This window comes from Gluconacetobacter asukensis, assembly GCF_014174375.1.
Taxonomy (GTDB): Bacteria; Pseudomonadota; Alphaproteobacteria; order Acetobacterales; family Acetobacteraceae; genus Gluconacetobacter; species Gluconacetobacter asukensis.
The window spans coordinates 1-57,671 of the sequence record NZ_JABEQE010000021.1 but is presented as its reverse complement, the minus strand read 5'-3'; the positions used below and the strand labels follow the sequence as shown (position 1 = coordinate 57,671).

The 57,671-nt window shown below is 65.5% G+C and carries 49 protein-coding genes and 1 pseudogene (1 of these 50 running past the window's edge); 23 read left to right on the top strand and 27 right to left on the bottom strand.

Annotated elements, in window-relative coordinates:
• On the bottom strand, positions 1-209 hold the 5' end (the start) of the coding sequence (locus HLH35_RS17475; RefSeq protein ID WP_182980366.1) for a glycosyltransferase. Its footprint begins 982 nt before the window's first position; 209 of the gene's 1,191 nt are visible here — the first part of the coding sequence; the start codon lies at positions 207-209; its stop codon lies off the left edge, out of view.
• A gap of 246 nt (positions 210-455) precedes the next feature.
• Here HLH35_RS17475 and HLH35_RS17470 point away from each other — a divergent pair, with 246 nt between their 5' ends.
• Complete coding sequence (locus HLH35_RS17470) at positions 456-1,436, top strand: glycosyltransferase (protein WP_182980365.1); 981 nt, start codon at positions 456-458, stop codon at positions 1,434-1,436.
• Positions 1,437-1,581: 145 nt separating this feature from the next.
• On the top strand, positions 1,582-2,478 hold the full coding sequence (locus HLH35_RS17465) for a fructose bisphosphate aldolase (RefSeq protein WP_182980364.1): 897 nt from the start codon (positions 1,582-1,584) through the stop codon (positions 2,476-2,478).
• Between the two features lie 69 nt (positions 2,479-2,547).
• On the opposite strand, the gene HLH35_RS17460 is transcribed toward HLH35_RS17465, so the two are convergent.
• From HLH35_RS17460 to HLH35_RS17445, 4 genes are all read right to left on the bottom strand, one after another.
• Complete coding sequence (locus tag HLH35_RS17460; RefSeq protein WP_182980363.1) at positions 2,548-3,339, bottom strand: spermidine synthase; 792 nt, start codon at positions 3,337-3,339, stop codon at positions 2,548-2,550.
• Between the two features lies 1 nt (position 3,340).
• Entirely contained in the window at positions 3,341-4,087 is a 747-nt protein-coding gene (locus HLH35_RS17455) for a YoaK family protein (RefSeq protein ID WP_182980372.1), read from the bottom strand.
• A gap of 1 nt (position 4,088) precedes the next feature.
• Positions 4,089-4,583, bottom strand: coding sequence for a manganese-binding transcriptional regulator MntR (gene mntR / locus HLH35_RS17450; protein WP_182980362.1), 495 nt, complete (start codon positions 4,581-4,583; stop codon positions 4,089-4,091).
• An 83-nt stretch (positions 4,584-4,666) separates the two neighbouring features.
• Complete coding sequence (locus tag HLH35_RS17445) at positions 4,667-6,028, bottom strand: sensor histidine kinase (RefSeq protein ID WP_182980361.1); 1,362 nt, start codon at positions 6,026-6,028, stop codon at positions 4,667-4,669.
• Between the two features lie 205 nt (positions 6,029-6,233).
• On the opposite strand from HLH35_RS17445, the gene HLH35_RS17440 reads away from it, so the two are divergent.
• A complete protein-coding gene (locus HLH35_RS17440; RefSeq protein WP_182980360.1) occupies positions 6,234-7,349 on the top strand; it encodes a THUMP domain-containing class I SAM-dependent RNA methyltransferase in 1,116 nt (371 codons plus the stop codon).
• Between the two features lie 84 nt (positions 7,350-7,433).
• Positions 7,434-8,312 (top strand): LysR substrate-binding domain-containing protein, encoded by an 879-nt coding sequence (locus HLH35_RS17435; RefSeq protein WP_182980359.1) that lies wholly within the window; start codon positions 7,434-7,436, stop codon positions 8,310-8,312.
• A 29-nt stretch (positions 8,313-8,341) separates the two neighbouring features.
• Here the strand turns inward: HLH35_RS17435 and HLH35_RS17430 are convergent, their stop codons facing one another.
• On the bottom strand, positions 8,342-8,899 hold the full coding sequence (locus tag HLH35_RS17430; RefSeq protein WP_338029386.1) for a DNA-3-methyladenine glycosylase I: 558 nt from the start codon (positions 8,897-8,899) through the stop codon (positions 8,342-8,344).
• 194 nt (positions 8,900-9,093) lie between these two features.
• Here HLH35_RS17430 and HLH35_RS17425 point away from each other — a divergent pair, with 194 nt between their 5' ends.
• Positions 9,094-10,290 (top strand): DUF3500 domain-containing protein, encoded by a 1,197-nt coding sequence (locus HLH35_RS17425; protein ID WP_182980357.1) that lies wholly within the window; start codon positions 9,094-9,096, stop codon positions 10,288-10,290.
• Entirely contained in the window at positions 10,287-10,928 is a 642-nt protein-coding gene (locus HLH35_RS17420; RefSeq protein ID WP_246385193.1) for a hypothetical protein, read from the top strand. The genes HLH35_RS17425 and HLH35_RS17420 overlap by 4 nt, the downstream gene beginning before the upstream one ends.
• A 142-nt stretch (positions 10,929-11,070) precedes the next feature.
• On the opposite strand, the gene HLH35_RS17415 is transcribed toward HLH35_RS17420, so the two are convergent.
• The 7 genes from HLH35_RS17415 to HLH35_RS17385 all read right to left on the bottom strand — a co-directional run bounded on the left by HLH35_RS17415 (position 11,071) and on the right by HLH35_RS17385 (position 19,760).
• Positions 11,071-11,859, bottom strand: coding sequence for an acid phosphatase (locus HLH35_RS17415; protein WP_182980356.1), 789 nt, complete (start codon positions 11,857-11,859; stop codon positions 11,071-11,073).
• Positions 11,860-11,939: 80 nt separating this feature from the next.
• Positions 11,940-14,273, bottom strand: a complete 2,334-nt coding sequence (locus HLH35_RS17410; RefSeq protein ID WP_182980355.1) for a TonB-dependent receptor — start codon at positions 14,271-14,273, stop codon at positions 11,940-11,942.
• 301 nt (positions 14,274-14,574) lie between these two features.
• Positions 14,575-15,369 (bottom strand): ABC transporter permease, encoded by a 795-nt coding sequence (locus HLH35_RS17405; protein ID WP_182980354.1) that lies wholly within the window; start codon positions 15,367-15,369, stop codon positions 14,575-14,577.
• Positions 15,366-16,010, bottom strand: a complete 645-nt coding sequence (locus tag HLH35_RS17400; RefSeq protein ID WP_408870137.1) for an ABC transporter ATP-binding protein — start codon at positions 16,008-16,010, stop codon at positions 15,366-15,368. The genes HLH35_RS17405 and HLH35_RS17400 overlap by 4 nt, the downstream gene beginning before the upstream one ends.
• Before the next feature lie 30 nt (positions 16,011-16,040).
• On the bottom strand, positions 16,041-17,087 hold the full coding sequence (locus HLH35_RS17395) for an ABC transporter ATP-binding protein (protein WP_182980353.1): 1,047 nt from the start codon (positions 17,085-17,087) through the stop codon (positions 16,041-16,043).
• Positions 17,080-18,756 carry an ABC transporter permease gene (locus tag HLH35_RS17390; protein ID WP_182980352.1) on the bottom strand — a complete coding sequence of 559 codons (1,677 nt, stop codon included), beginning with the start codon at positions 18,754-18,756 and terminating at the stop codon, positions 17,080-17,082. The genes HLH35_RS17395 and HLH35_RS17390 overlap by 8 nt, the downstream gene beginning before the upstream one ends.
• A 5-nt stretch (positions 18,757-18,761) precedes the next feature.
• Positions 18,762-19,760 (bottom strand): ABC transporter substrate-binding protein, encoded by a 999-nt coding sequence (locus HLH35_RS17385; protein WP_182980351.1) that lies wholly within the window; start codon positions 19,758-19,760, stop codon positions 18,762-18,764.
• Positions 19,761-19,922: 162 nt separating this feature from the next.
• Between HLH35_RS17385 and HLH35_RS17380 the strand changes: the two genes are divergently transcribed.
• Entirely contained in the window at positions 19,923-20,774 is an 852-nt protein-coding gene (locus HLH35_RS17380; protein WP_182980350.1) for a MurR/RpiR family transcriptional regulator, read from the top strand.
• Positions 20,775-20,871: 97 nt separating this feature from the next.
• Here the strand turns inward: HLH35_RS17380 and HLH35_RS17375 are convergent, their stop codons facing one another.
• The 5 genes from HLH35_RS17375 to HLH35_RS17355 form a co-directional block, all read right to left on the bottom strand.
• Positions 20,872-22,287, bottom strand: coding sequence for a sensor histidine kinase (locus HLH35_RS17375; RefSeq protein ID WP_246385192.1), 1,416 nt, complete (start codon positions 22,285-22,287; stop codon positions 20,872-20,874).
• Positions 22,277-22,978, bottom strand: coding sequence for a response regulator transcription factor (locus tag HLH35_RS17370; RefSeq protein ID WP_182980349.1), 702 nt, complete (start codon positions 22,976-22,978; stop codon positions 22,277-22,279). Before HLH35_RS17370 ends, HLH35_RS17375 begins: the two co-directional genes overlap by 11 nt.
• 314 nt (positions 22,979-23,292) lie before the next feature.
• Complete coding sequence (locus HLH35_RS17365) at positions 23,293-26,559, bottom strand: efflux RND transporter permease subunit (protein WP_182980348.1); 3,267 nt, start codon at positions 26,557-26,559, stop codon at positions 23,293-23,295.
• Between the two features lie 225 nt (positions 26,560-26,784).
• Entirely contained in the window at positions 26,785-28,389 is a 1,605-nt protein-coding gene (locus tag HLH35_RS17360; protein WP_182980347.1) for a PEP/pyruvate-binding domain-containing protein, read from the bottom strand.
• Positions 28,379-30,310, bottom strand: a complete 1,932-nt coding sequence (locus HLH35_RS17355; protein ID WP_182980346.1) for a DUF47 family protein — start codon at positions 30,308-30,310, stop codon at positions 28,379-28,381. The genes HLH35_RS17360 and HLH35_RS17355 overlap by 11 nt, the downstream gene beginning before the upstream one ends.
• A gap of 258 nt (positions 30,311-30,568) precedes the next feature.
• Here HLH35_RS17355 and HLH35_RS17350 point away from each other — a divergent pair, with 258 nt between their 5' ends.
• From HLH35_RS17350 to HLH35_RS17335, 4 genes are read left to right on the top strand one after another with little or no spacing between them, the layout of a single operon-like run.
• Entirely contained in the window at positions 30,569-31,279 is a 711-nt protein-coding gene (locus HLH35_RS17350) for a CBS domain-containing protein (RefSeq protein WP_182980345.1), read from the top strand.
• Between the two features lie 42 nt (positions 31,280-31,321).
• A complete protein-coding gene (ppsA, locus tag HLH35_RS17345) occupies positions 31,322-33,727 on the top strand; it encodes a phosphoenolpyruvate synthase (protein WP_182980344.1) in 2,406 nt (801 codons plus the stop codon).
• A 40-nt stretch (positions 33,728-33,767) separates the two neighbouring features.
• Positions 33,768-34,760, top strand: coding sequence for a 1-phosphofructokinase family hexose kinase (locus tag HLH35_RS17340; RefSeq protein ID WP_182980343.1), 993 nt, complete (start codon positions 33,768-33,770; stop codon positions 34,758-34,760).
• Positions 34,723-35,766 carry a ribose-phosphate diphosphokinase gene (locus HLH35_RS17335; protein WP_182980373.1) on the top strand — a complete coding sequence of 348 codons (1,044 nt, stop codon included), beginning with the start codon at positions 34,723-34,725 and terminating at the stop codon, positions 35,764-35,766. Before HLH35_RS17340 ends, HLH35_RS17335 begins: the two co-directional genes overlap by 38 nt.
• Here HLH35_RS17335 and HLH35_RS17330 read toward each other — a convergent pair.
• On the bottom strand, positions 35,763-36,857 hold the full coding sequence (locus HLH35_RS17330) for a hypothetical protein (RefSeq protein ID WP_182980342.1): 1,095 nt from the start codon (positions 36,855-36,857) through the stop codon (positions 35,763-35,765). The two genes, HLH35_RS17335 and HLH35_RS17330, sit on opposite strands and share 4 nt — an antisense overlap.
• A 438-nt stretch (positions 36,858-37,295) precedes the next feature.
• Between HLH35_RS17330 and HLH35_RS17325 the strand changes: the two genes are divergently transcribed.
• Complete coding sequence (locus HLH35_RS17325; protein WP_182980341.1) at positions 37,296-37,739, top strand: VOC family protein; 444 nt, start codon at positions 37,296-37,298, stop codon at positions 37,737-37,739.
• A 22-nt stretch (positions 37,740-37,761) separates the two neighbouring features.
• Here HLH35_RS17325 and HLH35_RS17320 read toward each other — a convergent pair whose 3' ends face one another.
• The 4 genes from HLH35_RS17320 to HLH35_RS17305 are packed head-to-tail and all read right to left on the bottom strand — an operon-like array spanning position 37,762 to position 42,290.
• Complete coding sequence (locus HLH35_RS17320) at positions 37,762-38,721, bottom strand: NAD(P)-dependent oxidoreductase (RefSeq protein WP_182980340.1); 960 nt, start codon at positions 38,719-38,721, stop codon at positions 37,762-37,764.
• 4 nt (positions 38,722-38,725) lie between these two features.
• Positions 38,726-40,063, bottom strand: a complete 1,338-nt coding sequence (locus HLH35_RS17315; RefSeq protein ID WP_182980369.1) for a CapA family protein — start codon at positions 40,061-40,063, stop codon at positions 38,726-38,728.
• 2 nt (positions 40,064-40,065) lie between these two features.
• The gene (locus HLH35_RS17310) at positions 40,066-41,388 is read right to left on the bottom strand and encodes a Zn-dependent hydrolase (protein ID WP_246385190.1); all 1,323 of its coding nucleotides are present in this window, start codon (positions 41,386-41,388) and stop codon (positions 40,066-40,068) included.
• Positions 41,385-42,290 (bottom strand): LysR substrate-binding domain-containing protein, encoded by a 906-nt coding sequence (locus HLH35_RS17305; RefSeq protein WP_182980339.1) that lies wholly within the window; start codon positions 42,288-42,290, stop codon positions 41,385-41,387. Before HLH35_RS17305 ends, HLH35_RS17310 begins: the two co-directional genes overlap by 4 nt.
• Positions 42,291-42,606: 316 nt before the next feature.
• Here HLH35_RS17305 and HLH35_RS17300 point away from each other — a divergent pair, with 316 nt between their 5' ends.
• From HLH35_RS17300 to HLH35_RS17265, 8 genes are all read left to right on the top strand, one after another.
• Positions 42,607-45,213 carry a TonB-dependent receptor plug domain-containing protein gene (locus tag HLH35_RS17300; RefSeq protein ID WP_182980338.1) on the top strand — a complete coding sequence of 869 codons (2,607 nt, stop codon included), beginning with the start codon at positions 42,607-42,609 and terminating at the stop codon, positions 45,211-45,213.
• 110 nt (positions 45,214-45,323) lie between these two features.
• Positions 45,324-46,580: an MFS transporter gene (locus HLH35_RS17295; protein ID WP_182980337.1), complete on the top strand. Its 1,257-nt coding sequence runs from the start codon at positions 45,324-45,326 to the stop codon at positions 46,578-46,580.
• Positions 46,577-47,218 (top strand): 5-oxoprolinase subunit PxpB, encoded by a 642-nt coding sequence (gene pxpB / locus HLH35_RS17290; RefSeq protein ID WP_182980336.1) that lies wholly within the window; start codon positions 46,577-46,579, stop codon positions 47,216-47,218. The genes HLH35_RS17295 and pxpB overlap by 4 nt, the downstream gene beginning before the upstream one ends.
• On the top strand, positions 47,215-48,186 hold the full coding sequence (locus tag HLH35_RS17285) for a 5-oxoprolinase subunit C family protein (protein ID WP_182980335.1): 972 nt from the start codon (positions 47,215-47,217) through the stop codon (positions 48,184-48,186). Before pxpB ends, HLH35_RS17285 begins: the two co-directional genes overlap by 4 nt.
• A 20-nt stretch (positions 48,187-48,206) precedes the next feature.
• Positions 48,207-48,974 carry a LamB/YcsF family protein gene (locus tag HLH35_RS17280; RefSeq protein ID WP_182980334.1) on the top strand — a complete coding sequence of 256 codons (768 nt, stop codon included), beginning with the start codon at positions 48,207-48,209 and terminating at the stop codon, positions 48,972-48,974.
• 13 nt (positions 48,975-48,987) lie between these two features.
• Entirely contained in the window at positions 48,988-49,440 is a 453-nt protein-coding gene (locus tag HLH35_RS17275) for an acetyl-CoA carboxylase biotin carboxyl carrier protein (protein WP_182980333.1), read from the top strand.
• Positions 49,433-50,791 (top strand): acetyl-CoA carboxylase biotin carboxylase subunit, encoded by a 1,359-nt coding sequence (locus HLH35_RS17270; RefSeq protein WP_182980332.1) that lies wholly within the window; start codon positions 49,433-49,435, stop codon positions 50,789-50,791. The genes HLH35_RS17275 and HLH35_RS17270 overlap by 8 nt, the downstream gene beginning before the upstream one ends.
• Complete coding sequence (locus HLH35_RS17265; protein WP_182980331.1) at positions 50,788-51,171, top strand: hypothetical protein; 384 nt, start codon at positions 50,788-50,790, stop codon at positions 51,169-51,171. The genes HLH35_RS17270 and HLH35_RS17265 overlap by 4 nt, the downstream gene beginning before the upstream one ends.
• 10 nt (positions 51,172-51,181) lie before the next feature.
• Here HLH35_RS17265 and HLH35_RS17260 read toward each other — a convergent pair whose 3' ends face one another.
• Entirely contained in the window at positions 51,182-51,757 is a 576-nt protein-coding gene (locus HLH35_RS17260; protein WP_182980330.1) for a winged helix DNA-binding protein, read from the bottom strand.
• A gap of 78 nt (positions 51,758-51,835) precedes the next feature.
• Between HLH35_RS17260 and HLH35_RS17255 the strand changes: the two genes are divergently transcribed.
• Together HLH35_RS17255 and HLH35_RS17250 are read left to right on the top strand one after the other, a co-directional pair.
• Positions 51,836-53,929, top strand: a complete 2,094-nt coding sequence (locus tag HLH35_RS17255) for a hydantoinase/oxoprolinase family protein (protein WP_182980329.1) — start codon at positions 51,836-51,838, stop codon at positions 53,927-53,929.
• The gene (locus HLH35_RS17250) at positions 53,926-55,539 is read left to right on the top strand and encodes a hydantoinase B/oxoprolinase family protein (protein ID WP_182980328.1); all 1,614 of its coding nucleotides are present in this window, start codon (positions 53,926-53,928) and stop codon (positions 55,537-55,539) included. The genes HLH35_RS17255 and HLH35_RS17250 overlap by 4 nt, the downstream gene beginning before the upstream one ends.
• Positions 55,540-55,837: 298 nt before the next feature.
• On the opposite strand, the gene HLH35_RS17245 is transcribed toward HLH35_RS17250, so the two are convergent.
• From HLH35_RS17245 to HLH35_RS17235, 3 genes are all read right to left on the bottom strand, one after another.
• Positions 55,838-56,224, bottom strand: coding sequence for a PIN domain-containing protein (locus HLH35_RS17245; RefSeq protein ID WP_182980327.1), 387 nt, complete (start codon positions 56,222-56,224; stop codon positions 55,838-55,840).
• Positions 56,221-56,469, bottom strand: a complete 249-nt coding sequence (locus HLH35_RS17240; protein WP_182980367.1) for a type II toxin-antitoxin system Phd/YefM family antitoxin — start codon at positions 56,467-56,469, stop codon at positions 56,221-56,223. The genes HLH35_RS17245 and HLH35_RS17240 overlap by 4 nt, the downstream gene beginning before the upstream one ends.
• Before the next feature lie 345 nt (positions 56,470-56,814).
• Positions 56,815-56,994 carry a hypothetical protein gene (locus HLH35_RS17235; protein WP_182980326.1) on the bottom strand — a complete coding sequence of 60 codons (180 nt, stop codon included), beginning with the start codon at positions 56,992-56,994 and terminating at the stop codon, positions 56,815-56,817.
• A 97-nt stretch (positions 56,995-57,091) separates the two neighbouring features.
• Between HLH35_RS17235 and HLH35_RS17230 the strand changes: the two are divergent.
• Positions 57,092-57,454, top strand: a pseudogene (locus HLH35_RS17230) (integrase core domain-containing protein); the annotation flags it as partial.
• Between the last annotated feature and the right edge of the window lie 217 nt (positions 57,455-57,671).

Genomic DNA, 57,671 nt, shown 5'->3' with positions numbered 1-57,671 from the left:
CGCGTCAGCATCTGCGCCAGCATCCGGGGCCACGCGGCATGCCGCCACAGGTCGCGCAGCAGCAGCCCACGCGCCCCATCCGGCCCGGGCCCAAAGCGCATGCGCCCCAGATAGAGCGGCGCATAACGGCGCAGGGCCTGCGCCTGCTGGGCAATGAAAACCTCGGAAACCCGGAACTGGTTCTGGCGAAAGATGACGATTTCACGCAACAGGGTGGCTCTCTCGATCGCATATGGTCTCCAGGAGCCTGACTGGAACCCACGCGTCGGGTCACCGCTGGCGCGTATGCCCAGCCAGGCTCGGAAGCGGGCGGCACTTTACCGTCGGGCAACGGCAAAACAAAAGGGCGCGGACTTGACGGCAATGCCGATAGTTCCGAAACCGGGCGCCGTAATGACCGCTCCCCCGGCCGAAACAGGCCGCCCTTCTTCCCGCACCACGGAAAGCCGGCTGCCATGACCATTCCCGCCCGCATCCATTTCTGCTGGATCGGCCCGCGCCTGCCCTGGGCCTATGTCTTCGCCGTCCTCTCGGCCGCCGCGACGGGCGGAATGGATTCGGTCATCCTCCATCACACCGATCCGCTCGAGGACGGCCCGCAGAAACAGGCGCTGGAACGCGCGCCCGGTGTCGTGCTGTCCCGCGTCGACCCGCAACGCGACCTGCGGGCGGTGGAACAGGTCGCCGACCTGCCGGCGGGCAGCCTGGTCGCGCTGTACGAAGGCGTGCGCACGCCGGTCCAGCGCGCGGATATCCTGCGGACCGCGATCCTCTACCGCGATGGCGGCGTGTATCTGGACATGGACACGATCACCACCGCGTCGCTGCGCCCGCTGCTGCAATCCGGTCCGTTCGTCGGCACCGAGCGCATCGTCTGGCCACCCCATGTCCGGGCCTCGCGTTCGCCCCTGCTGCGGGCAAAGCATATCGGGCTGTCGCTGGTGCGCCAGGCGTTCCGCGCGCTGCCCGGCGGCTGGAAGGGCTTCCGCCGCATCGAACGCCTCTACCCGCTCGGGTTGAACAACGCGGTGCTGGGGGCGCCCCCCGGCGCACCCTGGCTGCGCACCTGCCTGCGCGCCATGCTGGCCTTGTCGCCCGAGGAACGGCTGCGTCCCTACGCGCTGGGCCCCCACCTGCTGCAACGGGTGGCGGAGCAAAGCGGCACGGACGCGCTGACCATCCACGACCCATCCGTGTTCTATCCGGTCCCACCCGAAATCTCGGAACATCTCTTCCGCACCAGCCGGCGGGCACGGGCGCAGGATATCCTGCTTCCCGGCACGCGCGTGGTCCATTGGTACGCGTCGGTCCGCACCCGCTCGCGGGTGGCACAGATCACGCCGGCCTATGTCCGGGCGCATCGCGACAGCCAGTATTACAGCGCCCTGGTCTGGGCCACGATCCCCAGCCTGCACGACGATACCGATCCGGGCTGAGCATTCCGCCGGGTAACCCCTTCACCATTGACGGCAAACCCGGCAATCTCCAGAAACGGGCAATCGCCTGGGGGACGGTTTTGCAACCGCCGGTCCCGGGCGAGGGCCCGGACACGCATCTGCACCAAGCGGGGGAAACATAATCATGTCGATCGAGAGCATGAAGTCACAACTCTCTGCCAAGCCTGGTTTTATCGCAGCCCTGGACCAGAGCGGGGGCTCCACGCCCGGCGCCCTGAGCCATTACGGCATCCCCGAGAGCGCCTATCATGGCGACGACGAGATGTTCCGCCTGATGCACGAGATGCGTGTACGCATCATCACCGCGCCGTCCTTCACCGGCGACAAGATCATCGCCGCCATCCTCTTCGAACGCACGATGGACGGGCTGGTCGGTGAAAAGCCGGTTCCCTCCTATCTGTGGGAAGATCGCGGCGTCGTCCCCTTCCTGAAGGTCGACAAGGGTCTGGAAGACGAAGTGGACGGCGTGCGGCTGATGAAGCCGATCCCCGGCCTGGACCCGCTGCTGGCCCGTGCCGTCAAGCTGGGCATCTACGGCACCAAGGAGCGCTCGGTCATCAACCTGGCGAACCCCGAAGGCATCGCCGCCATCGCCGCGCAACAGTTCGACGTCGCCCGCCAGATCGCCGCCCACGGCCTGGTGCCGATCCTGGAGCCGGAAGTCCTGATCAAGAGCCCGCAGAAGGCCGCCGCCGAGGCGATCCTGCGTGACGAGCTGGCGCGCGGCCTGGACGCGCTGCCCGGCGACTATCAGGTGATGCTGAAGCTGACGATCCCCGAAACCCCGGACCTGTATCTCGACCTGGTCCGCCATCCGCGCGTGCAGCGCGTCGTGGCGCTCTCCGGCGGCTATACGCTGGACGATGCCTGCACGCGCCTGGCCGCCAACCACGGCATGATCGCCAGCTTCTCCCGCGCGCTGCTCGGCGAACTGAAGGTCTCCATGACCGACGCCGAATTCGACGCCACCCTGGTGGCGGCGATCGACAAGATCTATCGCGCCTCCACCATCAAATCCTGAAAACCTGCCTGGAAATGCGCGCTGGCGGCGAGCCGGCGCGCGTTTTCTGCATGACCGGCTTCCGCCCGGTCACACCGTCACGTCGACCGGCCGAAAGCGCATCCGCTCCAGCGCCCCGCGCGTCTCCGCGATCATCGTCCGGGGCGGCAGCAGCAGGCCCGGGTCGCTCAGGCCGGCCACCGCACCCGCCAGAAGCACGACATTGCCCTCCCGCCCCTCCGCCTCCTCGAACAGGCGCACATCGCCCCACGGCGCCACGGCGCGTCCGGCGATGACGGCGGCACGCACGACCAGATCCGCCCTGCCGGGCGCCTCGAACAGATTCATGGCCAGAAACCCGTCCTCCGCCAGACGATAGGCGGCATCGGTCAGAAACCCCGCCCCCAGCAGATGGCCGGGCACCACATCCCCCTGGAAGGCATCGACGATAATCGCGCCGAACCGCCGGGTCGCGGGCAGCGCGCGCAGATACGCAGCACCGTCCGTCAGATGGCAGGCAATCCAGGGGGGCAGGCCGAAATGCTGGCGGGCGATGGAAAAGGCCAGCGGATTCACGTCGACCAGCTCGACCGAACGCTCCGCCCTGTCCAGCATGGTGGCCAGCGAACCGCCGCCACAGCCGATCACCAGCACCGGCTCGTCGGGCCGGGTCCCGGCCGGGGTCTGCATCAGGAAGCCGAACAGCGCATGGACATAGGGCGCATAGCTGATGCCGTCGGCGTCGCTCTCGCTCTGGCAGCAGCGCCCCTGCCAGTAGATACGGCTTTCGGTCCGGATATCCTCGCTGATCCAGATATCGCCCTGATCGCTGATATAATGGGCCAGCACCTCATGGTCGTCAGGGATGAAGGTCGCCGGCATGTCAGGGAACGGGCCCCAGCGGCGGACCTGACAACCGGTCGCGCAGATCGGCTATCGCCCCCGGCAGGGCCAGCCAGACTAGGACCGGCGCCAGCCCCAACAGCGCGCCCGCCCGCCACCAGCCATACGCCAGGGCCCCGGCCACACCGCCGCCGGCAAAGGACAGGACGATCCCGCCATGCAGCGCCAGAAGCTGGCGGACCTGCGCCATCCGCGCCGGGTCACCGTGCCTGCGCACGGCATCCAGCCAGTCCGCGAGCTCGATCCCGAAATCGGTCAGCATGCCGGTCATGTGCGTCGTCCGCACCCGTGCGCCAGAAATGCGGGTGACCGTCGCATTCTGCAACCCCATCAGAAAACTCAGCCCATAGGCCAGCACCGCACCGCGCAAACCGGCCCGCAACGCCATGTCCAGCGCCCCCAGCACGGCCAGCAGCCCCGCCTCCAGCAGGATACTGTACGCATAGATGGCCCGGTGCCGGCGATGCCGCCCGGCATTGGCCAGCAAGGCCGACAGGACCGCACCCGCCACGAAGGCGGCGACCAGCCCCAGGCAGGAAAGCGCCGACGACAGGTCGGCCGCGCGCACATCCATGGACAGGCTAGAAAGATTGCCCGTCATATTGGCCGAATAATAGCCGACCGCGAGAAAGCCGGCCGCATTGACCGCACCCGCCACCGCCGCCAGCGAACAGCCCAGCCGGCGGTCCATGACAAACGTCCGGGCGTCCCCCTCGCGCAGCAGCATCCTACCCACCCCGTTTCACGCCATCCGCCGCCATGAAGGATTGAAGCCCGGCATTCAGCGCGCGCTCGAAGGCGGCAAGCGTCTCTTCGCTGGCATAATGCTCGATCCCCTCGGCATCGATGCGGACATTTTCCGTGCTGATCCCCAGCGCGGTCAGAAAGGATTCGACGATCCCATGGCGCCGGCGCACGTCGGTGGCCAGCGCCTCCCCGGCCGGCGTCAGGAACACGCCGCGATAGGGCTTCTGCGTGACAAGCCCCTCATTGGCCAGCCGGGCCAGCATCTTCGCCACCGTGGGCTGGGAAACGCCGAGCCGCGCGGCGATATCGACCTGCCGGGCCTCCATGCCTTCATCGAGCAGATCGGCGATCAGCTCGACATAATCCTCGACCAGCACATTGCGCCGGGCCGCGCGATTGGCCCGAAATCCCTCGGATTGCACCTTCGCATCCACGATACGCGGCACTTTGGCGGCGGCCCCCGCTTGTCTTTTCAAAGGATTACTCTCGGCGAGACAATATTCCGCAAAGCATAAAACATTCCCTCCCTTCAGTCCATGAAGGCGACAGGGACGAATGCCTAGCCCAGGCCTCCCTCTTCCATGACGCTGGATACAGGGGCCTCGAACGTCCACGTCACGCCATCCGGCTCATAACGATAGGTGACCGACGCGCCACGCACGGCCCGCGGATTCCGCTCGATCACAGCCGTCCCGAACCCCCGGACGGCGGGCGCCTGCACAGGGGGGCCGCCTTTCTCCTGCCAGGCCAGGCAAAAGCGCTCATCGCCGCCCTGTTCCTGGATCGCCCAGTCTATCGTCACCGTTCCGCTCTCATTGGAGAGCGCACCATATTTGATGGCGTTGGTCGTCAGCTCATGGATCGCAAGCCCGATCCGTTCCGCCGTTTCGGGCAGCAGGCGCAGCCCGTCCACACCGTGCAGCAGCAGGCGCTTCTGGTTCACATCCCCGATCACCGCGGTCTGCGAGGCCAGCAGCGTCTCGATCGTGATGCCCGACCATTGCCCGTTGATCAGCAGGTCCTGGTTGCGCGCGATCGCGGCGATACGCTGGCCCAGGACCGAGACAAAGGGCGCCTGCGGGTCCGGCACGGTCCGCCGGATCAGCGCCTGCACCACGGCCAGCATGTTCTTGGACCGATGGGTCAGCTCATGCAGAAGCGACGCAATCCGCCGTTCGCTGGCGCGCTCCACGGTCACGTCGCGGGACACGCAGAGAATGGCCTCCACATCCCCTTCCGCGTTTTTCACCGGCGTCAGCATATTGTCCCAGTGGCGCGGGTCCTGACCCGGCAACTGGCTGACGCCGAGGAAACGCGCATTCTCCCCATGCCTCGCCTTCAGCAGCGCCTGACATCCCGCCGGATGCGACTCTTTGGGCAGCAGGTGAAGCCATTCCATGCCGAAGCCGGACGCCTCGCCGACGTCCAGCGCCAGGCAACCGGCCCGGTTCATCTGCAGCAGCGTCCCATCCGGCCGGAGGAGCTTGATGCAATCGACGCTGACATTCAGCATTTCCGCCTGGAACCTGATATCCCGCAGAAGCGCCAGCTCGCGCCGTTTGCGGGCATCGATATCCGTCAGACTATGCAGCCAGCGGCACACCCCATCCGCCCCACCGGGCAGCGGCCGCGCTCTCAGCAGAAACCAGCGCGCACCATCGACCGGATGCACAAGCCGCAGATCGCTCTCGCACCCGTCGCCGGACAGCATGGCCTCCCGCAATGCCTGATCGACCCGGTGCCGATCGGCCGGAAGAACCCACTCCCTCCATCGCGCCGAAGCAAAGACCGCCGTCCCGTATGCGCGCCAGGCCCTGTTGAAATAGTCATGAAGACCGTCGCTTCCGCAGACGCAGACCATATCCGGCACCAGATCCAGAGACCCGTACCGGTCTTCGGAAAATCCGTCTTCCTGCGGCATGCCTGCTTCTGATTGTCCAAACCTGTTCATCAGGGCCGATCGTATGGCAAGCCAGCTAACAAATTATGGCATCTGCTCCTCATGAAGGAAAATTCATCCCTCACCCGAGATCGTTTCGGGAAATCTCCTCTTCCCGGAGCCAGGCGGCCCGCATGCCCCGGGTGAGACAGTTGCTGTGGCGCCGGCTTCCTGCCATGCAGGCCGGATGACGCAAGACCGGGATTTTGAAATCTTCCTCGCCACCGCACCGGGCCAGGAAGACGCGCTGTGTGGCGAAATACGCCTGAAGGGCTTCAAGCAGCCGCGCGCCGTCCCCGGCGGCGTCGTCATCAAGGGCGGCTGGCCGGAAGTCTACCGGGCGAATCTGTGGGTGCGCGGGGCCAATCGCATTCTGGCGCGGATCGATGCCTTCCGCGTCGTCCATCTCGCCCAGCTCGACCACCGCGCCCGGCTCGTGCCATGGGCCAGCGTCCTGCGCCCCGACATTCCCTTCCGGGTCGAGGCCTCCTGCACCGGGTCGCGCATCTACCATGCCGGCGCCGCCGCCGAACGGATCGAGAATGCGATCCGCAAGACACTCGGCGCGCCCTGCTCGCCCGATGCCGCCCTCATCGTCCGGGTGCGGATCGACCATGATCTCTGCACGATCAGCATCGACAGTTCGGGGGAATTGCTGCACCGGCGCGGCCACAAGCAGGCCGTCAACCGCGCGCCGATGCGTGAAACCATGGCCTCGCTGTTCCTGCTGCAATGTGGCTATGACGGGACCGAACCGGTGTTCGACCCGATGTGCGGCTCGGGCACGTTCGTGATCGAAGCCGCCGAGATCGCAGCCCGGCTCAATCCCGGCCGCTCGCGCCATTTCGCGTTCGAACTGCTGGCCAATTTCGATGAACCCGCCTGGCAGAAGCTGCGTGACGTCAGGAGCATGCGCGTGCCCACGGCCCATTATTACGGCAGCGACCGCGATGCCGGCGCCATCACCATGAGCCGCGCGAACGCCGAGCGCGCGGGCGTCACCGCCTATACGACCTTCCAGCAGACAGCGATCAGCGACATCCGCCCCCCCTGCGAAACGCCGGGACTGGTCATCCTGAACCCGCCCTACGGCACCCGCATCGGGGACAGGAAGGCACTTCTCCCACTCTACCGCGCGCTCGGCCGCACGTTGGCGGCCCACTTCGCCGGCTGGCGGGTGGGGATCATCACCACCGAGCCCGGCCTGGCCCACGCCACCGGCCTGCCGTTCCTGCCCCCCACCGCGCCGATACCGCATGGCGGCCTGCGCGTAACGCTGTTCCAGACCGCGCCCCTCGCCTGATACGCTGGCAGCAGCGGCCTGCGGGCCGCCGCCAACGAGGCTTCCGGCGCAGCCTCCCAGCCCTTCGCGTGCGGATTTCCTGCCATGATCGACATTCGACAGATGCGCTATTTCGTGGTGCTGGCCGAAACGCTGCATTTCGGCCGCGCGGCCGAGCGCCTGCATCTGAGCCAGCCGCCCCTCAGCCGCCAGATCGCCGCCCTGGAAAAGGAACTGGGCGTCCGCCTGCTCGAACGTCATTCGCGCCACGCGACGCTCACCCATGCCGGACGCCGCTTCCTGGCGGATTCCAAGGCCGTCCTGGCCGCCTTCGACCAGGCCTGCCTCAACGCCCAACTGGCGGAACGCGGCCAGCTCGGGGAACTCTCGATCGGCTTCATGATGTATGCGACCTACACGGTCATTCCGGGCCTCGTGCGCCGCTATGTGGCGAATTATCCCATGGTCCATACCCGGCTGCGCGAGGTCGTCCCGGGCTCGCTCGCCGCCGATATCCTGGCAGGCCGCTTCGATGCGGGCATCATGTTCGATCCGGGCTTCATTCGTGGGCTGGAAACCAGCGCAATCCTGAGCGAACCCCTCTGCCTGGCGGTGCCCTCGGACCATCCACTTGCCGTCCGCCCGCTGATCGAGGCCAAAGACCTGGAAGACGAACCCCTGATCGCAGCGCCGGTCGAAGTCTCGTCGATGCTGCGCGACGCCATCGTCCAATATTGCCGGTCGGGCGGCTTCGAACCCACCATCCGGCTGGAAACCCAGCTCCAGCACACGATCGTCAACCTGGTCGCGGAAGGGCTGGGCATCGCCCTGGTCCCCCAGGGAATCCGGAAAGTGACAGTCGCCGGCACCATTTTCCGCGACCTCGAAGATGCGCCGATCGTCAACCATGTCGTCGCATGGCGGCCGGGAAACCTGAACCCCGCACTCGTTCCGTTCTTGAAGGAATGCGAACAAAAAGCCTAGAATATCCCGTTATATTTTCAGATAGTCTCTCAGCTTATATCCTGCCGGTCGTGGCAGAAGCACGCTGGGTCATGATCGTCGATCATACCGACAGCCTGCATCCAGGCATACACGATCACCGGCCCGACGAACCTGAACCCCCGCGCCTTGAGGGCCTTCGCCATGGCCTGCGACAGCGGCGATTGCGCCAGCACCACGCCGGTCGTGTTCCGGACCGGCGCATCCGGCACCATGCCCCAGGCAAACGCGGCGAAATCCTCGCCACGCTCCCGCATAGCCAGATAGGCCCGCGCATTGCCGATCGTCGCCTCGATCTTGGCCCGCGCCCGGATAATGCCGGGGTCCGCCATCAGGCGCTCCACATCCGCCGCATCGAAACGCGCAACACGCTCGGGGTCGAAACCCGCAAAGGCGCGACGAAACCCCTCCCGCCGGCGCAGCACGATCAGCCAGGACAGCCCCGCCTGGAACCCCTCGAGACACAGCATTTCCCAGAGCATCCGGCTGTCACGCACGGGCACGCCCCATTCCTGGTCATGATAGGCCCGAAGCAACGGGTCCGTCTGCGCCCAGCGGCAACGGGTCACGGCAAAAGATGCATCATCCATTCCGGGGCTATAGCATAAAACCCGCACCCACAGCACGCGGATGCCCAGCGTTCATGAACGCCGGAACCCGCCGCCGGCAAAACCCTTGATCCCATGGCGGCAGGGATGAAAACTGGCAGGCCGGGACCGGAAGGCGGATGGGCCCGAATGACCGGAAAGGACGCAGATTCCTGATGCGAAAGATCTTTCTTGTGACGGCAGGGCTCTTTCTGACAGCCGCATCCCTTGCACAGGGCGCTCCGCCCCCGGCCGGCCCGATTCCGACGCCCGCGAAAAAAAACCGGCCAGCTATCCAGACCCATAAGGTCGTCGAAGCCGCGAACGCCTTTCTCGGCACCTTCGATGCGCAGGGCCAGGCGGCGGTGCGGTTTCCCTTTGTCGCGGAGAAGCATGCGACGCTGGCACGGTTCCGCAGGAGCGCGCCCGGCGAACCGGCCATGCCGGTCACGGATGCCCAGGCCAATGCGCCGACAGCACGCGGACCAGGAATGGGGCCACCGGGCGGATTTATCGGCGAGCGTTACGGACACGCGGTATGGTCGAATTATCCGGTCAGTGACGTGCCGCGTCCCGGGGTGCAGATGGGGCATCTGACCCCAGCCCAGCGCGCCGCCGCCCTGCATCTGCTGGAAACCCTCCTGAGCGCGAAGGGTTACCGCAAAGTCCAGGACATCATGGGCGCCGACCAGGCGCTGGCGGAGAGCGGCACCCCCTTTTCCTCTGGAAAAGCCGTCTACACTATTGCAATTTTTGGAACTCCGTCCGAAACAGCCCCATGGATGGTGCAGTTCGGCGGCCATCATCTGGGGCTGAACGTCGTCATCGATGGCGAACATGGGGTCATGACACCGACCCTGACCGGGGCACAGCCGGCGGTCTATCAGGCGAACGGCCAGACGGTTCGCGTCCTGGCCGGCGAGAACGACAGGGCATTCGCCCTGCTGGACGCGCTGAATGAGGAGCAGCGCCGGCAGGCGATCCTGCCCTACAAGGTCGACGACCTGGTCTCCGGCCCGGGTCACGACGGCGAGACGATCGTTCCCGAAGGCATCAAGGGATCTTCCCTGACACCGGACCAGAAGGCGCTCCTGATGGGCGTGATCGGCGAGTGGGCCGGAATCATCAACGATGCCTATGCGGCACCCCGCATGAAAGAGATCCGCGACGATCTTGACAAAACCTGGTTCGCGTGGAGCGGACCGGTAACGCACGCACCCGGCCGGAACGGGTCCTCCTATTACCGGATTCAGGGCCCCCATCTTCTGATCGAATTTTCGCCGCAGGGCGTTGGCGGAGACGCGACAATGCATGTCCACACCATCTACCGCGACCCGACGAACAGCTACGGCAGCCGGTTTACGATCCGATGAGATACCGCACATGGATCGCCCCGGCGACGGCGATCGCGCTGATAGCAACAGGGTCTCCAGCCCAGGCGCACCGGCTGGACGAATATCTGCAGGCCACCACGATCAATCTGGCACGCGACCGGATCACATTGCATTTGCGGCTGACACCGGGGGTGGACGTGGCCGACAGGGTGATCCGGGACATTGACCGGGACGGAAACGGGCGGCTCTCACCGCAGGAACGACAGGCCTATGCCATGCGGATGGCCCAAGGCCTGTCCGTGTCGCTGAATAATCGCCCCGTCACGCTTCAACCTGGCGCAAGCAGTTTTCCAGACACCGATGCCATGAGAGCCGGCACCGGCATGATCGTTCTCCAGTTCGGCATATCCACCCGCCTCGCCAACGGGCCCTACCGCCTCACCTACCTCAACAACGCCCCCGGTCCCGAGACGGTCAGGCTGACAAACTGCTTGCTCCCGCAGGATACCTCCATTCACGTCCTCGCGCAGAAACGATCGGAAGATCAGTCCTTCTACCAACTCGATTTTCTCGTCGGCCCCGGAGACTCTGCACCACACGGAACCGACCGCACCGAGGCCGCTTCCAGTGTAACGACTCCCCTCACCGACCGTCCTCGACAAGTTTCCAGGAAATAAAACGGATGTGCGATGTTCCGTCATGCCCGCCAGTCGTGCGGATCGCGCCTGCCATCGTCCGGGCCACCATCGCGTGCAGTCAAACACACGGGAACGCACGGAGCCACCGACATGCCCCATGCGGTTCCCGTGCCGCCATGATCTATGGATTCCCGGTCAGCGGCGCAACCATTCGTCCCTGATCTTCCGCCGTGCAGCGCTTTTGGTCCAGCCCACCGGACATCCGCTGCTGTGCCGCGATTTCCCGCCACGCGGCGTCCAGCAGATCGGCATGAGCCGGGTCGCTGACAAACTGCGCGAAGACGACACTGCCTGTTACAAAGCCGGCCCAGACATCCGACGCCCAATGCACACCGCATACGACACGGCTTTCACCATATTCGCGTCCGCGTGCCAGAATCTGCCCGGTATGTGCGGGAAAAAGCGATGACAGCAGCAATGCGGCCGACCAGCCCGTGGTGGCGTGACCTGACGGATAGGCATAATCGGCCGCCGCATCCTCTTTGCGCGCAACGCAGATCGGGGCGTCGTTTCCGACAAAAGGACGCGGCCGACGCACGATATCCTTCTGGATCTTGACCTGCGCCTTGACCGCATCGCGCAGGGCGGACACCAGCCTGAACAGGGCCGGGTTGCTCTTGTCTGTCAGGGCATGACCGATCGCACAGGAAAAATCCGCCAGAAGCGCCTCGGGCCTGGCGTCCGCGTCCGAGCGCGCCAGTGCCCAGCGCGCGGTATCCTTGAGCTTGCGCGTTTCCGCGAAGACCGTGCGGTCATACACATCCATCGCTGAACCCTGTGCGGGCGGCACCGGCGCGAAAAGGGCTGGCGCCTCGGGCACATTCTGCGCATGCGCGGGAATGGCCTGCGCCGTCGCACAGAATCCGGCCAGGGCAAGGGCCGCCCGTCCGGTTGTCCTGAATCGGACCATGAATATATGTCTCCGGTAAAAAACGGCCTGCCGCGCGAGGCGGCGGGCCCAGGATAAGAGAACGCGACCGATTACGCGGGTCAGAACCCGATGGGCACCGAGATCGACCCGAAGAAGCCACGGCCAGGCTGGGTGTTCCACAGCGCCACCCCCTCGGCCGTCGTCCCATAATAGGAAAAGATCTTTTTACTATCGGCCAGGTTTGTCACACTGAGCTGCAGCTTGATCGGCGGCACGGAATGATCCTTGCCATGGACCGTGTAGCCGATCGAGACATCGAGCTGGTTGAACGGGTCCAGCCCGTTCATGGCCTTGCCCGCTGAGCTGATCACGCCGGCCCGCGCGCCGATCCATTTATCGACCACCGAGGCATAGAGCCCGTCATGCTCATAGATCAGCCCTCCCGCCGCCGTGGAATCCGGCGCATTGGCGATCGGCGCGCCGGTGCCCTGGGTCTTGGACTGGTTGAGGCTGCCATTGGCGAACAGCGTGAAGCCCGCACCCAGATGATAGGACGCCTCACCTTCGATCCCGTAATAATCGATGCCGCCCTGGTTGTAATAGACCGTCATCGGACCATAGCCCGGAACGTTCTGATTGGCGCTGGTCACGAAATTGCTGAAGTTGATGTAATACACGTCGGCCGACAGGGTGAAGCGCCGGCTCTGCCAGGCGGTGCCGATCTGATAATTCATGGTGTTTTCCGGGCTGACCTTGTTGGCTGCCGGATTGGGTGTGTAGAAATAGGCGGCATCCGGCGCCAGGAAGCCGCGCGCGATCTGCAGATAGGCCGACCAGTTCGGGTTGACCATGTAATGCACATTCAGCGACGGCATGGGCGCGCCGTAGGTCTGGTCGTAATTGAGCGGCGTGCCGGTCTTCTGATTGACGGGCGCATTGATCTGGCGAACCATCAGCGCGTATTTGAAGCCCGGCGAAATCTCCAGGTTCGGCAAGGGCCGGAACGTCAGTTGCACATAAGGCTGCGCACTGAGATTCTGCAGCGTCATGAGTCGGTTGAGGGGCACCGTCTGATTGGTGAACATGCCGGTCGCCCAGTTGATGTTGCCCTGCTGGCGGGTATCGGTCTGGTGTTCCAGCCAGAAGCCGAGATTCAGCTTCGCCAGGCCAAAATCGCGCTTGACGGCGAACGTATCGCCCCAGGCGCGATAATCCTGCCGCATTGCCTGGCCGTATTCGCAACCCGGGCCTGAATTATAGGTCATCTTGCCGGCACCGTACGTTCCGCCGCACGCGACGACCTGCCCATTCCAGACCGGCGCGGCATTGAGATACTGCGCCTGGGTGGTGCCGTTCACGTCATTTTCGTTATGGCCGTGATGGTAATAGGCATAGGTGTAGATTTTATTGTCGATGCTCCAGCCACCGCCGATATCGGAATTCAGGCCGATATACGCCATGTCGGTCTGGATGGTATCGACATTGTATTTGAAGTAGTTCTGCGAATTCGGATTGTTCGATAGACCGTAATCGGAACCGTAAGCGGCGATTTCGCCTGTCGTCACGCCAGGCGGCACGTACTGGACGATGTTGTTGTACATCCCCATGAAGGTCAGCGTGGTGCGGTCGCTGATCGGCTGGATCCATTTTCCGTAGAAATTGTAACGCTGCTGCCCGGCATAGGTCTGGTAGCCGTCGCTCTGCACGCCACCGGCATCAAATACGAACGATGCATTGTTCAGCTGCTTCATCCGGCCGCTATTGAACTCGCCGCCATAGGTATAGGTATTCCAGGCCCCCATGCTGCCATAGGCTTCGACCGCGCGCCGGTCGGTCGGCGCCTTTCCGTTCACCCCAATGGTACCGCCGAACGTCGCATAGCCCATGGTGCTGGCATCGCCCGGGCCGCGATCGACGCTGATATCGCCCAGATCATGTGCGGTATAATAGCTGGTGGTGTGATGGGTGAAGTTGTTGCCGTCGGCGAATGGTATGCCATCGAACAGAACATTATACTGACCGTCCGAAAATCCGCGGACCGACACCTTGTTTTCCGCCAGGCCCGGCCCGTTCGATCCGATGGTCATGACGCTGGGCGCAAGCGCCACCATGGTGTCGTAACTGCCCGACGGCGGGATGTTGTTCTCGATAAAATGCTGGCTGATGACCGATGTGGGCTGGAAGGCTTCCAGCGGCGCCTTGGTCGGGGCCTGATAGGCAGCGGAATCGACTTTCGTGCGGCCGATCGTCTCGATCTGCTCGCCCTTCGGCGCGGCGGCGGCGGCCACCACCTGGCCGTCCGTCTTCGCCGCCACCGGCGTCACCCGGCCTTTCTTCTGCATAGTGTCGCGGGACTCATCGGCGGCCGGCGCGGCGTGGGTGACGGATACGCCGGACATCACGCCCATGCAGACCAGCGCGGTAGAAGCCAGGCCACGTGCCTTGCGCCCCATCAGACGGCGTGACGATCGCTGACGAAAAAGAACAGGTTGTAGCATTTGACCCTCGGAATAGCCGCCGTCCGCCTCGGACCCTCCGTAGCGATCACGACACGATCGGCCTTCTATCACGCGACTCAAATCATTTGAGTGAAATTGATATTCCAGTTTTATGAAGAAAATATTTTCTTATCTATATTTTGCCTCTCATTCTCAAATAAAATTGCAAAAATGTCACGGTTTACTGAAATAAAATATCTACTGCTTAAAAAGTGAGAAATGTAGTTAAAGCTACAAACCTCCATCCGGACACGGCTCACCGTGCCAGATGGTCCAGCCTTAGCCGTCCCCGCGCGTCGCTGAGCCGCGCCGATGTCAGGATGGCGGACAGGGTGGCGCCGATCATGTTGCCACTGACGATCAGGCTCATCAGCACGATCTGGTATTTCGACGCATCGAGCGGATTCATCCCGGCCAGGATCTGACCCGTCATGATCCCCGGCAGGGTGATGACCCCCGCGGCAGCCATCTGGTTCAGGGTCGGGATCAGCGCGGTACGGATCGACTGGCGGATCAGGCTGTTCATCGCCTCGGCGCGTGTCGCCCCCAGAATCAGCCGCGCCTCGATCGCGGCACGCTCGCGCGAGACCATGGACAGAAGCGTGTTCATCGACAGGCTGGTCGCGTTCATCACATTGCCCAGCAACAGGCCCGTCATCGGAATGGCGGTGCGCGCCTGGTACCATGGGTGCGGCTGCAACGCCGTCAGCAACCCGACCAGCACCACGATGATTGTGCCCGTCGCCGTACTGAACCCGCCGATTCCGAAATGCCACACCGGCGTCAGCCGCGCGACCTGGCGCGACCCGACCTCGAACGTGGCCGCTGAGAACATGAAGGCCAGCACCAGCAAGGTCAGCCAGACCGACGACCGGCCGAAGACGAACAGCAGCACGCTTCCCGTCAGCACCAATTGGGCCGCCATGCGTATGGCAGCGACGATCAGCGTGCGGTGAATGCCCAGCGACAGCACCAGCGACAGCGCCACGCAGCCGACGATCAACCCGCCCGCCAGGATCATGTCGCCGGTATCCAGCAGAATCGGCGTCATGAATCCGCTCCGACAAAATGCCCCTGCGCCAGTTCGCGGCGCAGGTCGGCCATCCGCACGGCCTGCGCCGCATCATGCGACACCAGGACGATCGCGGTCCCTCCGGCCATGACGTCACGCATCATCGCCTCCACCATCAATGTCGTCCCGCCGTCCAGGGCGGAACAGGGTTCGTCCATCAGCAGCGCGCGCGGCGCCAGGCGCAGCCCGCGCACTAGGGCCAGGCGTTGCCGTTCGCCGGTGGACAGGCGATGCACCGGATCGTTCAGCACCCCGGCACGCAGGCCGGCCTTCGCCATCAGTTCGCGGGTCAGCGCATCGTCGGGCATGTGGTCCAGGACCGAATCCGACCACCAGCCCGGCTCGGCCGGCAGGTACACGACCTGCCGCCGCCAGCGGTGGGCCGACATGGCGGAACAGAATCGCCCGTCCAGCGCCACGTCGCCCTGATGGGGGTCGAGATCCGCCATCATGCGCAGCAGCACGGATTTGCCGGCGCCGGACATGCCGGTAATGACCAGGCACGCTCCCGCCGGCACGTCGAATGCGAATGGCCCGGCATGGGCATTGCGCAAGGCACGCACGGACAGACCCCGCGCCAGGACATCGCCGGCCTGCGGCGCGGAAACGCCTTCGATCACGCTGATACCACCCGTTCGGTTCGACACGACTCAGGACGCCGGATAGGCGAAGAGATGCTGACCGTCGAACGTCAGAAAAGCCTGCTCGGGCGGGCTCTCGGCCTCCAGACTATGCACCGACCAGTCCAGGGACGGCAGATGCCACAGGGTGCGCCAGCGCCCCGCCTCGAACGTCATGTCCATCCGCATCGCGACATGACCGCGCGCCCCCCGCCGCACACCTTCGGGACGCAGATAGGCGCAAGCCGGTCCCTCATTGTCCACACCGACCGGCGTCACGTCCTGAAACCCGCCGGCACCGTCGAACCCCCATTGCCTGTCACGGCGGCGCAGCATGACCGGCAACGCGCCCTCGGCGCCGGTCATGCGCGCGATGCGCGGCGAAAGCGGGCGGCGGTACAGCCCGTCCGGCGCGGCATCCTGCACGATCTGCCCGCCTTCCAGCATCAGGACACGGTCGGCCAGGCGCCAGACATCGACCGGATCGTGGGTCACGAACAGTGCGGAACATCCCGTCTCGCGCACCAGGCGGCGGATCTGGTCGCGCATGCGGCCGCGTACCTCGACATCCAGCCCGGACAAGGGTTCGTCCAGCAGCAGCAGGTCCGGCCGCGCCGCAAGCGCCCGTGCCAGGCCGACCCGCTGCTGCTGGCCGCCCGACAATTGCGCGGGATAGCGTCCCTCCAGCCCCGCCATGGACACGTCACGCAACAGCGCGCGGGCCCGCTCCCCCCGGTCACGCCCGCGGCCGGGCATGGCCGTCACGATATTGTCCAGACAGGTCAGATGCGGCCACAACGCATAATCCTGAAAGACCATGCCCAGCCCGCGCCGTTCCGGCGGCACGAAAATACCGTCGGCATGACTGTCGACCCGCCTGCCGCGCAGTGTCACGCACCCTGCATCGGGCCGTTCCAACCCCGCGACCAGGCGGATCAAGGTCGTCTTGCCGGACCCGGAACCGCCCATCAGCAGCACGAACTGCCCGCGCGGAACATCCAGGGTAATGCCGCGCAGAACCCTTGTCCGACCATGGGATTTCACGATTCCATCCAGCGACAGGATGTTTTCAGACATTCTCTTGCTCCAGGGTCTGGGCTTTCCACGCGTTTCCGGCCCCACGCGTCCGTTCCGGTCCGGAACCAGTCGCCAGACGAGGCACCAGGACGATGGCAGCCGCCGTCACAGCGAGGCAGATCCCCATCGCGACCAGCGCCAACCGGGCCTCGGCACCGTAGTGCAATGTATCATCCAGAGACAGCAGCCTGACCCCCAGGGGCGCACTGCCCGCAGGGTACAGGATTTCCGACAGCGGCAGTTCGAAGAACAACGTCACGAACACCATGCCCCACGCCCAGGTCAGCCGCCGGAGCAGCAGCGGCACATAGATCCGTTCCACCCGCCGCACCAGCGACACCCCATGCACCCGCGCAGCCTCCCCCAGCCCGCGATGCAGGTGCGCGAACGGCGCATCGAGAAAGCGGATGGCGATCGGAAGATGGCTGGCAGCATAAGCCAGGATCAGCAGGGCCGGCGTGCCGTACAGGGACAGGACGCGGCCATTGAACGCGATCACATAGGCAGCACCGAGTATGACGCCCGGCACCGCCATGTTGGCCGATGTCAGCCACAGCAGCATGCGCGCCACCACACGCCCCGAACCGTCGGCCCGCATGCGCCCGCCCAGGATGAGAGCAGCCAGCAGAACGGCAAAGACCGCCGAAACGAAAGCATAGCGCAGCGACAGGCCGATCCCGCGCCACCCTTCCCCGTCGATCAGCAGCTCATCGCCGGCGCCGGCGTCACCCATGGCCTGCACCGCCAGGGCCAGCAGCGGCACCACCACTCCCGCCAGCAGGATGCCCACCGTCAGAAACCACGCCAGCACGGTCATGCCCCGGCCGCAGGGCACGACGTCGGGGCGGTGCCGATACCCCCCGGCGGTCGCCATGCCGCGCCGTGCCAGCGCGGCCTGCATCGCCAGCGCCGCCAGGGCCAGCAGCACCAGAACCCAGCTCAGCCGGGCAGCCTGGGTGAAATCCAGCGGAACGGTCGAGAGATCCTGGTAGATGGCATAGATGACCAGCGGCATGTGCGCCTGCGCGCCCAGGGTCGCCGCAATGCCGAAATCCTGTGATGCGGCCACCATCTGTACCATGAACATGCTGCCGGATACCGGCAGCAGAAGCCGCAGCGTCAGCCAGGCGCGCCGCCATGCCGCAGGCACATGCACGCGCGACGCCGCGTCCATGTCCGCACCGACCGCATGCCATCCCGCACGTGCCGCCACCGACGAAAAAGCCAGCCCCTTGACCGTCAGCAGCGCAACGATCCCCGCCTCGCCATAGAACAGACGGCCGGCCGCACCATCGGCCAGGAACGGCACGGCCACCACGATCTGCCAGCCCATGGTCAACAGGTAGCTGGGCATCAGGAACACGCCCCACAGCGCCGCGGACAGCAGCCCCGCCCCACGCCACCGCCGGCGTTCCAGCAGGAAACCGACCAGAAGCCCCGGCGGAATGACCAGCAGCCCGGCTTCGGTGCTGAGCCGCACGGTGTTCCACAGCGCCCCCGATGACAGGCCGAGGCCGGACGCCGCCCCCAGACCAGGCAGCGGCGCCAGGTCCGGCATCAGCGGCAGCAGCAGGAAACGCGCCAGCGGATAGAGGAAACTGACCGCGATAACGGCACCGAACAGCACCGACGGCCCGCAGCTTCCCATGGAGCCGATCAAACGCCGCATGCCGCTCACCGCATGATTTCCTGCTGGAACCACCCGGTCACGTCAGCCTGGCGCGGTCCCCAGACATCCGGGTCCGGATGCGAGAGGACAATCCCGCCCGCATCCGGCAGGTCGGGCTGGGTGGGCCGGGCGGTCACGGGCCAGAACAACCGCTCGGCACCCGGCAGGCGCATGCGCCGGGACTGGATATCGGGGCGCATGATGAAACGCAGGAAAGACGCAGCCTCCTGCTGGCGGGCGGGTGGCCGGTCCGCCGCCACCGCCGCGACCGCGGGCAGGACGAAAGCCGGAGAGGGAATATCAACGACATAGTCGGGATTGGCGCGTGCCAGGGCAATCGCTGCCGTACTCTGCACGATCGCGGTCCCGATCCGCCCCGCCCGCAGCGCCACCAGGACCGATGGGTTGGAGGGCCCGACCAGCAGCCCACCCGCAACCATCCGCCGCAACGCCGCCTGTCCCGCCGGCCAGCCGCCATTCAACGCCAGCATCCCGGCCAGAAGCGGATAGGCCGGGCCGGACAAGGCCGGATTGGCCATCCCCACGCGCGCGGCCCCCATGACATCGCGCCAGTTTCGTGGCGCGTGGCCCTGGTCGCGGCGCGACAGGAAAACGCCCGCCAGCGTAAAGCCGGTCACCTCATAGGATCTGTCAGCCGGCAGCAGGTCTCGTCCGGTCGGCGTCCAGTCCAGCTCCGGCGCCGTGCCATGCGCCAGCAGGCCCGCCCGATCCAGGGCCACGGCGCCATCGTCGCCCTCGAACCACACTGCGTCCCAGCGCGGATGATGCGCCTCGGCCGACACGCGCGCCAGCAGCATGCCGCCAGACATCACCAGCACGGTTGCCGGCCGACCGGTTTCGCGGGCATAGGCGGCGGCGATGGCAGGCGCCGCGCCGACCGAGCTGTAAATGACCAGCCCCGGCCCACGCCCGCCCGTCAGGCTGGCCAGACACCACAGAACCAGCAGCAGCAGCGCGATGGAAGCCACACGCACGCCTGTCATGTCGGTCCCGTCATCCTGATCCGCACTCCGTAGCCGATGCAACGTAATTCCTCTACAATTGTCGCAAACACTACGGAATGAAGGTTTGATGAACTTGGTGTCCCGACCTGCCCCGCCTGCTATGTCGGCTCGTTCGTGACGAATCCGGAGGCCCGAAACGTCTTGAAACCCGACCCGATCGCCGAGAGCCTGCGTCCCGACTCAGGACTGACCCCGATGGCGCGTCGGGTCGTGCAGTTCATCCACGCCAACCGTCCTCTGGCCCTGGCCAGTTCCGCGGCCGAATTGGCCGAACGGATCGGCACCTCCGATGCGACCGTGATCCGCTCGGTGCAGGCCATGGGATTCGACAGTCTGGCGGCCCTGCGTGCCGCATTGATCGCCAGCCTGACGCATGCGCGCGACCCGGCATCGGCATTATCCAGGACGATCGAAGATATCGGTTCGGACCTCGACGACGCAGTCGGCGGCATCCTGCAGACCCATGCGGACATGGCGGCCGCCCTGCAACATCCAGCCACGCGCCGGCATATCGCCGATGCCGTGCGGGCGCTGCATCCCTGTCCGCGCATCGTGGTCTTCGGCATCGGTCCCTCCAGGGGACTGGCCGACTATATCTGCCGGGCCCTGAACCGAAACGGCCTCACCAGCCTGCCGATCGGCACCACCGGCCGCGCCTTCGCCGACGATCTGGTCGCGCTGCGTCCGGGCGACGGCATCATCATCATGGCCTACGGGACGCTGTATCGCGAAATCGCGCTCCTGTTTCGCGAAACCCGGCGAATGGGCCTGCCGGCCGTGCTGGTCACCGACCGGATCGCGGCGGCCGATGTGCCGCCCGGCACCGTCATCGTGTCGGCAATGCGCGGCAAGGAGGAACATATCGCCCTGCATTCAGCGACAGTGGCCGTTCTGGAAGCCATTGCCTTCGGCCTGTCGGTCGCCCGTCGCGACCATACAGTGGCAACACTGGACCGCCTGAACGATTTCCGGAATCAGATCGAACGGTTCTGAGAAATTCTTTGGAAATGCGCGCTGGCAGGCAAGAACGGTCCGGAAGAGGACGGAGGCGGATTCCAGGCGATTTTACATAGCGTCGCGCGACAGTTGGTCATGGCCCGGGGGACTGACCGGCCTGGATGCGTGCCCTGTTCTCGCATGGAAGGGTGATCAGGCAGCGCAGGCCTGGCCTGTTATCGGTCAATGTGATGGCGCCACCATGCAGATGGACGATCGCGCGGACCATGCTGAGCCCCAATCCATTCCCCGCTTCCGAACGACTGTTATCGAGCCTGACGAAACGGTCGAACACCCGCTCAAGATCGCCTGCGGGAATGCCGCCGCCATTGTCGGAAACGATAAGCTGCACACCGCTTTCCCCGACCGAGACCTCAAGCATGATCGTGCTGCCCGACGGTGTGTGATGAATCGCGTTTTCCAGAAGATTCGCGAGCATCTGGCGCAGCAGAACCGGCTGCCCCATCATGATCGCCTCAGGCGGGTGCCTCACGCGCAGAGTCTGCCGATGGTCTTCAACGATCGGCAGATAAACCTCCACCATTTCGCTGACCAGGACGACAAGATCCACCGCACTGAACTCGTCACTCTGCGTCCGGGCCTCGATCTGGGCCAGGTCGAGGAGCGAGCCGAAAATCTCCAGCGCCCTGTCGAGTTCATCTATCGAAAGATCGATCTGGTCTCTCAGCCCATCGACCGTCTCTTCACGATCCCTTGCCCTCTCCAGCCTGTGCCGCAGGCGTGAAAGGGGGCTGCGCATGTCATGGGCGATATCGTTCGACACCTGGCGCAGGCTGACGATCAGGGTTTCATTCTGCCCCAGCATCGCATTGAGGCTCTGCGACAGATGGTCGAACTCGTCGCCCGTACCGCGCAGCGGTATACGGCGCGCGATATTGCCGCGCATGATGCTGCGCGCCGTCATGCTGATGCTCTCGATCCGCTTCAGGACCGCATTGCTCAGCAGCATGCCACCGGCCAGGCCCAGGATCATGAAGCCGAGGGAACTCCAGGCAACCGTGTTCCACAGATCATGTCTCAGTTGTGTCAACTGCGACGCGTCGATCCCGACAAAGTAATAGCCACCATCGGAGAGTCGATATCCCTCACCATAGACCGCGACCCGATGCGAATCCGGGGACAATTGATGCGCCCAGGACAGCCATCGCGGCCCGGTGACCGGCCGCAGATGCAGCATGTTGCCCGCGATAACGGTCTGTTCCCTGTCCTGCAAAAGATAGAAGAATCCCGGCTCGTTCCGGACAAGGGCTTTCACCACGGGCAGAAAATGGCTGACATCGGGCTGTCCCGCCGCGGCAAAGGTCTCTTCGCCTTCGTTGGTGATCGCCCGGCGGATCTGGCGCTCGAACAGATGCTGGTTATGAAATCCCGTCAGGATGGTGATCAGCATGCCGGAGAGCAGGAAGAAGCCGACGAAGCTGGTCACGATCCGGAAAGAGGATGTGCCGGCAATCTGCCTGATCGCGGCGATCCCACGCCTAGGGGTCAAGGTCGGACTCTTTCATCACATAGCCGGCCCCCTTGATGGTATGGATCAGCGGCCTGTCATGTCGCCCCAGCTTCTCCCGCAACCGGGAGAGATGCGTTTCGACGATATTCGTGCGAACCGGGAAATCCATGTTCCACACATCCTTCAGCAGCATCCGGCGCGAAATCATCGTTCCGGGGTTGCGCATGAAATATTCAAGAAGCTTCAGCTCCTGCGGCTGCAGATGGATCTTTTCTCCACGCCTCGTGACCTCCCGGGTCAACAGGTCAAGCGCGACATCGGCGACGCACAGCATTGTCACATGCTGGCCCGGCGTGAACCGGCGCAGCAATACCTGCACCCGCGCGGCAAGCTCCCGCAGCGCGAACGGCTTGATCATATAATCATCGGCGCCATGGCGAAGACCGCGGACGCGACTGGATACCCCGTCCATCGTCGTCAGAAACAGCACCGGCGTCATGATGTCGCGTTCACGCATCTGGGTCAGGATCTCCAACCCGCTCATCCCCGGAAGCATCCGGTCGAGAATCACGATGTCCCATCGCTCCGAAAGGGCACGCCGTAATCCGTCCGGCCCGTTCGCGACAGCAAAGACATCGATATCATGCTCCGCCAGGCCTTCCCGCAGATACGCCGCCGTCGCCGGGTCGTCCTCGACCAGAAGCAGGCGCGCGCGCGCAGTCAGGGCCATCGAAACAGAAAGATCATCTGGCTTGTCTCTCCTCCTTGCTGTTGTCCGTCAGGCCGCCAGCCAGACGAAACGCGCGGCATAGTAGCAGCAGAACCCGCGGAGAAAGCACCAGTAATGGCCTGAGCGGCCCTGGTTGGCATTTGTTAATTTTTCGATTGCAACGCTTTGGAAGAAGATGCCGACAGGTTTATGCCATCGGAAACGACAATGGACGTCCGTCTCGCCGCCTCTTTGGCGTCTCTTTTTTATGCTGTCTTGACCGGCGTGGTCCTCGTTGTCTGGTACGGTGCGTTCTAGGCGGCACGCCATGGCGATTATCGTATCATATTTACCGGGGACAATTTCCTCCGGGCCCGACCGAAGGATGAACAATATAGCGCCACCCGGCCCAGATAGAGATAGATGACCGGCGTGGTATAAAGTGTCAGTGCCTGGCTGACAGCCAGCCCCCCGATGATCGCGATGCCAAGCGGCCGCCGCAGCTCCGCGCCATAGCCATGTCCCAGGATAAGCGGCAGCGCCCCCAGCGCGGCGGCGAATGTCGTCATCATGATCGGGCGGAACCGGAGCAGGCAGGCCTCACGCATCGCCTGCTCGGGCGGGACGCCACGTTCGCGCTCGGCATCCAGGGCGAAATCCACCAGCATGATGGCGTTCTTTTTGACAATGCCGATCAGCAGGATCACGCCGATCATGGCCATCAGCGAGAAATCCTCCCCGAACACCCACAGGGCCACCAGCGCGCCCACCCCGGCAGAGGGCAGGGTCGACAGGATCGTCAGCGGATGGACGTAGCTTTCATACAGAATGCCCAGCACCATATAGACCGCCGCCAGCGCGGCGACGACCAGCAACGGCTCGCTGCTGGAGGAACTCTGCAGCTGCGCGGCATTCCCGACAAACGCACCATGGATCGAAGGGGGCAGATGCAGGGCGCGAACCTGCGCATCCACAACCTGCATGGCCCGGCCGAGGGGGACGCCCGTCGGCAGGTTGAAGGATATGGTGGTCGCGACTTCCTGCCCCTGATGATTGATGGCAAGCGGCGTCAGACCCGCCGTGGTGCGGGTGACGAAGGTCAGCGGCACCATCGTTTCCGCGCCGGTCGATACGGCTGATCCGGTCGAGGCCGAGCGACCGCCCGCCAGCGTGTTGGCGATCTGGTTGAGAAAGGATTGTGCACCCTGCGCGCTCGCGGCACTCGTCGCCGCGGCTATGCGGACCCGCACGGTATTGGACTGCGTGCCGCCAGGCGGACTGCCGCCGGAAGTGCTGATCCACGCCTGCCGCAGGGAAGACGGGTCCTGCCAGAAACGGGGGTCGACCTCCATGACCACGCGATATTGGTTCAGGCTGTTATAGATGACGGACGCCGCGCGCTGCCCATAGGCGTCGAACAGCATGTTGGAGACAAGCTGCGGCGTCAGCTGCATCCTGGCTGCCAGATCCCGGTCGATGGCAACGTTCACCGCCTGTCCGCCCAGCAGCACGTCGGACGACACATCCATAAGGGCCGCCTGATGGGTCAGCGCGGTCGTCAGCCTCTGGGTCCAGTCATAGAGTTCCGCCGGATTGTCGCCCTGCAGCGTATATTGATAGGCGGCGTTGCTGGGCCGCGCGCCGATGCGGATGGCACCGCGCTGCAGGGCGAAGAAGCGGGCGCCCGTCATACTCGCCAGCCGCCGGTTCAGATGGGCGATGGTTGTCGACGGCGGATAGGGGCGCCGGGACTTGTCGGTCAGGCGAATGAAGATATTCCCCTGGTTCGAAGATCCGCGACCGCCCAGAAAGCCGGCCACGGCCGCCACATCCGGGTCCTTCAGAAGCGCGGCCTGCGCCTCGTCCATCTTGCTGGTCATCGCCTGGAACGAAATGACCTGGTCCCCCATCACGCGGCCCAGCAGCATGCCGGTATCCTCGTCGGGAAAGAGGCTCTTGGGCATCTGCGTATAGACCACGATCGTCAACCCGACCGTTGCGGGCAATGTCAGCACCATGATGCGCCTGTGACGCAGGGACCATTCAAGGCTGCCTGCATAGGCACGCAATACCCTGTCATGGACCTGCTCCAGACGGGTCGCGAACCGCCCCGGTGCCTGCGGACCGGCCCGCACGATCCGCGCACAGAGCATGGGCGTGAGACTGAGGGACAATGACAGGGAAACGAGGAGACTGACCGAAACCGTCATGGCGAATTCATGGAACAGGCGGCCGGCAATCCCTCCCATCAGGAGGATCGGCAGAAAGACCGCGATCAGCGAAAGGGTAATCGACAGGACGGTAAAGGCGACTTCACCCGCCCCCCGGATAGCGGCTTCAAAGGGCGGGGTACCCTTTTCGACATGGCGACTGATATTTTCCATGACCACAATGGCGTCATCGACCACGAATCCGGTCGAGATGGTCAGCGCCATCAGGGACATGTTGTCGAGCGAATAGCCCAGCATGCTGATTACCCCCAGCGTGCCCATGATGGACGTGGGAATGACCAGCGCCGGCACGCATGTCGTCCGCCATGTCCCGAGAAACAGCAGAACCGTCAGCACGACGAGCAGGACGGACAGGACAAGCGTCATGCGCGTGTCGGCCAAAGATGCCCGGATCGTCAGCGAACGGTCCATGACCGTCTGCAGGTCGATCCCCGGCGGAAGGGAAGCCTGGAGACGCGGCAGCGTCATGTTGATCTGGTCGAGGGCCTGTACGATATTCGCCCCGGCCTGCATGAACACCTGCACGACAATGGCGGGCTTGCGGTCGAAATAGCCGGCATTGCGCACATCTTCGACGCCATCCTCCACCTGCGCGATATCCGTCAGCCGTACCGGCCGGCTGTTTCGCCAGGCGACGACGAGGTCACGATAGGCCTGCGCACTCCGCGCCTGATCGTTTGTCTCCAGCATGAAGCGCCTGTCCCCCTGGTCGATGAAGCCCTTGGGCGTATGGGCGTTCGCCGAAGCCAGGGCCGCGCGGATATCCTCGAACCCGATGCCGAACTTGTACAGTGGCAAAGGGTTCATCTCGACGCGCACGGCAGGCAGGGCGCTGCCGCTGACCTGCACCTGCCCAACCCCCTTCACCTGCGCCAGGCGCGGAAGGATGAGATTGGACGCCTGATCGTAGAGCTGGGGCAGCGTGTAGGTATCCGACGTCAGCGCAAGGATCAGCGATGGCGGCCCGTTGGGATTGGCCTTCGAATAGCTCGGATTCTGGCGAAGCGTGGTCGGCAGATCCGCCCGTGCCGCCTGGATCGCGGCTTCCACGTCGCGCGCCGCACCGTTGATGTCGCGCGAAAGGGCGAATTGCAGCGTGACGCGCAACTGCCCCTGGCTGGACTGGGACGTCATCTCGGTCAGGTCGGCAATACTGCCCAGATGCCGCTCCAGCGGTTCGGCGATGGAACTGGCAATCTGCTCGGGCGAGCCTCCGGCCTGCTGGGCCTGAACCTGGATGACGGGAAAATCGATATTCGGCAGGTCCGCGACGGGCAGCGCGATATAGCCGACGACGCCGCACAGAATGCAGGCCACACTCAGTAATGTGGTCGCCACAGGCCGGCGGATAAAGACAGTCGTCAGAAACATCGCGCATACTCTGGATTCCACCGGGTAGACAGCAGGATGCGGCGCATCCCAGGGTGGTGGTCATCGTCTTCCGACAGGGAATGTCCGTCCCGAAATATTGTGCGTCCAGCACATGAACCCTAAAATCTTCCCAACCGGCTCAGCGATATTCATTTACATGACCGACCCAGGTCCGCCTTTTCAGCATTGGGACGTTTTAACCTGACGGGAACGCGATCCCGGGCGTCATGTCGGGCCCGCCCGCATCCAGCTTTCCACTGTCGCCAGTTCATCATATGGGCGCACTTCGTCGATTGTGATACGTCCCTCATAGATGCAGCCGCTTTCCCCATCGAGCGTGATCTCCGCCCCGCTGTCGAAACGCCTTCCCGCGATCACACAGCTTTTCCGGTCGGGCGCAACCACCAGGTCGGCGCATCCGACAATGGCGACCTTGCCAAGCTCGCGCGCCACGACCGCCGCATGGCTGGTACGGCCGCCATGCGCCGCAAGCAGCCCCTCGGCACTGGCGATCCCTTCGATATCCTCGGTCAGGAGGTCATTGCTGACCAGGATGGCCGGCCGCCCCTGCCGGGCAAACTGCCGGGCGCCATCCGCGCTCATGACAATGGCACCCGTCGCGGCCCCTATCCCGGCCGGCGTTCCTTTGGCAATCGCATCGCCATGCGCGCCCACCACGCACCGGCGCGTGATCGCGGTGTAATCCAGCCCTTCCAGCTGCCGCAGCGCCTCTTCGACGCCGATCAGGCCCTCGCGCACCATATCGACGGCGATCTTCAGCCGCGCCCAGGCGGACCGTTTGCCCGAGCGGGTCTGCAACAGGAAAAGCCGCCCGTCTTCCACGGTGAATTCGAAATCCTGCATATCGTGGAATCTGTCTTCCATCTGCCGGGCGACATGCTCCAGGCCCTGTGCGACCTGCGGCATGATGCGGGACAGCGTGATGGCGGGGGTGACACGCCTGCGGCCGGACACCACATCATCGCCCTGGGCATTGAAGGAAAAATCCAGATAAAGCCGCTTCTCGCCCGTCGCAGGATCACGCGTGAATCCCACGCCCGATCCCGATTTCGGTCCCGAATTGCCATAGACCATGCGCTGCACGGTTACCGCCGTCCCAGGCAGGTCCGTCAGGGACCTGATCCTCCGATAGGTTTTCGCGCGCTCCGACTCCCATGACCGGAATACCGCATCCACCGACAGCAGAAGCTGCTCCATGGGCGTGTCGGGAAAGGCCCGTCCGGACATGTCCTCGAAAATATCGAGATACCGCAATGCCAGACCGCGCAGGGACAAGGTATCGAGGTCGGACAGGCCCCCCGCCTGCCCGGCCAGCAGGGCATTTGCCGATGCATCCGCGAAGGGCGCCGGGTCCAGGCCGTGCACGACCTGCCCGTACGAGCTGACCAGTCGCGCATAACAGTCCCAGACAAGGCGGGGATCGCCCGTCAGCGCCATCATCCCCGGCAGGGTCGTGCGCGTCAGCCCCACATTCAGGATCGTATCGAGCATGCCGGGCATCGAGATGGGGGGACCCGAGCGGACCGAAACCAGCAATGGCCGCCGCGCGTCGCCGAACGCCAGGCCGGTCGCCTGCTCCAGACGGCTCAGCGGGCCGGCGACGCGCGCCCGGAATTCGTCCATCGGCGGCGGCCCATCGGCGATCCATTGGGCGCAGAGCGAGGTCGGCAGGACGAACCCGGGCGGTACGGGCAGACCCATCGCGGCCAGAACCACAAGATTGAAGGCTTTCCCGCCAAGCAGGGACAGCGCCCCCGCCGGGGGCGGCAATACGCCCGCTTCGATGATCTGGATGGGGTCAGGTTGCAAACCACTCTCCCACGGCATGATCCGAGACGAGGCGACCCGCATTCAGCAACGCGTCCGCCACCTCCTCCAGCCCTCCGCCAACGGCGGTCGCGACATGGAACAGCCGGGCATCGACATCCGCCTGCATCAGATGCGTGAACAGTTCGCGCTGGATATCGTCCGTTGCGTGTTCATGCTCGTGCAGCCGGTCGAGCAACCCCATGAACGCGCGCATGTCCCCCCGCGCGACGGTCCGGTGCTCGTTGCGCAGCGCGCACAGCAGGCGGACATAATCCCTGACCGCCATGATGGCGCCCTCGACCAGAAGCAGAAACCGCTCGCGCAACCCGACAGGCAGGTCGCGGGGCAGGAATTGCAGAAGAAACGCCACCTCCTCGAATGTATCGGCCGCATCATCGGCCTCCGAGGCGATCATGCGCCAGGCGCGCACCTTGCCGTCGCGGGCCAGGTCGCATATGCGCCCCACCTGCCGATCGGCAAGGGCTTCCCAGACCTTGGCCCGCGTGGCGGCCCCGGCGGGGTCCGCAACAACGTCCAGCAGCGTGGCATGCACCAGGTTGCCCAGGTCAAGGATCAGCGCGGCATGGTCCACGGCCTCATCAAGAATGCGGTCGGCCACGGAGCCGACGCGCATCATCAATTCCGCCTGCAACAGATCGCGGATCACGAAGGGCGACCGGCCGTCGCGCAGAGACTCGCTGGCAATGCGCAATGCCTCCCGCAGGAATGCCGTCGCCTCGTCCCTGCCGAGGGCACGCTGCAGGGAGGTGTAGGAGACACCGCTGATCCGCGACACGGTTTCCAGCAGATCCTCGATCACCGCCTCACCGCCGATTTCCAGATAGGCACGGTGGCCATATTCATGATCGGCGGCCCAGTCCAGAATGGCGACCGCCTCCCGTCGCGTGACGAAACGGCCAAGGCTTTTCCGCGCCTTGTTCCAGTCGATGAGAAAGACGAGTGACGCTCCCAGCTCCTCCAGCGCGGTATCGAGCGTGGCCAGGTCGGGGGCCTCGAACGTTCCCACTGTGACCAGGAAAACATCATCCTCCATGCCCCGCGCGCGCCGGTTGGAGACCGTCCACGAAAACCGGGGCAGGCGCCTCTGGAAAAAATCCAGACGCTGTTTGTGAATATCGCTATGGATAATGGTCAGGCGGCGCTCTTCGACCTGGGCGATCAGCACATGCGCGTCGGTCGTGCCCAGATCGTTCTGGATGGTCATATGGTCGCCGTCGCGCATCGCGTTGGTGGCCAGCCCCGGATGGTTGAACTTCAGCGGCGCCGTCCGATTCAGCCCATGCATGAAGGCGACCAGGCGATCCCTGTCCGCCGGGCCCAGAAGATAGGCGCGGGCACCGGCAACATCCGCCTCGGCCAGGCCGGCGGCGATGTCGTTGATGGCCTTGTGCATCTCCATCACCAGGCGATGGAACGACACCTCATCCTCGCCCGAAACGCGCGACAGCCGCGAGACCAGGCCGGCCGGCAGCACGTCGCCGTCCAGATGAAGGGACGCACGAAGCGCCTCCTCGCGCTCGCGGAATACGGCCGCCGCCGCACGGTCGAACAGGCGCGCACCCGCGCCCGCCTCCACCGCCGCGCACATACGCGACAGATCGTCCCGCAGGCGCGCCATCACCGCGCTGATCTCCGGTACCCGGACACCATCGCCGGTTCGCTCCAGCAGGGCGGGCGCATCATAAAGCGGATCACGGTCCAGCCCGGCCATCGTCCGCTCGGCCACCAGACCGGCAAAAGGCGTCCGATCGTCCCGGCCCGACGCCGCCTCGACGGCCTGCAGCCAGCTCAGCGCGAATTTTATGCGGCCATTCGCAGCCAGCCCGTCCGCAACCAGGTTGGGCAGAAGCAGCGCGCCCGGCGCAAGCTCAGCAACCACACCCTCCTTCTGAATGGTCATTCTGTCTTCCCTCCCCAGGAGGCCGGCCGGGCCGTTGACCATGTCGGTCGCGGGGGAACATGGTCCCTAAACGCCGCTGTGGTGTCCGGTTGCATGCAATATGCCGCCTGTCATCACGAATCCCGGCGTGCGATTGAAGAGGCGCCGGCACACGCGCATCTAGGGTCATCGGGTGTATTCCGCAGGGGGGCACCCAAAACATTCATGCAGTGGCCTGCCGATATCCGGCAGGCCACTCCGCAGCGGAGACCGCGTGTCATGCAGGTCAAGGACGTCATGACCTCGCCGGCAATCTGTGTCGCGCCAACGCAATCCGTCACGGACGCCATCCGGCTGATGGTGGCGCACAAGATCAGCGGGTTGCCGGTCATCACCGAAAAGGGGCAACTGGTCGGCATCCTCACCGAAGGCGACCTCATGCGCCGGAGCGAACTGGAAACCGCCGGGCATTCGTGGCTCGGCGACCTGTTCCGGTCGCCAGGGCACAAGGCCGAGGACTATGTTCACAGTCATGGCCGCAAGGTTGCCGATATCATGTCGCAGCGGCCCGTATCCGTCGGGCCCGAGACCCCGTTGCGCGATGCCATCGCCACATTGATGCTGCACCATGTCAGGCGCCTGCCGGTCATGAAGAACGATCAGCTCGTGGGCGTGGTCTCGCGCGGCGACGTGCTGCGCGCCTTGCTGCCGCTGATGTCCGGCGCGCCTGCCCTATCCGACGACCAGAGCATCAGGCAGTCCATCCTGAAGGAATACCAGGCGGCATTGCACCTGGGCGGCAGCAACACCATCACCGTCGATGTCAGGAACGGGGTGGTGGACCTCGACGGTACCGTCACGGACGAACGGCTGCGTACCGCCGCCCGCGTGGCGGCGGAAAACGTGAAGGGGGTCGTCTCCGTCGTGGACCACATCACCTGCATCGACCCGTTCGCGGGCGTCACCATCCCCCCACCCTCCCTGCCGTAAGGCATCGCGGCGTCTCACGGCCGGGAAAGCAGGAGCGACGCGATGGCGGAGCCTTCAGACTCCCTGCGATGGTTCGAAGATATCGGGCTTGGCGACGTTCCCCTGGTCGGCGGCAAGAACGCCTCGCTGGGCGAGATGTACCGGGGGCTGGCGGCCCAGGGCATCCTGGTGCCCAATGGGTTCGTCCTGACGGCGCGCGCCTATCGCGACGCGCTGGACGCGGCAGATGCCTGGCCGGCCCTGCATGCCCTGCTGGACCCTCTGGACCCGACCGATATCGCCCTGCTGGCCCGCAACGCGGCCCAGGCGCGCGAGCTGGTCTACGCCGCCACCGGCACGGAAACGCTACGTCGGCTCATCGCCGACGCCTATCGTCGCCTCGAAGCGCAATATGGTCCGGATGTCGCCGTCGCGGTCCGCAGTTCCGCCACGGCGGAGGATCTTCCCACGGCCAGCTTCGCGGGCCAGCACGAATCCTACCTGAATATCAGCGGGGCCGAGGCGATCTTCGAGGCCTGCCGCCACTGCTTTGCCTCGCTCTTCACCGACCGGGCCATCGTGTATCGCACCAATAACGGCTTCGACCATTTCAAGGTCAGCCTGTCCGTCGGGGTCATGAAGCTGGTCCATGCCGACCGTGCCTCCAGCGGCGTCATCTTTACCCTCGATACCGAATCCGGCTTCCGCGACATCGTCCTGATAACCGGCGCCTACGGGCTGGGCGAGAACATCGTCCAGGGCACCATCGACCCGGACGAATTCTATGTCCACAAACCGACCTTTCGCCAGGGACACCACACCGTGCTGCGGCATGTCCTGGGACGGAAGCAGTTGACCATGGGCCTGGAGCCGGGCCCCGGCGGATCGCGCACCCAGAACGTGCCAACCCCGCCGGACCGGCAGCGCCAATTCTGCATCAGCGATACCGAAGCCCTGTCCCTGGCCGGCCAGGCACTGCTGATCGAGGATCATTATTCCCGACAGGCCGGCCACCCGGTGCCGATGGACATCGAATGGGCCAAGGACGCCGATGACGGCCGGCTCTATATCGTCCAGGCGCGGCCCGAGACCGTGGCCTCGCGCCGGGGCGCCGCCATGCTGGAAACCTATGCCCTGACGGGAAGCGGCCCCGTGCTGGCGCGTGGCCGGGCCGTGGGCGAGAAGATCGGAGGCGGCCCGGTCCGCGTGATTTCCACCCGTGACGAACTCGCCTCCTTCCAGCCCGGCGACGTGCTGGTCGCGCCCTCGACCAATCCCGACTGGGAGGCGGTCATGAAGACCGCGTCCGCCATCGTGACCGACCATGGCGGCCGCACCTGCCATGCCGCCATCATCGCGCGCGAACTGGGCGTTCCGGCAGTCGTCGGAACCGGGGACGCGACCCGGGTCCTGCACGCGGGCCAGCGCGTCACGGTCTCCTGCGCGGGGGGCGAGAGCGGAGAGATTTACGACGGCGAGATTCCCTTCACGGTCACCCGCACCGATGCCGGCAGCCTGCCGCGCCCGCGCACGCCTATCATGGTCAATCTGGGCAATCCCGAACTGGCCTTCCGCACCGCGATGATGCCCTGCGCGGGGGTGGGTCTGGCGCGCATGGAATTCATCATCAGCGAATCCATCGGCATCCACCCGATGGCATTGGCGCACCCCGAACGCCTGACACCCGACGACCGGCAACGGGTCGCCGAACGCACGGCAGGCAGCCCGTCACCCGGCGATTATTTCATCCGCACCCTGTCGGAAGGGATCGGCACGATCGCCGCCGCCTTCCATCCCCGGCCGGTCATCGTGCGGCTGTCGGATTTCAAGACCAACGAATATGCGGCCCTGATCGGCGGCGCGACGTTCGAGCCGCAGGAAGCAAACCCCATGCTCGGCTTTCGCGGCGCATCGCGCTACGCCCACCCGGCCTATGCCGACGGCTTCGCGCTGGAATGCGCTGCCCTGTCGCGGGTGCGCGGGGCCATGGGGCTGACCAACCTGATCGTCATGGTGCCGTTCTGCCGCCGGGTGGCGGAAGCCGAGCAGGTCCTGGCCGCGATGGGCCGCAACGGCCTGGCACGCGGCAAGGACGGGCTGGACGTCTACATGATGTGCGAAATCCCCAACAACGTCATCCAGATCGATTCCTTTGCCGCCGAATTCGACGGCTTCTCGATCGGATCGAACGATCTGACCCAGCTGACGCTGGGCGTGGACCGCGATTCCGACATCGTCGCATTCGATTTCGACGAGCGCGACCCCGGCATGCTGGAAATGCTGCGCCTGGCCGTCACCGGCGCCCGACGCAACGGACGCAAGATCGGAATCTGCGGCGAGGCCCCGGCGAACGACCCCGAGATCGCCCGCTACCTGGTCGCCATCGGCATCGATTCGATCAGCGTCAATCCGTCCAGCCTGCTGCGCACCATGGATATCGTCCGCCAGGCCGAAGACGCCCTGGCCTGAACGGCGCGCCGCTCTTCCCCCTTGCGCGGGATCACCCGACATGTCCCAGACCATTGCGACCTTGACGCTCAATCCCGCCATAGACGTCGCCTGCGTCGCGGCGGAGGTGCATCCGACACAGAAGATCCGCACGACGAACGAGCGGCTGGACCCCGGCGGCGGGGGCATCAACGTCGCCCACGTCATCCACGAGCTGGGCGGCGAGACCCTGGCCGTCATCATGGCCGGCGGCGTGACCGGGCGCTTGGTCGAGGAATTGCTCGACCAGGCCGGCGTGCCTTGGAAGAGCCTGCCGATCGTGGGCCGGACCCGCATCTGCCTGAACGTGCAGGAGCGCGCGAGCCATCTGGAATATCGTTTCGTGTCCGAGGGCCCGCTGATCGAGGCCATGGAATGGCAGAACAGCCTGGCACTCCTCGAAGAGCTGGACGCCGCCTGGGTCGTCGCAAGCGGCAGCCTGCCGCGCGGGGTGCCCGAGGATTTCTATGCGCGGGTGGCCGCCATCGGGGAACGGCGGAGCTGGCACCTCGCCGTCGATACATCCGGCGCCGCCCTGCGCGCGGTCGTCGGCCACGGGGTGGACCTGCTGAAACTCGACCATGGGGAATTCGAATCCCTGGTCGGCCACCCGGTCCAGGGACAGGACGCCCTGGCGGCCGAGATCGGGCGGGTGCTGCGTGCCGGCGCGGCCCGGATGATCGCCGTCAGCCTCGGGCCGGACGGCGCATGGCTGGGATCCGCCGCCGGCCTGGCATACGTGCCCGCCCCGCCGGTGCAGGCGCGCGGCGCCGTCGGCGCGGGCGACAGTCTCATGGCGGGCCTGGTGCTGGGCCTGACACGCGGCATGCCCCCCGACGAGGCACTGGCCCTGGGCGTCGCCGCCGGTTCCGCAAGCGTCGAACGCTATGGCACGGCCCGGGCCCGGCGCGAGACAGTCGAATCCCTGTTCCGGCAGATCAGGGCCGGCACCAAATCCAGCGCGGAGGACCCGACCGGTGGACCCACGACCGACACAACCCGTCTGGCAGGCTGACCCGCAGGCCGAGGGCGCCATCCGCCTGTTCGCCCTGGCCGGCACCGACGGGCTTGGGCAGGCCATTGCCCGGCACCTGGGCCTGACGCTGGGCCGGCACGAGGAACGCGATTTCGAGGATGGCGAACACAAGACCCGCGCGCTGGACCCGGTATGCGGCGCGGATGTCTATCTGCTGCACAGCCTGCACGGCGGCGCGACGGGCAGCGCCAATGACCGGCTGTGCCGGCTGCTGTTCTTTGTCGGCGCCTGCAAGGACGCCGGGGCCGCGCGCGTGACCGCCATCGCGCCCTATCTGTGCTACGGGCGCAAGGACCGGCGGACGAAGCCGAACGACCCGGTGACGACACGCTATGTCGCGACACTGTTCGAAGCCGTCGGAACCGACCGTCTGGTCACGATGGACGCGCATGACGAGGCGGCGTTCGAAAACGCCTTCCGCCGGCAGACGGTGGCGCTGACGGCCGTTCCCCTGCTGGTAGAGTCCCTTCCCGGTCTGACCGCCGAGTTGGGGGCCGATCCAGCCCACCTGTGCGTCGTGTCGCCGGACCTTGGCGGCGGCAAGCGGGCCGAGCGCCTGCGCGGGGCACTGGAAGCGGCCACCGGACACCCGGTCGGGGCGGCCTTCGCCGAGAAGCACCGCAGCGGCGGGCAGGTCTCCGGCGACCTGTTCGTGGGCGATGTCGCAGGGGCGACCTGTATCGTCATCGACGATCTGGTCAGCACCGGCGGTACGCTCGCCCGCGCGGCCCGCGCCGCCCGCGGCGCCGGCGCACGGCAGGTCGTGGCCTGCGTCACCCATGGCCTGTTCATGGCCGGCGCGGACAGCATCCTGGCCGAACCGGCCATCGACCGTATCCTGACAACCGACACGGTCCAGCCCATCCGGCTGCCGGACGGCCCGGCCCGGCGCAAGCTGCAGATCGTCTCCGCCGCGCCATTGCTTGCCGAAGCCATCCGCCGGCTGCATCGCAACGCACCACTGTCGGACCTCCTGGTCTTCTAAGGTCCGGCGCCGGTCAGGACGGCATGCTCAAGCCGCTCCAGCCGCAGCGCATCCGCCAGGGCCAGACGCAGGTAAGCGCGCGCCTGGCGCGGCCATTTTTCAGGCGTGCGCGGCTGGGCGTCGCACAGATGCATGATCGCCAGCCGGGCCCGCAGCATGGCGCGATAGCTGCGATAGAACAGCAGCAACCCGCCGACACGCCCCCCGTGCAGGACAGGCCGCAGACGCCGCCCAATCCTCTCCCCCGCCCAGGCCGCGCCCAGACGCGCACATTCCAGTTGCAGGAAGGCGATTTCGTCCAGCGGATCGAGCGCCCGCAAGGCCGGGTCGAACTCCAGACAGTCGATGATACTCACGCGCCCGTCCATCCAGATATGTTCCGGACGCAAATCCCCATGCGCGTCGACAATGCGGCCGGCACGCGCACGCGCCACGATCATTCCGAACCGCCGGTCCACAAAGCGCGTCAGGATCGCATCCACGCGCGCCACCATGCCGCGCGGCAGATGAAAGCGCGGGTCCAGCAACACGCGCCGGTTGCCGGACAACGCCCTCCGCCACCTCATCCGCAGGGTGTCCACGGACCCGCGGACCGCAAGCGGGTGCGCATGCGCGTAGAACGACGCCAGGACGGCAGCCAGCCGGTCGAGCTGCAACGGCCGCACCGCATGCGCCAGCAAGGTCGACTGCAGAAACCCGCCATCGTCGAGGCGCCGCATGACGACCAGCCAGTCCACGACCCGCCCCACCCCGCCGATGGCCAGGCCCGCCGCGCCCTCGACCAGCGGGACGACCCCCAGATAGACATCCGGCGCCAGCCGACGGTTCAGGCGGTCTTCGGCACGGCAGGCATCGGCCCGGCGCTCCAGGGTGGAGAAATCCAGATAGGGAAAGCGCACCGGCTTCTTGAGCTTGTAGACGCATCCCCCGGCCAGGAAGACCCAGGACATATGCGTCTCGCGCGCAATGACCGTGTTGACGGCACCACCATAGCTTTGCGGCCGGGACAGAAACCGGACCTTGCGCTCCAGGGATACAGGCGGCGCCGAAACAGACGCATCGCGCGCCATGCGGTCGGTCCGGACCGGCAAGTGAACCCTGTCCGGCCGGGCCGGGATCATGCCCGGTCCCGGTTTCAGGGCCGCGCGTCGGGTGCGATGTGCTGCTGTCACGTGGCGTCGGCGGAATGCTGGATGACATTCCGCCCTCCCATTTCCCATCACATGGGGGCAGGAAGCAGATCGGAAAAGAAGCGGGCAGGAAAGTTGGTCGACCAGACGATCATGTTCCATGATGTGTCCGATCTGGACGGAGGCGATGCAAAACGCCTCCCGCCCTCACGTTCCCGCGCAGGAGACAGGGATGGCCGGCGTGGCAACGGGCGCATGAGGCGTGTCCAACAGATCGAATATTTGATTTCTCACAAACGAAATATATCGTTTTCTATCCCATATGGCGCAGCGTTACCGTTAGTGGCGGGTCAGCCGTGAATAAGAGACTGTTTCAAAAGCCTCCAAGGATAGATCGACATGAACACCATCGCGACAGGCACCGGCACCATCCCGCCCTTCCATCTCGCCTTTCCCGTCCGCGACATTGCGGAGGCCCGCGCATTCTATGGGGAGCTTCTGGGATGCCCGGAGGGCAGAAGCGCGCCCGACTGGGTCGATTTCGATTTTTACGGTCATCAGATCGTAGCCCACCTGGCGCCGGCGGAACTGACACCGGCACAACGCAACGAGGTCGACGACCATGCCGTGCCCGTACGGCATTTCGGCATCGTGCTGCCCATGCCGGCCTGGCACGACATGGCGGAGAAACTGCGCGCGGCCGGCACCGCCTTCATCGTAGAGCCCTATATTCGCTTCAAGGGACAACCGGGCGAGCAGGCCACAATGTTCTTCCTGGACCCCAGCGGAAACGCGATCGAAATCAAGGCATTTGCCGATATCGGGCAGCTTTTCGCCAAATAGTCCCTGGCCGTTCCGGCGCCGATCAGGCGCCGGACGGCTGCACGCAGTGCGCCGGCGTCCGTCCCGCCAGCGCGTCGATGACCTGCTGCGCGCAGAGCATCGCGGTCCGGCGCAGGGCCTCGCCCGTCGCGCCTCCAAGATGCGGCGTCAGGATCAGGCCGGGCGCCGATAGTACCGGGTCATGCACAAGCGGGGGCTCCCGCACCAGAACGTCCAGCGCCGCCCCGGCCAGCGTTCCGGCCTGCAGGGCCGCGACCAGGGCGGCACTGTCGATCGCGGTGCCACGGCTGGTATTGACGAGCAGCGCACCCGGTTTCAGCAGGGCCAGGGCGGCGGCGTCGATCGGGGTGGCCCCTGCGGCGCCTGCCGGCCGATGGAGGGAGACGACGTCCGCGCTGCGCAACAGCGCCTCCACCCCATCCACCCGCATGACGCCGGCCTGCGCAAAGACCGCGTCCGGCACGTTGGGCGACCAGGCCACCACCCGCATGCCGAACCCCGCCCCCGCCATCGCCGCCACATGCCGGGCGATCGCACCGAAACCAATCAGGCCCAACGTCTTGCCGGCCAGTTCGATCCCGCCGGCCGCATAGCGGAAATCCCACTGCCCGTCGCGAACGGCCCGGTCGGCAACGGGAATGCGCCGCGCGGCGGCCAGGATCAGCCCCATGGTCAGTTCCGCGACCGAGCGGCTGTTCGTATTGGGCGCGTTGGTCACCCAGATCCCCCGTTCCGCCGCTGCGGCAACCGCGATCCTGTTGGTGCCCGAGCCGTGACAGGCGACAAGGCGCAGATTGGGCGCGGCGCGGATGGCGGCTTCATCGAATCCGAGGTCGCGGGTAATGACGGCCTCGGCGCCGCCGATTTCAGCAGTTGCCGCCTCCATCGTCGCGCGGCTGGCATAGCGCGTGGCAACGCCGGCGCCATTCAGATACGCCACCGCGTCGGGATGGATCGGCTGGGTGATGAAACAGGTGGCCACGGCGTTATCCTTCCATCCCGACCGCAGCGGGCATGAGGGGGAGTCGGATCGCCCCGTCCGCGACCGTCAGTTCGGTGCCGAAGGGGCGGGACAAAGCGGCAAAAGCCTCGAGAATGCGCGTGGCCTCGGCACCCTGGGCCAGCATCGGCGTCCCGCGACGATGGGCCGGGCGCCCCAGCCCCAGCGAAACCGGATGGATGTCGATCCCCCGCAGCATGCCCCCCTCATAGAGGCAGACCGGTACCACACTGTCCCAGAAGCGCTGATCCGCGGGGAAACCCTTGCGGTCGTTTTCGCTGCGCTCCTTGTAGAGGCGATGCGGCGTGACATCGGGCGCGCAACGATAGGCAGCGTAGGAATCCATCGGCAGGCGTGCGACGAGTTCGTTCTGGCCGATGAAATTGCCCAGGCCGTGAAAGATCGGGCGGCCGCGATACAGTTCCAGCCCGCGCAGCAGATGCGGGCCGTGACAGACGACGATATCCGCCCCCGCATCCACCGCCGCGCGCGTGAAGGCGCGCAGGAAATCGTCCGGAATTTCGACATCCGGGACGCCATCGGCATTATATCCGCTTTCATGCGCATGCACGCTGACGATCACGACGTCCGACACCAGGCGCGCTTCGCCGATCCAGCGCGCGATGTCCGCGACATCCTGGGCGTCGGCCTCCGTACGGGTGCGGATCGTGTCGGACGCGGCGAAGCGTACGCCGTCGAAGGACAGGGTGCCGGGCGCGGGCGGAAACGCGAATCCCAGCCGGATCTTTTCATCCAGCACATGCCGAAGGCCCAACCGTTCGTAAATCCGGGTCAGATGGGCCAGATCGTCTGCCGTCACATGATGCGTGCGCGTGACATGCAGCGGATTGACGCCTGGGCGGCCCGGCATCAGCGCCGTCTGTGCCGCCGCCTCCTGGCCCCGGGCAAAGGTGGACACGCAGGAGAGCATGGCAACCGTACCGGCCGGCCGGGTGCAATAGACCGGTCGCCGCGCCTCTTCGAGATTCGTACCGATCCCGGCATGGAGCAGGCCACGCCGGTCGAGCGCCGCCAGCATGGCCCGCAGGCCCGCGACACCGTAATCGAGACTGTGATTGGTCGCGGCCGCAAACAGGTCGAACCCGGCATCACGCAGTTCGTCCAGCACCCAGGACGGCGCGCCGAAATGCGTACCGCCATGGTCCAGGGACGGGTCCCCCGCAAAATCGTTCGATACCAGCTCCAGATTCGTGAAACTGACGTCACAGCTCCGGATCAGGTCGAACAGCGGCCGGATTTCGGCATCCTGCGTGCTGTTCAGACGCCGAAAGAGAATCGAATCACCAGTCAGGCCGATCTTCATCATCATCCTTGCTCCGCGCGCAGGTACAGCAGCCGTTCGAGCAGCCGCGTGGCCAGCGCGAAATCGTCGAATTCCATGGCCTCGTAGGGATTGTGGCTGCCATTGGCGTTCCGGACGAACAGCATCACCGTGGGCACGCCCTGCCCGGCGAAGATCGCAGCATCATGCCCGGCGCCGCTGGGCAGCGTTACCGCCGGAATGCCGGCCCGCCGCGCCAGGGCGACCGCTTCGGCCTGAAGCGGCGCATCCATCGCGGCTGGCGCGCTCTGCGTGCGGGCGCCGAGATCGACCACGACACCATATTCGTCCTCGACAGTCCGGGCATGGGCCATCAGGGCGGCCTCCATGCGCCCGAGCAGTCCAGGATCGCGCGAGCGGATATCGATGCTGAGATCGACCCGTCCGGCAACGGCGCTGAAATTCGCCTGGGCGGCATCCGTGTGACAGACGCCGAAGGTCAGCGTCATCTCGCCGCCTTCGGTCTCGACCTTGCGCCACTCGGCCTGCATCACCGTCATCAGCGTCGCCGCCGCCATGACCGCATCGGCGCGGAACGGGCGGGGCGTCGCACCGGAATGGGCATAACGCCCATGGATGGTCGCCGCGCGATAGCGCACGCTGCCACAAATGCCCGTCACGATGCCGACCGGCACATCGGCGGCCGGCAGGACCGGCCCCTGTTCGATATGCAGCTCGACGAAACACGCCAGGTCGGACGGCTGCAATACCGGCGCGGTATGGATATGGTCGGGCTGGCCGCCCGACGCGCGCATGTGATCGGCCAGCGTCCCTCCGTCATCACGGCGGACCGCCGCCAGCGCGCTTTCCTCGAGCAGCCCGAAGGCGCTCTTGCTGCCGATATACGAGACGGGGAACCACACGCTTTCCTCGGCCCGGGTGATGATCAGGACCACGTCGCGGGCCGGCACGTATCCTGCGTCCGCCCAGCCGCACAGGCAGGCAAAGCCCGCCAGCACGCCGGCCGCGCCATCGTAATTGCCGCCGCACGGCACGGTGTCGAGATGCGATCCGGTCATCACCGCCGGCAACGTCCGGTCGCGGCCCGGCAGGGTGATGAACAGGTTGCTCGCCCAATCGCGGCGCACCAGCAGACGGCGCGCCCGCGCCATGTCCGCCAGCAGCGCATGAGCCTGGTTTTCACCGTCACCGTATGACGCACGGGTCATTCCCAGCCCGTCGAAGCCGATCGTGTGCAGACGGGCGAATAACGCGCGCGCGTCATCAAGTGCCGGCGGCATGATGGTCCTGTCCCCGTCAACCGACGCGGGATCGGCCATCCCCTCCTCGTTCTTCATGCCGGTCATGGAGCCCGCTCCCTGTCCCCCACGTCGGACAAAAGCGCGTCCGCGGGGCGGGCCTGCTCCAGATGGGCGATCAGGGCGTCCAGGGCGGGAGAGGTCCAGCTCAGCATCGTCAGCACCCCGATCTCGCGCAGGATCGTGTGCTCCCCCAGGGGGACCACACGGACATTCGGCATGGCACGAACAGCCAGGATGTACGGAACGATGGCAACGCCCATGCCGCTGGCGACCATCTGCAGGATGGCATGGACTTCCTCGGTCTCGATCGCAGTATTCGGCACGATGCCCTGCGCCTGCAGGAAGCGATCGACGGTCCGGCCCCCGAACGACCGACGATCGTAGCGGATGAAGGGCTGGCTGACGATGATCTGCCGCCAGTCGCCCGGCGGCAGATGCGCCGGAACGACCAGCACGAAATTCTGCCTGACCAGCGGGTGCCAGCCCAGATGCGGCATCAGCCCGAAAGGCGGCCGCACGATGATGACGGCATCGAGTTCACCGGCATCCAGGCGATCCATCAGGCCCATCGACACGCCCGGCACGATATGAAGCGTGAGCGCGGGATAATCCGCCCTCAGGCTGGCCACCGCAGGGGCCAGAATCGTCGTGTGTGTGGTGGAAATGGCCCCGACACGCAGCCGTCCATGCACGACCATATCGGCCGCCGGGTCCCGCATCTTGTCAAACAGGGCGAGAATATCCTCGGCATGGCCAAGGGACAGGTGCCCGGCCGCGCTGAGTGTCACCGACCGCCCGGTGCGCTCGAACAGGGCATGGCCCAGCTCCTGCTCCAGCCGCCTGATCTGCGCGCTGACGGCGGATTGCGTCAGCCCGACGCGGTCCGCAGCGGCAGCAAAACTTCCAAGCCGGGCGGCCGCGGAAAAAGTGCGAAGTTCCGAGATCATGGATCGACCATCAATTATTTTGTCTCTTACATCAATAATAATGCGATATTTTTGTCTCTCATTTTCGTTCTACAATCCGCACAAAGAGAGGGTCAAGGAGATTGCACATATCCGACCACGGCAGACCTTACAAATCTCCCTTATAAAACCATAACTTTCTGAATATTTATTCATTTTCCTCCATAAAAAACCTCTCCCTGGGCCATAAAAAATCTTGAAGAGTCATTTGGTTTCGTGCTCGTTATGTGTGCGATTTGGATATGTTTCACACATAACCGCGGCAGTCTGCCGCCTACGCATTCAGGAGGCCGTGACGATGCCAATGCATTCCGGAGCGAAGACTTTTCTACTCGGCAGCGCCGCGATGGGCGCGCTTCTGCTTCAGGGCGCCTTCGGCCCCGCATGTGCAGCCACGGCATCCCCCCAGCAGTCGGAAGCGACACAACCCCGCAAGCCCGCGCGGCATGCGCCCGCCTCCGACGCACATGGCGTCACCCACCGGCAGGCTGCCGATAGCGCCGCGATCAGCAGCGCGCTCAAGTCCTCGTCGGAGGATATCACCGTCAGCGGCACGGCCGCGCCCGGCAACAATGTGCTTTCGACCTCGACACGACGCCACAGCACGACGCAGGTGACGGTCATCAGCGCATCGGACCTCAAGGCCACCGGCCAGACCAACCTGATCCAGGCATTATCGCAGATGATGCCATCCGTTTCGGCGCCCCCGCTGCCGGGCGTGGGCAATAATGCGTTCGTGCAGACGATGCAGTTGCGCGGCCTGTCCGCCGACCAGACACTGATCCTGGTGAACGGGCATCGCCGGCATCTGGGCGCCAACTTCAATGCAAATGCCGGACCGAACTGGGGCACGGAACCCGCCGATATCTCCATGATTCCGGTGGGCGCGGTCGACCATATCGAAGTCATTACAGAAGGAGCAACCGCGCTCTACGGCCAGGATGCGATCGCGGGCGCGGTCAATATCGTCCTGAAGGAGGATACGCAGGGCCTCTCGGCCGATTTCAAGAACAGCGGCTATTACGCAGGCGACGGCCAGGCCCTGGACGGTTCGATCACCAAGGGGTTCGCGCTCGGCCGCCACGGCGGTTATCTCGACCTCTCCGCCCAGATCACCCATCAATTGCCGACCTCGCGCACGGGCGACTACATCAACCCCGCGACCTACCCCAACGATCTGTATTATGCGCTGCCCGGCGGCCAGGTCGATCCACGCGCCGCCGCGCTGGGCCGCAACATCCAGCGCATTCTGGGCATCCCGAAGCAGACGCGTGAGTCGATTTCCGCCAATATGGGCATTCCCATTACCGACAGCATCAAATTCTATTCGACCGACACCTATGGGCATCGACGCGTCAACGCGGCCGAGAATTTCCGTTCCGCGGCAGACGACCTGACCGTCAACGCAATCTGGCCGAACGGCATGCAGCCCTATCTCGACCTGGAGGAAAATGATTTCGAGGTCGATAACGGCTTCAAGGGCACGACGGCCGGTTTCAACTGGGACACCTATGTCAATTATGGCCGCGACATCCAGCGCTACTGGATGCAGGACACCGACAACCCCACCTATGGCGTGAACAGCCCGACGAAATTCGATACCGGTTCGGCCACGACCAGCCAGTTGACGGCCGGCTTCAGGGCCTCGCACGCACTCCGCCTGGGCTTCCTGCCCAAGCTGGCCAATGTGGAGTTCGGCGCGGAATATCGTCGCGACATGTTCGCCATGGGGCCGGGCGTCTACGAATCCTATGGCGACGGCGGCGTTCCGATCCTGGAAGGGCCGAACGCCGGCAAGGCGGCCAATCCGGGGTCGGCCGACCACGCGGGCAATCCCCCGCTGGCCGTCACCAACCAGAACCGCGACGTCTATGACGGGCACGTCAATCTCGATTTCTACGTCCTGCCGCGTTGGGAATGGACGCTGGGCGGCCGCGCGACCAGCTATAACAACCTGGCCACCGTGACGACCGGGTCGGTCGGCACGCGCTATAATTTCTCCGACCGGTTCGCGCTGCGGGCCAGCATCAACAGCGGCTATCGCCCCCCCACGCTCGGTCAGGAATATTATTTCTACTCGGCGCCTTTTGCGACCTATTCGATCGACCAGCTTCCCAGCACCAGCGCGCCGGCCCGCGCCCTCGGCGCCCAGGCGCTGAAGGGCGAGTATTCCCGCAGCTACAGCGTAGGCGTCGATGCGACCCCGGTCGACAACTGGCATGTGACGGGCAATCTCTATTACATCGCAATCAACGACCGCTTGGCCAGCACCACGACACTGGGCGGCGCGGGTGTGGGGGCATTGCTGGCCAATGCCGGTCTGGGCAACGTAACCTATGCCTCGTACTACACGAATCCGGTCAATACGGCGACCTACGGGGGCGACATCGCAACCGACTACACCCTCCATACCAAACGGCTGGGAACATTCCGTTTCGCGTTCAGCGTCAACCTGACCGACAACGAGATCCGCAGCTCCAATGCGGTGCCCCAGGTTCTTCAGAGCATGAATCTGGCATATTTCAATCAATATGCCCGGACTGTCCTGCTGCACTCGGCGCCCAAGAACCGCGAAAACCTGAGCGTGAACTGGAGCTGGGGCAGATGGTCGGCCTTCATTCAGGAATCGCGCTACGGCTCGCTGATCTATGCAGCGACACCCAGCCTGCCGACCAATCTGTGGCTTGTCGAGCGGCCCGCCTTCATCACCAACATCGAAGTCTCCTACAGGATCCTGCCGCAATGGACCGTCGCGGTCGGTGCCAACAACCTTGGCGACAAATATCCCACGCGCCTGAGTCCGAAATCGATCGCCACGTCTTTCAACGCCTATAAATACTCGTTCTTTTCGCCCTACGGCTTCAACGGTGGCATGTATTATGTGCGGACGGGCCTGAATTTCTGACCGCCCTGCTGAAAATGCGCCCGGGCGAAAGCAGCCCTGACCGGCCGCGTTCACCCACCTGGTCGCATTTTCAGGCAGGTTCCCACACGCAGTTCACAGGATAGCGCCCTTTGCTGAATATCGTCCGTCCCGATGTCATGACACCGCGTCCCTTCCGCTACGTGATCTATGCGCTGGCGGTTGCGATGTGCGTCATCTGCTACGGGGACCGGGCGGCGCTTTCGGCCGGAATGCCGTCGATTGCCCATGAATTCGGCCTGACGCCAGGCGAAATCGGCTGGGTGCTGTCCAGCTTTCTCTGGTCCTATTTCATCCTGAACCTGCCCAGCGCGATCCTGCTGGACCGGCTGGGCGCACGCACCGTCGGCGCCCTGGCGGTGGCGCTGTGGTCGATGGCCATGATCCTGGGCAGCCTGGTGGCCACCATTCCGGCCTTCATCGCCACGCGCGTGCTGCTGGGCATAGGCGAGGCACCGACCTTCTCCCTGGGCAACAAGGTGGTGCGGGCCTGGGCGCCTCCCAACGAGCGCGGCCTGATGATGACGGCCTTTATCTGCGGCATTCCGATCGGCCTGGCATCCGGCGCCGCGGCAGGCGCATGGCTGATCGCGCATTTCGGCTGGCGGCCCGCCTTCGGCATTCTGGGGGCGGGCGGTCTGCTGTGGTCGGTGGCCTGGTGGTTCGCCCATCCCGCGCAGGCGGAACGCACCCACACGACGCGGCACGGAATCCTGTCCGTGCCGACATTGTTCGCCTCGTCCTCGTTCTGGGGCGTCGTCATCGCCCAATGCTGCGCCAATTACGCAAATTTCCTGCTGATGTCATGGCTGCCGCTGATGTTGCGGCAGGTGCTGCACCTGGACATGGTGCAGGCAGGGGCCGACACCGCCTATTGCTATTTCGGGGCCGCGGTCCTGTCGCTCACCGCGGGCAAGGCCGGCGAACGGCTGATGGCCGGGCGGTCGCTGGTCCGTGGCGCGCGCCGCCATGTCGTGGCCGTCTTTCTGGTCCTGGCCGCGCTGATGGGGTTGCTGCCGTTCTGCACCACCGCCGGCACGATCATTCCCCTGCTGGCCGTGTCCATGGCCTTCATGGCCGCGGGAACGGGGGCCAACATGGCGCTGCTGGCCGATCTGGTCGTGGAGCACGACCTGCTGGGATCGGTCACCGGCCTGACATTGACCTTCAGCAACGGCCTGGGAATCGCCGCCCCCATCATGACGGGCTACCTGCTGCAGGCCACGGGCAATTTCCACGGCGTCTTCTACATCACCGCCGGCATCCTCCTGTGCGGCGCGGCGGCGGCATTGACGATGCCACGCCGCACGATCCATGCCCGGCCCGTCGCGCAGGACGCGGCAGGATGATCCGCCTGAGCATGGCCGGTACCGGCGCCATCCTGCTGGACGCCGCCGCGGGCCCGTTCGATGCCGCGACGCAGCGCCGGATCTGGGCGGCGGCACGCGCCCTGGGCGGCGCGCCGTCAGTCGTGCAGGCGGTGCCGGGGGTCAACAACCTGCTGGTCACCTTCGATGCACTCCACACCGAACCCGATGCGGTCGAACAACTAATCCGCCAGGCCTGGGCCGCCGCCGCCGCCGAGGAGATCCCGGCGCGCGAGGTCGAAATTCCCGTCACCTATGGCGGCGCCTTCGGCGAGGATCTGGCCCTGGTGGCGAAGCATGCCGGCCTGTCGGAGGAGGCAACCATCGCCGCGCATCTGGCCGGGCGCTACAGCGTGGCCGCCATCGGGGCAATGGCGGGCTTTGCCTACATGACCGGGCTGGATCCGCGCCTGGCCGTGCCGCGTCGCGACACGCCCCGGCTGAGCGTGGAATGCAGGGCGGTGGTGGTGGGCGGGGGCCAGGCAGGCGTCATGCCCTGCACCGCGCCCTCCGGCTGGCACATCATCGGGCGGACGACCCTGCCGCTGTTCGACCCGCACCGCCCGGACCCGGGCTTCCTGCGCATTGGCGACACCGTACGCTTCACGAGGGTCGCATGATCGAAATCCGCGCCAATTCGGCGCTGAACACCATTCAGGACCGGGGCCGCCCCCGGGCCATGACCCTGGGTGTCGCGCGGGGCGGAGCAATGGACATGCTGGCCCTGGCCTGCGGCAACATGCTGCTGGGCAACGAGCCGGACGCGGCGGGGATCGAGATCGCCTTCTTCCCGTTCCGTCTCCGTTTCCTGGACGATCGCGCCTTTGCCGTCACCGGCGCGCGCGGCCCCGTCCGGCTGGATGGTGTCGACCTGCCGCCCGACTGGGCCGTGATCGCGCGGGCCGGGCAGACGCTGCAATGCGATGCCCCGACCGAGGGATGCCGCACCTATGTCACCATCGCGGGCGGGATCGACGTGCCCCTGGTGCTGGGCGCCCGTGCCACCGACCTGAAGGGCGGTTTCGGAGGACTGGAAGGGCGCGCGCTGCAAAAGGGCGACCGGCTGCCCTGCGGCGTGCCCGCAACGCCCGGCGTGCCGCCTCACGGCTACGGCCTGGCGGTCCGATGCCCGATGCCCGACGCTGACGCCACCCGCGTGCGCGTGCTGCCCGCCGCCGAATATGATGATTTCACCGCCGAGGCGCGGCATGCATTCTTCCAGACCGCCTGGCGGCTGACACCGAGCGCCAACCGCACGGGCTATCGTCTGGAGGGCACGCCCCTGGCCCAGCAACGGCCGCTGAACCTGTTTTCACACGGGATCGTGCCCGGAACGGTCCAGGTCCCCCCTGCCGGACAGCCGATCGTCCAGATGGCCGACGCCAATACCTGCGGCGGGTATCCGAAGATCGCCACCATCATCGAATCCGACCTGCGCCTGCTGGCCCAGACCCGCGTGCAGGGCAGCATCCGCTTCGTCGAGACCACGCGCGCGGACGCCATCGCCGCGCTGCGGGCCGAGGCCCGGGACCAGGCGCGCCGTGCGGACGCGTTCGCCCATCTGCGCCGCATGCTGATCCCGGCATGATTCTACAGGAGACCGTCCCCATGACCGACCGCAAGACCATCGACCTGAATGCCGACCTGGGCGAAAGCTTCGGCCACTACACCATCGGCAATGACGCGGCGATGCTGGACGTGGTGACGTCCGCCAACGTGGCATGCGGCTTCCATGGCGGCGATCCGGAAGTGATGGCCGCAACCTTCCGCGTCGCCCGGGACAAGGGCGTGGCGGTCGGGGCACATCCTGGCTTTCCCGACCTGTGGGGTTTCGGGCGACGCGTCATGCCGTTTTCAACCGGCGAGATCGAGCGGATCGTCGCCTATCAGGTCGGCGCGGCCCAGGCGCTGGCAGCCTATGCGGGGCATCGCATGACCTATGTGAAGACGCATGGCGCGCTGGGCAACCTGACCGAGCGGGATCCCGCCGTGGCCGAGGCGGTGATCGAGGCCGTGCGGCGCATCGATCCCACCCTGCCGCTAATGGCCATCGCCCTGAGCCATCTGGAACGGATCGGCCGCGAACGCGGCATGACGATCTTCTCCGAAATTTTCGCCGATCGCGCCTACACCGAGGACGGACACCTGGTCTCCCGCAAGGAACCGGGCGCCGTCCTGCACGACGCGGATTTCGCGGCCGACCGCATCGTCCGCATGGTGCAGGCCGGCGCCATCGAAACCGTGTCGGGCAGGATGCTGCCGACCCGGATCGATTCGATCTGCGTGCACGGCGACAACGCCGAGTCCGTCGAGGTCGCCCGCACCGTGCGGGCCCGGCTGGAAGCGGCGGGTATCACATTGCGCGCACTGACCTGAGGAGCCGCGCCCGATGACCGTCGATCTGGAGCGCATCACGATCCTCATGGACCGGATGCACGCACTCGGCATTGCCGAGCTGGAATACACCCATGGCGACGAGCATGTCCGCCTGGTCCGGGACGCCTCCCCCCCGTCGTCCCCGCCAGCGGGGACATTGCCGGCCGCGACGCCGAACGTGCCGGCATCCCCCCTGCCAGTTCCCCCCGCGCCCCCCGCATCCTGCACGATCACGGCGACGATGTATGGCCAGTTCTACGCCTCGCCCACGCCGGGGGGCGCGCCCTTCGTCACCGAAGGCGCGGTCGTCGCGCAGGGACAGCCCCTCTATATCCTGGAGGTGATGAAGACCCTGACGCGCGTCGAGGCCGAATTCCCCTGCACGATCACCGCAATCCTGTGTGAAAACGGCCAGGCGGTGGAGCCGGGGACCGAACTGTTCACCGTGGAGCGCCGGGATGCGTGATATCCGCACCGTCCTGATCGCCAATCGCGGCGAAATCGCCCTGCGCATCGCCCGCGCCTGCCGCCTGCTCGGGCTGCGCAGCGTGGGCGTGCATTCCGAAGCCGATGCCGGCCTGGCGCATCTGCGCCTGGTCGATCAGCGGATCTGCATCGGCCCCGCATCGGCGGCAGGCAGCTATCTGGATGCCGAGCGCATCCTGCGCGCCGCCGCATTGACGGGGGCGGACGCGATCCACCCCGGTTACGGCTTCCTGTCGGAAAACGCCGATTTCGCCGAAGCGGTGGAACGCGCGGGCCTGGTCCTGGTGGGGCCGCCCTCGTCCATCATGCGCATGATGGGCGACAAGATCGCCGCCAAACGGCAGATGCGCCACAGCGGCGTGCCCTGCCTGCCCGGCTCGGACGACGCCCTGCCGGACGATATCACCGAGGCCATGCGGATCTGCGACAGCGTGGGCTATCCGCTGATCGTCAAGGCGGCAGGCGGCGGCGGCGGGCGCGGCATGCGCGTCGTGCGCCGGCCCGAAGACGCGCGCGACGCGATTGAAACCGCGCGCGAGGAAGCCGGACGCGCCTTCGGCAACGCGTCCATCTATGCCGAGCGATTCCTGCAGCATCCGCGCCATGTGGAAATCCAGGTCCTGGCCGACGGGGCGGCCCAGGCCGTCTGGCTGGGCGCGCGGGATTGTTCCGTACAACGCCGGCACCAGAAACTGATCGAGGAAGCGCCCGCCATCGGAATTCCGCCCGACCGTATCGCCGACCTGGGCGAACGCTGCGCCCGCGCCTGCGTCCAGATGGGGTATGTCGGAGCCGGCACGTTCGAATTCCTCTACGAGGACGGCGCGTTTTCCTTCATCGAGATGAACACGCGCCTGCAGGTGGAACACCCGGTGACCGAAATGACGACCGGCATCGATATCGTACGCGAGCAGTTGCGCATTGCCATGGGGCACCCCCTGTCGTTCGGCCAGTCCGACATCGAAACGCGCGGCCATGCCATCGAATGCCGGATCAACGCGGAACATCCGGAAACCTTCGCCCCCAGCCCCGGCCTGGTGCGGACATGGCGCCCGCCGGGCGGCCCCGGCGTGCGGGTCGATACGCACCTGTATGATGGCTACACGGTACCGCCGCAGTACGACTCCCTGGTCGCCAAGCTGATCGTCCATGGCGCGGACCGCGCCGATGCGCTGGCACGGATGCGCGCGGCGCTGGACGAGATGACGGTCGAAGGCATCACCACCACCGCCCCGCTGCATCGCCGCCTGATGGATGCCGCGGGTTTTTGCGCCGGCGGCGTCTCCGTCCATTATCTGGAGGCATTGGCGGCCGAAGGGGCCACGCCATGACGATCCTTGACCAGTTGCCCGCGCTGGTCGCGGCCATGCGGCGCAATGCCGTCCGAGGCCTGACGCTGGGCGACGCCGAGAGCAGGCTGACCCTGCGGCTGGCCGACGTGACGGCGGAGGCTCCCATAGCCCCCGCAGCCGTCGTGGCGCCCGCCGTGACGCGGGCCCTGAGCCCGGAGATGGGCATCTTCCGCCAAGGCGCCGAAGGCGCACAAATGGGCGCACAGGTCGCATGCGGGACGATTCTGGGTTTTGTCGAGATCGGGCCGGCACTCCTCCCGATCCCATCGCCGGTAGCCGGAACGCTCAGCGCCGCCCTGGCCGAAGACGGCGCGCCCATCGGCTTTCACGCTCCGGCCTTCGAGATAACCGATGCATGAGCGGCACCTCCTAGAGCGACGAGGCCGAGCGCGACGCCTGTTCGTAGAATCCCGTCAGCACGCGCAGCGCCTTCGCGACCTCGCCGATCTTCACGCCGCCCGGGCTCCGGTCCGGGGGGATGAGTTCCAGCAGGCAGACCTTGCGGATACGGGCATAATCCTCGCAGACCGCCCGCCCCTTCTCCGTCGTGCCGACGAAAACCTCCTTGCCGTCGCGGCGGCGGGTGATGAGGCCCAACCGGTCCAGCTTCTTCATCGCATAATTGAGATAATGGCGTTCGGACAGATTGAGCGTGAACATCAGGTCCGAGATGCTCTTCTGCCGATGGCGGTGATTGACGCTGTGCAGGATCAGCGCATCCAGCGGAGAAAGGTCGGGCAGGTTCGCCGCCGCCATGCCGCGCACCACCCAGCGCTGGAATGCATGATTGACGACCGTCAGCGCAAATTCGAACTCGCTGAGATCTTCGTTTCCAGGGCTGGCGAGATGCGACGACGACACGATGAAGGCGCGTTCCATCGCCAGGGCCAACGCTTCGGGCGGCTGTTCCGCGCGCGCGCGGCGGCCAGGTTTCGTGTTCGTCATGAGGCCTCTCGCTCCCATCAGTTCGGCGCCGGACCATGGCGTCGCGTCCTTATCCTAACCTGAACCCGGAGGCAGGGCATGTCCCCCAAGATGCAAATTCGCCTGGCCGCCGATATCGGCGGAACGTTCACGGATATCGTGCTGGAAACCCCGCGCGGGCGCCTGACGCGCAAGGTCCTGACGACGCCGCATGCGCCCGAGGAAGGGGTGATGACCGGGATCGGCCTGATCCTGGCCGATGCCGGGCTGGCCTTCACCGACGTCACGGTCTTCGTCCATGGCACGACGCTGGCGACCAACGCCATTATCGAACGGCGAGGCGCCCTGACGGTACTGATCGGCACCGAGGGATTTCGTGACGTCCTGGAAATCGGCACGGAAAGCCGGTTCAATCAGTATGACATCATGATCCAGAAGCCGGCGCCGCTGGTTCCCCGTACCGCGCGCTTCACGGTGCCGGAGCGCATGGACGCCAGGGGGCGGGTCCAGAGGCCGCTGGACGAGGACGCGCTGCGGGCACTGGCGCCGCGCCTGCGCACTGCGGGGGCCGAGGCGATCGCGATCGCCTTCATGCATGCCTACGCGAATCCGGACCATGAGCGCCGCGCCGGCGAGATCCTGGCCGAGGCCCTTCCGGACATTCCGATTTCGCTTTCCAGCGCGGTGTGCCCCGAAGTGCGTGAATATGAGCGCACCTCCACCACCGTCGCCAACGCCTATGTCCAGCCGCTGATGGCCGGCTATCTGGGCCGGCTGCGACAGGCGCTGGATGCGCAGTCGTTCCATGGGGCGCTGTATCTGGTGACGTCGGGCGGCGGGCTGACATCGCTGGAAACGGCGCGGCAATTTCCGGTGCGCCTGGTCGAATCCGGCCCGGCGGGCGGTGCGATCTTCGCCGCCCAATGTGCGGAGCGCCTGGCCGAGGATCGTGTCCTTTCCTTCGACATGGGCGGCACCACGGCCAAGATCTGCCTGATCGAACAGGGTCAGCCCGCATCCTCGCGCGTGTTCGAAGTCGATCGCACGGCCCGTTTCATGAAAGGGTCGGGCCTGCCGCTGCGCATTCCCGTCATCGAAATGGTCGAGATCGGCGCGGGCGGCGGGTCGCTCGTCCATCTGGACGCCATGAAACGCGTCGTCGTCGGGCCGGAAAGCGCCTCGTCCGTGCCCGGGCCGGCCTGTTACGGGCTGGGGGGCACCCGCCCGGCCGTGACCGACGCGGACGTGACGCTGGGCCTGATCCAGCCGGAGGCCTTCGCCGGCGGCAGCATGACCCTGCAACCCGAGCGCGCGGCGATCGCCTTGCAGCAGGCCATCGGCACCACGCTGGGCCTGTCGCCGGAAATGGCGGCCCACGCGGTCTATGAAATCGTCTGCGAGAACATGGCCAGCGCCGCCCGCGTGCATGCCGCCGAACGCGGGGCGGTCATCGGTACCCACACCATGATCGCCTTCGGCGGCGCGGCCCCGCTGCATGCCGCCCGCGTGGCCGAAAAACTGGGGGTTCGCCGGCTGGTCGTGCCGTCGAATGCCGGCGTGGGGTCCGCCGTCGGCTTCCTGGCCGCTCCGGTCTCGTTCGAGATCGTCCGCTCCTGCCCGGTGCGGCTGAATGCCGGCTTCGATACCGCCGCCATCACCGCCCTCCTGGACGATATGACGGAGACGGCGCGGGACATGGTGCAGGACGGCGCCGACGCCACGGCACTGACCGTCCGGCGCGGCGGCTTCATGCGCTATGTCGGACAGGGGCACGAAATCATCGTCTCCCTGCCGGACGGCCCCCTGACACCCGACGACCTGCCGGCATTGCGGGCGGCATTCGAGGCGGAATATGCCCGCCAGTTCGAACGCATCATCCCCAACGCCCCGGTCGAGATCCTGAACTGGTCGGTCTGTGTTTCGACCACGCCCGCAAAGCCCGAACCTTTCGCCCCCACGCCGGCACGGCACGGGGTGGCACCGGCACGGACGCGCCGGCTGTTCGACGGGGCCAGGGGCCAGTTCGTCGAACTGGCGGTCTATGACCGCGACGACATGCGCCCCGGCAGCCTCGTTCCCGGGCCGGCCCTGATCGCCGAGCGCGAGACCACCACCTACGTTTCGGCCCGCTTCGACGCCTTTATCGACGGCAGCGGCAATATTGTCATGGACATGAAGGAAACGGCCCAATGAACGCGCGGAGCCAGATCGATCTCCAGATCATGTGGAACCGCCTGATCGCCGTCGTCGGCGAGCAGGCGCAGGTCCTGATTCGCACGGCCTTCAGCCCGATCGTGCGCGAATGCGAGGATATTTCGGCGGGGATCTTCGACCTGCGGGGCCGCATGATCGCGCAGGCCGTGACCGGCACCCCCGGCCACGTCAATTCGATGGCGGAATCCGTGGGGCATTTCCTGCGCCATTTCCCCATCGAGACCATGAAGGACGGCGACGCCTACATCACCAACGACCCGTGGATGGGCACAGGGCATCTGAATGATTTCGTCGTCACGACCCCGGCCTTCCACCGGGGCAAGCTTGTGGGGCTGTTTTCCTGCACCAGCCACCTGATGGATATCGGCGGCCTGGGTTGCGGCCCGGAAGGGACAGACGTGCTGATGGAGGGGCTGTCGATCCCCATGCTCAAGCTGATCGACCAGGGCCAGGTGAACGAGACCCTGATGGCAATGATCCGCACCAACACCCGCCTGCCGATCGACACCGAGGGCGATACCTACTCCCTGGCGGCCTGCAACGATGTCGGCGTGCGCGCGCTGCGCGCGATGATGGACGAATTCGCCATCGACACGCTGGAACCGCTGGCCGATTTCATCATCGAACGATCGTACAATGCCGTCGTGGAAAAGATCGCCGCCCTGCCACGCGGCACATGGTCGTACGACATGACGATAGACGGCTACGATACGCCGCTGACGCTGCGGGCACGCCTGACGATCGGTGCCGATGGCGTGCTGGTCGATTATGACGGGTCGGACCCCGTCGTGCCGCGCGGAATCAACGTACCGCTGGCCTATACCAAGGCCTATACGGTGTTCGGCCTGGCCTGCGCCATCGCGCCGGACGTGCCCAACAATGCCGGATCGCTGGCGGCCTATCGCGTCACCGCACCGGCGGGAAGCGTGCTCAACGCACCGCATCCGGCGCCGGTCTCCTCACGCCATATCGTCGGGCAGATGCTGCCGGACATGGTGTTCGGCTGCCTGCGCACCCCCCTGCCCGACCGGATCCCGGCGGAAGGCACATCCTGCCTATGGAACATCACGGTGCGCGGAAACTGGATGCCGGCCGGACAGGATACGATTCAGGCCTTCGCGCTGGCCATCACGACCAATGGCGGCACGGGGGCGCGGCCGGGCCTGGACGGGCTGTCGGCCACCGCATTTCCCTCGGGCGTCCATGGCACCCCGATCGAGATCGCGGAAATACAGTGCCCCCTCATTTTCTGGCGCAAGGAATTCCGCGAAGGCAGCGGCGGCGACGGCGAGACCCGCGGCGGCCTGGGCCAGATCATGGAGATCGGCAGCACGGAACAGCGACCGTTCGAACTGCTGGCCGCATTCGACCGGATCAAATACCCCCCGCGCGGCGCAGCCGGGGGCAAGGACGGCGCCCCCGGCTGCGTAAGGCTGGCGGGCGGAAAGGAACTCGCAGGCAAGGGACTGGAGATTATCCCGCCCGATGAGACATTGATCATCATGACTCCCGGCGGGGGCGGCCTGGGCGCGCCCGAGGCCCGGACGGAAGCACACCGCCAGGCAGACCGCAAAGGCGGCTATGTGTAGCATGCGAAGCATCTAGTCAGCCGTTGAGAACATGCGCTTTCTGCTGGGATTATCGAATTCGTTTGTATTGATTTTTCTCCACCGCGCACCCAAAGAAAAACCCCACGCACCTTATGGTATCGTGGGGTTTTGTGTGTTCGGTATGGTTGCGGGGAAGGCAACCAACGATACTTGCGATTGGTAGACCGGGAGATACCCAGTCTCGCCGTTTGACACCGAACAATGCCAATGCCAAAGCCGCTTTTACAACCCTCTACGAACTTATAGCTGCCCTATTGCCGATAACCCCTCCACTATTTCATACGGAACGGATTGGCCCTGGATAAGCTTGGACAGCCGGATCATGGGTCAGAAGAAGCACGCCTTCGACCGTAGCCTGGGCAACCAGCATGCGATCGAAGGGGTCCCGGTGAATATCGGGCAGGCCGCCAACAGCCAGCGCATGCCGGCCGGTGATCGGGAGTTCCTCATATTCGTTCTCGACCAGACCCCTTCGCAACAGGTGCGGGTCGACCTGAAAATCCTCCCGTCCCAGACCGGCCTTGATGGTGATTTCCCACAGGCTGGCAACACTGAACAGGAGCGTATTCTGGGGGTCCTCCATCAGGATCAAGGCTTCCGCAGACAGCTTTTCCGGCATGCCGGCGGCCCAGAGCAGCAGGTGCGTGTCGAGGAGCAGCTTCACGCCTCGCCCTCGAACAGGTCCACTACCTCCTGCTGGCCCATCCGGTCAAAGTCATCCGGGATCTTGACGTGCCCCGTCAGGAATCCGAGGCGACGCGTCTGTTGCGGTTCAGGGGCTGTCATCGGGACAACGCGTACCATCGGACGCCCCGCCTTGGCGATGACAAATCCCTCCCCGCCTTTCATCGCCTCGTCGATCAGCCGGGAGAGATGGGTCTTGGCCTCATGGATATTCACGGTCCGCATCATGGCAACTCCCTCGCCCCTAGTTTAGTCTATATGACTTAGTCATTAAATGGAAGATCAATACGGCCTGACCACACCCTTCGGCATATCGCCAGCCGGATGGCAGCGCAGTCTTATCTATGGCTGCCCTTACGATGCATCCATCGTGAGCAAAGAGACGACGCGCGTGCCAGAGGCTCCACCCCAATTTCCGAAGCAGCTCAATCGGCAGAGTGATGGACCCACCCCCGCGACAGTCACGATCCCACTTTGCACCGTATTCATCACCTCGCCTTATTCGTGCCTACTGTCCGATACTTCGTGAACGGAGAGAGAACCGCGATCCGGACCGTGCGGCCATCGGCATCATGACGACAGCCCGATCATCCGCCGCAGCTTCAGCACGGCTTCCGTATCATCCCTTTCCCGCAGCGCAGCGATCAGCTTCCGGGCTTGTGTCGTGAACCGATGCGGAGCCGCCAGCGCCGCACGCTGATGCTCCCCGGCAATCTGCAAACTAGAGCGTTTCTTTTCAATCTGGTTCATATCCAGCAGTGGTGAAGAAGTTGGCGCATTCTGTGGGCGAGAACAGATCGATGAGAGAGCCGATCCTGTTCCACAGGGCGTCGCGTGTGCGCTCGGCCAGGGCTCGGAGTTCATCTCGCGCGATCTGGATCTCTGGGCCTACGCCAACAACGTCACGCTGGACTTCTCCCGCCTCGGCAAACCGACGGACAATGCGTTCATCGAGGCCTCCAACGGACGTCTGCGGGCGGAGTGCCTGAACGCCCACTGGTTCCTGACGCCTGCAGACGCACGCGAAAAGTTGGAGGTTTGGCGCAGAGACTACAACGAGGTCCACCCGCATGGGGCAATTGGCAACAAGGCGCCGATCTCGCTGCACATTCCCGACGACGCATCCAGCCCGTTACCGTGGCTCCAGGCCGGAAACTCTACCATCCGGCGGTCCGACCTTCGGGAGCAGATCACAATCCACAGACCCTGACTCAGAGCCTGTTTGGAAATGCGTGCTGGTGAGCGAGAGTGGCCCGGAACGGGTCGCGCCCGTCGTGTGTTTCCGAGCATCGGAGCGAAGCCGCCTTGATGGCCGTGAGCACCGAAGAACAGGAAACGCGCGTCGGATCGCCGCCGGCGCGCATTTCCGGTCAGGCTTGTCTTATGCATTCCGTGTCGCTGCGTGCGACAAAGGACTGATTTTTCCG

Excerpts from the sequence above, each read along its gene's own strand:
- HLH35_RS17470 (WP_182980365.1), top strand. The coding sequence starts at position 456 with ATGACCATTCCCGCCCGCATCCATTTCTGCTGGATCGGCCCGCGCCTG.
- HLH35_RS17465 (WP_182980364.1), top strand. The coding sequence starts at position 1,582 with ATGTCGATCGAGAGCATGAAGTCACAACTCTCTGCCAAGCCTGGTTTT.
- HLH35_RS17460 (WP_182980363.1), bottom strand. The coding sequence starts at position 3,339 with ATGCCGGCGACCTTCATCCCTGACGACCATGAGGTGCTGGCCCATTAT.
- HLH35_RS17455 (WP_182980372.1), bottom strand. The coding sequence starts at position 4,087 with ATGCTGCTGCGCGAGGGGGACGCCCGGACGTTTGTCATGGACCGCCGG.
- HLH35_RS17445 (WP_182980361.1), bottom strand. The coding sequence starts at position 6,028 with ATGCCGCAGGAAGACGGATTTTCCGAAGACCGGTACGGGTCTCTGGAT.
- HLH35_RS17440 (WP_182980360.1), top strand. The coding sequence starts at position 6,234 with ATGACGCAAGACCGGGATTTTGAAATCTTCCTCGCCACCGCACCGGGC.
- HLH35_RS17435 (WP_182980359.1), top strand. The coding sequence starts at position 7,434 with ATGATCGACATTCGACAGATGCGCTATTTCGTGGTGCTGGCCGAAACG.
- HLH35_RS17425 (WP_182980357.1), top strand. The coding sequence starts at position 9,094 with ATGCGAAAGATCTTTCTTGTGACGGCAGGGCTCTTTCTGACAGCCGCA.
- HLH35_RS17420 (WP_246385193.1), top strand. The coding sequence starts at position 10,287 with ATGAGATACCGCACATGGATCGCCCCGGCGACGGCGATCGCGCTGATA.
- HLH35_RS17415 (WP_182980356.1), bottom strand. The coding sequence starts at position 11,859 with ATGGTCCGATTCAGGACAACCGGACGGGCGGCCCTTGCCCTGGCCGGA.
- HLH35_RS17410 (WP_182980355.1), bottom strand. The coding sequence starts at position 14,273 with ATGGGGCGCAAGGCACGTGGCCTGGCTTCTACCGCGCTGGTCTGCATG.
- HLH35_RS17405 (WP_182980354.1), bottom strand. The coding sequence starts at position 15,369 with ATGACGCCGATTCTGCTGGATACCGGCGACATGATCCTGGCGGGCGGG.
- HLH35_RS17395 (WP_182980353.1), bottom strand. The coding sequence starts at position 17,087 with ATGTCTGAAAACATCCTGTCGCTGGATGGAATCGTGAAATCCCATGGT.
- HLH35_RS17390 (WP_182980352.1), bottom strand. The coding sequence starts at position 18,756 with ATGCGGCGTTTGATCGGCTCCATGGGAAGCTGCGGGCCGTCGGTGCTG.
- HLH35_RS17385 (WP_182980351.1), bottom strand. The coding sequence starts at position 19,760 with ATGACAGGCGTGCGTGTGGCTTCCATCGCGCTGCTGCTGCTGGTTCTG.
- HLH35_RS17370 (WP_182980349.1), bottom strand. The coding sequence starts at position 22,978 with ATGGCCCTGACTGCGCGCGCGCGCCTGCTTCTGGTCGAGGACGACCCG.
- HLH35_RS17365 (WP_182980348.1), bottom strand. The coding sequence starts at position 26,559 with ATGTTTCTGACGACTGTCTTTATCCGCCGGCCTGTGGCGACCACATTA.
- HLH35_RS17355 (WP_182980346.1), bottom strand. The coding sequence starts at position 30,310 with ATGACCATTCAGAAGGAGGGTGTGGTTGCTGAGCTTGCGCCGGGCGCG.
- HLH35_RS17350 (WP_182980345.1), top strand. The coding sequence starts at position 30,569 with ATGCAGGTCAAGGACGTCATGACCTCGCCGGCAATCTGTGTCGCGCCA.
- ppsA (WP_182980344.1), top strand. The coding sequence starts at position 31,322 with ATGGCGGAGCCTTCAGACTCCCTGCGATGGTTCGAAGATATCGGGCTT.
- HLH35_RS17340 (WP_182980343.1), top strand. The coding sequence starts at position 33,768 with ATGTCCCAGACCATTGCGACCTTGACGCTCAATCCCGCCATAGACGTC.
- HLH35_RS17325 (WP_182980341.1), top strand. The coding sequence starts at position 37,296 with ATGAACACCATCGCGACAGGCACCGGCACCATCCCGCCCTTCCATCTC.
- HLH35_RS17315 (WP_182980369.1), bottom strand. The coding sequence starts at position 40,063 with ATGAAGATCGGCCTGACTGGTGATTCGATTCTCTTTCGGCGTCTGAAC.
- HLH35_RS17310 (WP_246385190.1), bottom strand. The coding sequence starts at position 41,388 with ATGACCGGCATGAAGAACGAGGAGGGGATGGCCGATCCCGCGTCGGTT.
- HLH35_RS17305 (WP_182980339.1), bottom strand. The coding sequence starts at position 42,290 with ATGATCTCGGAACTTCGCACTTTTTCCGCGGCCGCCCGGCTTGGAAGT.
- HLH35_RS17300 (WP_182980338.1), top strand. The coding sequence starts at position 42,607 with ATGCCAATGCATTCCGGAGCGAAGACTTTTCTACTCGGCAGCGCCGCG.
- pxpB (WP_182980336.1), top strand. The coding sequence starts at position 46,577 with ATGATCCGCCTGAGCATGGCCGGTACCGGCGCCATCCTGCTGGACGCC.
- HLH35_RS17285 (WP_182980335.1), top strand. The coding sequence starts at position 47,215 with ATGATCGAAATCCGCGCCAATTCGGCGCTGAACACCATTCAGGACCGG.
- HLH35_RS17280 (WP_182980334.1), top strand. The coding sequence starts at position 48,207 with ATGACCGACCGCAAGACCATCGACCTGAATGCCGACCTGGGCGAAAGC.
- HLH35_RS17275 (WP_182980333.1), top strand. The coding sequence starts at position 48,988 with ATGACCGTCGATCTGGAGCGCATCACGATCCTCATGGACCGGATGCAC.
- HLH35_RS17270 (WP_182980332.1), top strand. The coding sequence starts at position 49,433 with ATGCGTGATATCCGCACCGTCCTGATCGCCAATCGCGGCGAAATCGCC.
- HLH35_RS17265 (WP_182980331.1), top strand. The coding sequence starts at position 50,788 with ATGACGATCCTTGACCAGTTGCCCGCGCTGGTCGCGGCCATGCGGCGC.
- HLH35_RS17260 (WP_182980330.1), bottom strand. The coding sequence starts at position 51,757 with ATGACGAACACGAAACCTGGCCGCCGCGCGCGCGCGGAACAGCCGCCC.
- HLH35_RS17255 (WP_182980329.1), top strand. The coding sequence starts at position 51,836 with ATGTCCCCCAAGATGCAAATTCGCCTGGCCGCCGATATCGGCGGAACG.
- HLH35_RS17250 (WP_182980328.1), top strand. The coding sequence starts at position 53,926 with ATGAACGCGCGGAGCCAGATCGATCTCCAGATCATGTGGAACCGCCTG.
- HLH35_RS17240 (WP_182980367.1), bottom strand. The coding sequence starts at position 56,469 with ATGCGGACCGTGAATATCCATGAGGCCAAGACCCATCTCTCCCGGCTG.
- HLH35_RS17235 (WP_182980326.1), bottom strand. The coding sequence starts at position 56,994 with ATGAACCAGATTGAAAAGAAACGCTCTAGTTTGCAGATTGCCGGGGAG.